57 protein-coding genes (1 of these 57 running past the window's edge) are annotated in these 57,671 nt (G+C 36.8%); 44 read left to right on the forward strand and 13 right to left on the reverse strand.

Going from position 1 to position 57,671, the window contains the following annotated elements; translation table 11 throughout:
* Nucleotides 1-186: 186 nt before the first annotated feature.
* The 11 genes from purE to ACQV18_RS04545 all read left to right on the forward strand — a co-directional run bounded on the left by purE (nucleotide 187) and on the right by ACQV18_RS04545 (nucleotide 11,887).
* Nucleotides 187-672, forward strand: coding sequence for a 5-(carboxyamino)imidazole ribonucleotide mutase (purE, locus tag ACQV18_RS04495; RefSeq protein WP_428873449.1), 486 nt, complete (start codon nucleotides 187-189; stop codon nucleotides 670-672).
* Entirely contained in the window at nucleotides 665-1,795 is a 1,131-nt protein-coding gene (gene purK, locus ACQV18_RS04500) for a 5-(carboxyamino)imidazole ribonucleotide synthase (RefSeq protein ID WP_428892625.1), read from the forward strand. The genes purE and purK overlap by 8 nt, the downstream gene beginning before the upstream one ends.
* 27 nt (nucleotides 1,796-1,822) lie before the next feature.
* A complete protein-coding gene (gene purS / locus ACQV18_RS04505; protein ID WP_428873447.1) occupies nucleotides 1,823-2,071 on the forward strand; it encodes a phosphoribosylformylglycinamidine synthase subunit PurS in 249 nt (82 codons plus the stop codon).
* 1 nt (nucleotide 2,072) lies between these two features.
* Nucleotides 2,073-2,759: a phosphoribosylformylglycinamidine synthase subunit PurQ gene (purQ, locus tag ACQV18_RS04510; RefSeq protein ID WP_428892626.1), complete on the forward strand. Its 687-nt coding sequence runs from the start codon at nucleotides 2,073-2,075 to the stop codon at nucleotides 2,757-2,759.
* Nucleotides 2,752-4,977: a phosphoribosylformylglycinamidine synthase subunit PurL gene (purL, locus tag ACQV18_RS04515; RefSeq protein WP_428892627.1), complete on the forward strand. Its 2,226-nt coding sequence runs from the start codon at nucleotides 2,752-2,754 to the stop codon at nucleotides 4,975-4,977. The genes purQ and purL overlap by 8 nt, the downstream gene beginning before the upstream one ends.
* Entirely contained in the window at nucleotides 4,956-6,446 is a 1,491-nt protein-coding gene (gene purF / locus ACQV18_RS04520; RefSeq protein WP_428873442.1) for an amidophosphoribosyltransferase, read from the forward strand. The genes purL and purF overlap by 22 nt, the downstream gene beginning before the upstream one ends.
* 18 nt (nucleotides 6,447-6,464) lie before the next feature.
* Nucleotides 6,465-7,505, forward strand: coding sequence for a phosphoribosylformylglycinamidine cyclo-ligase (gene purM, locus ACQV18_RS04525; RefSeq protein WP_428873441.1), 1,041 nt, complete (start codon nucleotides 6,465-6,467; stop codon nucleotides 7,503-7,505).
* 14 nt (nucleotides 7,506-7,519) lie between these two features.
* Nucleotides 7,520-8,086 carry a phosphoribosylglycinamide formyltransferase gene (purN, locus tag ACQV18_RS04530; RefSeq protein ID WP_428892628.1) on the forward strand — a complete coding sequence of 189 codons (567 nt, stop codon included), beginning with the start codon at nucleotides 7,520-7,522 and terminating at the stop codon, nucleotides 8,084-8,086.
* Nucleotide 8,087: 1 nt separating this feature from the next.
* A complete protein-coding gene (gene purH, locus ACQV18_RS04535; RefSeq protein WP_428881765.1) occupies nucleotides 8,088-9,653 on the forward strand; it encodes a bifunctional phosphoribosylaminoimidazolecarboxamide formyltransferase/IMP cyclohydrolase in 1,566 nt (521 codons plus the stop codon).
* A gap of 15 nt (nucleotides 9,654-9,668) precedes the next feature.
* Nucleotides 9,669-10,922 carry a phosphoribosylamine--glycine ligase gene (gene purD / locus ACQV18_RS04540; protein ID WP_428873437.1) on the forward strand — a complete coding sequence of 418 codons (1,254 nt, stop codon included), beginning with the start codon at nucleotides 9,669-9,671 and terminating at the stop codon, nucleotides 10,920-10,922.
* Between the two features lie 71 nt (nucleotides 10,923-10,993).
* Nucleotides 10,994-11,887: a mechanosensitive ion channel family protein gene (locus tag ACQV18_RS04545; protein ID WP_428873436.1), complete on the forward strand. Its 894-nt coding sequence runs from the start codon at nucleotides 10,994-10,996 to the stop codon at nucleotides 11,885-11,887.
* A 62-nt stretch (nucleotides 11,888-11,949) separates the two neighbouring features.
* Here ACQV18_RS04545 and ACQV18_RS04550 read toward each other — a convergent pair whose 3' ends face one another.
* Together ACQV18_RS04550 and ACQV18_RS04555 are read right to left on the reverse strand one after the other, a co-directional pair.
* Nucleotides 11,950-12,843 carry a fructose bisphosphate aldolase gene (locus ACQV18_RS04550; RefSeq protein WP_428873435.1) on the reverse strand — a complete coding sequence of 298 codons (894 nt, stop codon included), beginning with the start codon at nucleotides 12,841-12,843 and terminating at the stop codon, nucleotides 11,950-11,952.
* Between the two features lie 69 nt (nucleotides 12,844-12,912).
* Nucleotides 12,913-13,476 (reverse strand): 5-formyltetrahydrofolate cyclo-ligase, encoded by a 564-nt coding sequence (locus ACQV18_RS04555; RefSeq protein WP_428881767.1) that lies wholly within the window; start codon nucleotides 13,474-13,476, stop codon nucleotides 12,913-12,915.
* A 120-nt stretch (nucleotides 13,477-13,596) separates the two neighbouring features.
* Here ACQV18_RS04555 and ACQV18_RS04560 point away from each other — a divergent pair, with 120 nt between their 5' ends.
* A complete protein-coding gene (locus tag ACQV18_RS04560; protein ID WP_428892629.1) occupies nucleotides 13,597-14,274 on the forward strand; it encodes a uracil-DNA glycosylase in 678 nt (225 codons plus the stop codon).
* A gap of 12 nt (nucleotides 14,275-14,286) precedes the next feature.
* On the opposite strand, the gene ACQV18_RS04565 is transcribed toward ACQV18_RS04560, so the two are convergent.
* Nucleotides 14,287-14,946 (reverse strand): lysostaphin resistance A-like protein, encoded by a 660-nt coding sequence (locus ACQV18_RS04565; RefSeq protein ID WP_428873432.1) that lies wholly within the window; start codon nucleotides 14,944-14,946, stop codon nucleotides 14,287-14,289.
* A 145-nt stretch (nucleotides 14,947-15,091) separates the two neighbouring features.
* Here ACQV18_RS04565 and ACQV18_RS04570 point away from each other — a divergent pair, with 145 nt between their 5' ends.
* Genes ACQV18_RS04570 through proC form a run of 4 tightly spaced genes read left to right on the forward strand, consistent with a single transcriptional unit; the run spans nucleotide 15,092 to nucleotide 19,254 of the window.
* The gene (locus ACQV18_RS04570) at nucleotides 15,092-16,984 is read left to right on the forward strand and encodes an ABC-F family ATP-binding cassette domain-containing protein (protein ID WP_428875213.1); all 1,893 of its coding nucleotides are present in this window, start codon (nucleotides 15,092-15,094) and stop codon (nucleotides 16,982-16,984) included.
* A gap of 11 nt (nucleotides 16,985-16,995) precedes the next feature.
* Nucleotides 16,996-17,934, forward strand: a complete 939-nt coding sequence (locus tag ACQV18_RS04575; RefSeq protein ID WP_428892630.1) for a thymidylate synthase — start codon at nucleotides 16,996-16,998, stop codon at nucleotides 17,932-17,934.
* Nucleotides 17,935-17,952: 18 nt separating this feature from the next.
* Complete coding sequence (locus ACQV18_RS04580; protein WP_428875211.1) at nucleotides 17,953-18,441, forward strand: dihydrofolate reductase; 489 nt, start codon at nucleotides 17,953-17,955, stop codon at nucleotides 18,439-18,441.
* Complete coding sequence (gene proC, locus ACQV18_RS04585) at nucleotides 18,442-19,254, forward strand: pyrroline-5-carboxylate reductase (RefSeq protein WP_428873425.1); 813 nt, start codon at nucleotides 18,442-18,444, stop codon at nucleotides 19,252-19,254.
* Between the two features lie 57 nt (nucleotides 19,255-19,311).
* Here proC and trhA read toward each other — a convergent pair whose 3' ends face one another.
* Complete coding sequence (trhA, locus tag ACQV18_RS04590) at nucleotides 19,312-19,983, reverse strand: PAQR family membrane homeostasis protein TrhA (RefSeq protein WP_428892631.1); 672 nt, start codon at nucleotides 19,981-19,983, stop codon at nucleotides 19,312-19,314.
* A gap of 187 nt (nucleotides 19,984-20,170) precedes the next feature.
* Between trhA and ACQV18_RS04595 the strand changes: the two genes are divergently transcribed.
* From ACQV18_RS04595 to ACQV18_RS04650, 12 genes are all read left to right on the forward strand, one after another.
* Entirely contained in the window at nucleotides 20,171-20,389 is a 219-nt protein-coding gene (locus ACQV18_RS04595) for a YozE family protein (RefSeq protein ID WP_428873423.1), read from the forward strand.
* Nucleotides 20,390-20,401: 12 nt separating this feature from the next.
* Nucleotides 20,402-21,115: a purine-nucleoside phosphorylase gene (gene deoD / locus ACQV18_RS04600; protein WP_428873422.1), complete on the forward strand. Its 714-nt coding sequence runs from the start codon at nucleotides 20,402-20,404 to the stop codon at nucleotides 21,113-21,115.
* A gap of 23 nt (nucleotides 21,116-21,138) precedes the next feature.
* Nucleotides 21,139-22,620, forward strand: coding sequence for a S41 family peptidase (locus tag ACQV18_RS04605; protein ID WP_428892632.1), 1,482 nt, complete (start codon nucleotides 21,139-21,141; stop codon nucleotides 22,618-22,620).
* A gap of 1 nt (nucleotide 22,621) precedes the next feature.
* Nucleotides 22,622-23,194 carry a signal peptidase I gene (gene lepB, locus ACQV18_RS04610; protein ID WP_428892633.1) on the forward strand — a complete coding sequence of 191 codons (573 nt, stop codon included), beginning with the start codon at nucleotides 22,622-22,624 and terminating at the stop codon, nucleotides 23,192-23,194.
* Nucleotides 23,195-23,220: 26 nt separating this feature from the next.
* Nucleotides 23,221-24,087, forward strand: coding sequence for a ribosome biogenesis GTPase YlqF (ylqF, locus tag ACQV18_RS04615; protein ID WP_428873418.1), 867 nt, complete (start codon nucleotides 23,221-23,223; stop codon nucleotides 24,085-24,087).
* Nucleotides 24,071-24,856 (forward strand): ribonuclease HII, encoded by a 786-nt coding sequence (locus ACQV18_RS04620; RefSeq protein ID WP_428875205.1) that lies wholly within the window; start codon nucleotides 24,071-24,073, stop codon nucleotides 24,854-24,856. The genes ylqF and ACQV18_RS04620 overlap by 17 nt, the downstream gene beginning before the upstream one ends.
* Before the next feature lie 138 nt (nucleotides 24,857-24,994).
* Nucleotides 24,995-25,861 (forward strand): DNA-processing protein DprA, encoded by an 867-nt coding sequence (gene dprA, locus ACQV18_RS04625; RefSeq protein ID WP_428876254.1) that lies wholly within the window; start codon nucleotides 24,995-24,997, stop codon nucleotides 25,859-25,861.
* Between the two features lie 90 nt (nucleotides 25,862-25,951).
* Complete coding sequence (gene topA, locus ACQV18_RS04630; protein ID WP_428892634.1) at nucleotides 25,952-28,012, forward strand: type I DNA topoisomerase; 2,061 nt, start codon at nucleotides 25,952-25,954, stop codon at nucleotides 28,010-28,012.
* 207 nt (nucleotides 28,013-28,219) lie between these two features.
* Nucleotides 28,220-29,152 (forward strand): tyrosine recombinase XerC, encoded by a 933-nt coding sequence (xerC, locus tag ACQV18_RS04635; RefSeq protein WP_428873414.1) that lies wholly within the window; start codon nucleotides 28,220-28,222, stop codon nucleotides 29,150-29,152.
* A complete protein-coding gene (gene hslV / locus ACQV18_RS04640; RefSeq protein ID WP_428873413.1) occupies nucleotides 29,153-29,683 on the forward strand; it encodes an ATP-dependent protease subunit HslV in 531 nt (176 codons plus the stop codon).
* A 20-nt stretch (nucleotides 29,684-29,703) separates the two neighbouring features.
* Nucleotides 29,704-31,110, forward strand: coding sequence for an ATP-dependent protease ATPase subunit HslU (hslU, locus tag ACQV18_RS04645; protein WP_428892635.1), 1,407 nt, complete (start codon nucleotides 29,704-29,706; stop codon nucleotides 31,108-31,110).
* A 17-nt stretch (nucleotides 31,111-31,127) separates the two neighbouring features.
* Nucleotides 31,128-32,021 carry an aldose 1-epimerase family protein gene (locus ACQV18_RS04650; protein ID WP_428873411.1) on the forward strand — a complete coding sequence of 298 codons (894 nt, stop codon included), beginning with the start codon at nucleotides 31,128-31,130 and terminating at the stop codon, nucleotides 32,019-32,021.
* A 48-nt stretch (nucleotides 32,022-32,069) separates the two neighbouring features.
* Here ACQV18_RS04650 and plsY read toward each other — a convergent pair whose 3' ends face one another.
* On the reverse strand, nucleotides 32,070-32,678 hold the full coding sequence (plsY, locus tag ACQV18_RS04655) for a glycerol-3-phosphate 1-O-acyltransferase PlsY (protein ID WP_428873410.1): 609 nt from the start codon (nucleotides 32,676-32,678) through the stop codon (nucleotides 32,070-32,072).
* Nucleotides 32,679-32,945: 267 nt separating this feature from the next.
* Between plsY and parE the strand changes: the two genes are divergently transcribed.
* The 4 genes from parE (at nucleotide 32,946) to pflA (ending at nucleotide 40,971) form a co-directional block, all read left to right on the forward strand.
* Nucleotides 32,946-35,099, forward strand: a complete 2,154-nt coding sequence (gene parE / locus ACQV18_RS04660) for a DNA topoisomerase IV subunit B (RefSeq protein WP_428892636.1) — start codon at nucleotides 32,946-32,948, stop codon at nucleotides 35,097-35,099.
* Nucleotides 35,099-37,573 carry a DNA topoisomerase IV subunit A gene (parC, locus tag ACQV18_RS04665; RefSeq protein WP_428876251.1) on the forward strand — a complete coding sequence of 825 codons (2,475 nt, stop codon included), beginning with the start codon at nucleotides 35,099-35,101 and terminating at the stop codon, nucleotides 37,571-37,573. The genes parE and parC overlap by 1 nt, the downstream gene beginning before the upstream one ends.
* Nucleotides 37,574-37,857: 284 nt before the next feature.
* Nucleotides 37,858-40,113: a formate C-acetyltransferase gene (pflB, locus tag ACQV18_RS04670; protein WP_428892637.1), complete on the forward strand. Its 2,256-nt coding sequence runs from the start codon at nucleotides 37,858-37,860 to the stop codon at nucleotides 40,111-40,113.
* Nucleotides 40,114-40,200: 87 nt separating this feature from the next.
* A complete protein-coding gene (gene pflA, locus ACQV18_RS04675) occupies nucleotides 40,201-40,971 on the forward strand; it encodes a pyruvate formate-lyase-activating protein (RefSeq protein ID WP_428873406.1) in 771 nt (256 codons plus the stop codon).
* 82 nt (nucleotides 40,972-41,053) lie between these two features.
* Here the strand turns inward: pflA and ACQV18_RS04680 are convergent, their stop codons facing one another.
* Together ACQV18_RS04680 and ACQV18_RS04685 are read right to left on the reverse strand one after the other, a co-directional pair.
* Nucleotides 41,054-41,299, reverse strand: coding sequence for a DUF819 family protein (locus ACQV18_RS04680; RefSeq protein WP_428881773.1), 246 nt, complete (start codon nucleotides 41,297-41,299; stop codon nucleotides 41,054-41,056).
* A 253-nt stretch (nucleotides 41,300-41,552) separates the two neighbouring features.
* Nucleotides 41,553-41,828, reverse strand: coding sequence for a hypothetical protein (locus ACQV18_RS04685; protein WP_428873404.1), 276 nt, complete (start codon nucleotides 41,826-41,828; stop codon nucleotides 41,553-41,555).
* Between the two features lie 626 nt (nucleotides 41,829-42,454).
* On the opposite strand from ACQV18_RS04685, the gene ACQV18_RS04690 reads away from it, so the two are divergent.
* Nucleotides 42,455-43,384 carry a manganese-dependent inorganic pyrophosphatase gene (locus ACQV18_RS04690; protein ID WP_428873403.1) on the forward strand — a complete coding sequence of 310 codons (930 nt, stop codon included), beginning with the start codon at nucleotides 42,455-42,457 and terminating at the stop codon, nucleotides 43,382-43,384.
* Between the two features lie 49 nt (nucleotides 43,385-43,433).
* On the opposite strand, the gene ACQV18_RS04695 is transcribed toward ACQV18_RS04690, so the two are convergent.
* A complete protein-coding gene (locus ACQV18_RS04695; protein WP_428892638.1) occupies nucleotides 43,434-45,146 on the reverse strand; it encodes an Rqc2 family fibronectin-binding protein in 1,713 nt (570 codons plus the stop codon).
* A gap of 99 nt (nucleotides 45,147-45,245) precedes the next feature.
* Entirely contained in the window at nucleotides 45,246-46,415 is a 1,170-nt protein-coding gene (locus ACQV18_RS04700; RefSeq protein WP_428873400.1) for a helix-turn-helix domain-containing protein, read from the reverse strand.
* A gap of 200 nt (nucleotides 46,416-46,615) precedes the next feature.
* Between ACQV18_RS04700 and ACQV18_RS04705 the strand changes: the two genes are divergently transcribed.
* From ACQV18_RS04705 to ACQV18_RS04720, 4 genes are all read left to right on the forward strand, one after another.
* Entirely contained in the window at nucleotides 46,616-47,761 is a 1,146-nt protein-coding gene (locus tag ACQV18_RS04705) for a CapA family protein (protein WP_428892639.1), read from the forward strand.
* Nucleotides 47,762-47,841: 80 nt separating this feature from the next.
* Nucleotides 47,842-49,506, forward strand: a complete 1,665-nt coding sequence (locus tag ACQV18_RS04710; RefSeq protein WP_428892640.1) for an LPXTG cell wall anchor domain-containing protein — start codon at nucleotides 47,842-47,844, stop codon at nucleotides 49,504-49,506.
* Nucleotides 49,507-49,561: 55 nt separating this feature from the next.
* The gene (locus tag ACQV18_RS04715) at nucleotides 49,562-49,918 is read left to right on the forward strand and encodes a thiol reductase thioredoxin (protein ID WP_428875195.1); all 357 of its coding nucleotides are present in this window, start codon (nucleotides 49,562-49,564) and stop codon (nucleotides 49,916-49,918) included.
* A gap of 24 nt (nucleotides 49,919-49,942) precedes the next feature.
* Nucleotides 49,943-50,569: a hypothetical protein gene (locus ACQV18_RS04720; protein WP_428875194.1), complete on the forward strand. Its 627-nt coding sequence runs from the start codon at nucleotides 49,943-49,945 to the stop codon at nucleotides 50,567-50,569.
* Nucleotides 50,570-50,712: 143 nt separating this feature from the next.
* On the opposite strand, the gene ACQV18_RS04725 is transcribed toward ACQV18_RS04720, so the two are convergent.
* A complete protein-coding gene (locus ACQV18_RS04725; RefSeq protein WP_428892641.1) occupies nucleotides 50,713-51,018 on the reverse strand; it encodes an N-acetyltransferase family protein in 306 nt (101 codons plus the stop codon).
* A 210-nt stretch (nucleotides 51,019-51,228) separates the two neighbouring features.
* Between ACQV18_RS04725 and ACQV18_RS04730 the strand changes: the two genes are divergently transcribed.
* Nucleotides 51,229-51,678: a hypothetical protein gene (locus ACQV18_RS04730; protein ID WP_428873394.1), complete on the forward strand. Its 450-nt coding sequence runs from the start codon at nucleotides 51,229-51,231 to the stop codon at nucleotides 51,676-51,678.
* 43 nt (nucleotides 51,679-51,721) lie between these two features.
* Here the strand turns inward: ACQV18_RS04730 and ACQV18_RS04735 are convergent, their stop codons facing one another.
* Nucleotides 51,722-53,077, reverse strand: a complete 1,356-nt coding sequence (locus ACQV18_RS04735; protein ID WP_428892642.1) for a putative glycoside hydrolase — start codon at nucleotides 53,075-53,077, stop codon at nucleotides 51,722-51,724.
* A gap of 19 nt (nucleotides 53,078-53,096) precedes the next feature.
* Nucleotides 53,097-53,729, reverse strand: coding sequence for a YkyA family protein (locus ACQV18_RS04740; RefSeq protein WP_428873392.1), 633 nt, complete (start codon nucleotides 53,727-53,729; stop codon nucleotides 53,097-53,099).
* A 128-nt stretch (nucleotides 53,730-53,857) separates the two neighbouring features.
* Here ACQV18_RS04740 and lspA point away from each other — a divergent pair, with 128 nt between their 5' ends.
* From lspA to ACQV18_RS04765, 5 genes are all read left to right on the forward strand, one after another.
* Nucleotides 53,858-54,316 (forward strand): signal peptidase II, encoded by a 459-nt coding sequence (gene lspA, locus ACQV18_RS04745; RefSeq protein WP_428875190.1) that lies wholly within the window; start codon nucleotides 53,858-53,860, stop codon nucleotides 54,314-54,316.
* A complete protein-coding gene (locus ACQV18_RS04750; protein ID WP_428875189.1) occupies nucleotides 54,313-55,251 on the forward strand; it encodes an RluA family pseudouridine synthase in 939 nt (312 codons plus the stop codon). The genes lspA and ACQV18_RS04750 overlap by 4 nt, the downstream gene beginning before the upstream one ends.
* A gap of 22 nt (nucleotides 55,252-55,273) precedes the next feature.
* Nucleotides 55,274-56,002 (forward strand): DUF2786 domain-containing protein, encoded by a 729-nt coding sequence (locus ACQV18_RS04755; RefSeq protein WP_428873387.1) that lies wholly within the window; start codon nucleotides 55,274-55,276, stop codon nucleotides 56,000-56,002.
* 316 nt (nucleotides 56,003-56,318) lie between these two features.
* Nucleotides 56,319-56,528 (forward strand): aldolase/citrate lyase family protein, encoded by a 210-nt coding sequence (locus tag ACQV18_RS04760; RefSeq protein WP_428892651.1) that lies wholly within the window; start codon nucleotides 56,319-56,321, stop codon nucleotides 56,526-56,528.
* Nucleotides 56,528-56,878 carry a pyruvate kinase gene (locus tag ACQV18_RS04765; protein WP_428875187.1) on the forward strand — a complete coding sequence of 117 codons (351 nt, stop codon included), beginning with the start codon at nucleotides 56,528-56,530 and terminating at the stop codon, nucleotides 56,876-56,878. The genes ACQV18_RS04760 and ACQV18_RS04765 overlap by 1 nt, the downstream gene beginning before the upstream one ends.
* Here ACQV18_RS04765 and nth read toward each other — a convergent pair.
* Complete coding sequence (gene nth / locus ACQV18_RS04770; protein ID WP_428892652.1) at nucleotides 56,856-57,488, reverse strand: endonuclease III; 633 nt, start codon at nucleotides 57,486-57,488, stop codon at nucleotides 56,856-56,858. The genes ACQV18_RS04765 and nth overlap by 23 nt on opposite strands.
* A gap of 175 nt (nucleotides 57,489-57,663) precedes the next feature.
* Here nth and ACQV18_RS04775 point away from each other — a divergent pair, with 175 nt between their 5' ends.
* On the forward strand, nucleotides 57,664-57,671 hold the 5' end (the start) of the coding sequence (locus ACQV18_RS04775) for a deoxynucleoside kinase (protein WP_428873385.1). Its footprint extends 670 nt past the window's final position; the window shows 8 of its 678 coding nt (coding positions 1-8); it begins with the start codon at nucleotides 57,664-57,666; its stop codon lies beyond the right edge, outside the window.

Here is a 57,671-nt window from a genome sequence, read left to right on the forward strand (position 1 = left end):
TATACCATTCAATTAACCGTTTAAATACAAACTCCAACTTTTGAGGTTCACATCATTAAAATACTTAAGCATGGTTTTTAATTCTGCTTCAAACACGAACATTAAGATAATTAAGCCTTTGTTTGTTTGAATCGAGGTTTATTAAGCACTTTTAATGTGCTACTATGCTTTTGAGGAGGCGATGAAATGGTATCGGTTGGAGTCATTATGGGGTCAAAATCAGACTGGCCTACAATGAAAATAGCCACAGAAGTGCTAACTGAATTTGGAATCGAATTTGAAAAGAAAGTTGTGTCAGCGCATCGTATGCCTGATGAAATGTTTGCTTATGCTAAAGATGCTCACAAGCGAGGTCTACAAGTTATTATAGCAGGTGCAGGGGGAGCTGCTCATCTACCGGGAATGGTTGCAAGTCAAACTACCTTGCCGGTTATCGGTGTGCCTATTAAGAGCTCTACTTTAAATGGATTGGACTCATTACTATCCATTGTTCAAATGCCAGGTGGTGTTCCGGTAGCAACAACAGCTATTGGTAAGGCAGGGGCAAAAAATGCGGGCCTATTAGCTATCCGAATTTTAAGTCTACAAGATGCTTCTTTAGTGCAGAAATTAGAGCAATATCACCGACAGATGCGTCAAATGTCCATAGAAAGTGGGCAAGAACTTGAATAATTACATTAAACCTGGTTCTACTATCGGCATTATCGGCGGCGGCCAACTGGGCAAAATGTTGTCCCAATCTGCAAAGCGGATGGGATATCGCGTAGGAATTTTTGATCCAGGACAAAATTGTTCAGCCTCTCAAGTTGCAGACTTTCATTGTCAAGCAGCTTTCGATGATCAAAAAAGTCTAGCTGAATTCGCCCATCAAGTCGATGTATTAACTTTTGAATTTGAGAATATTTCTTTGGAGTCGCTTAATAGAATTGTAGAAGAGGGAGCATATCTTCCTCAAGGTTCTTCAATTTTAAGACTTACTCAAGATCGTTTAACAGAAAAAGAGTTTTTAAGAACTAGTGGTGTACCCGTTGCAGATTATTATCCAGTTAGTAGTTATGAAGAACTTAAGCAAGGTCTTGAGCAATTAGATTACCCAGCCGTCTTGAAGACAAGACGCTTTGGTTATGATGGTAAAGGACAAATCATGTTAAAGAGCGAAGACGATATAGAAGAAGCCAAACAGCTTATTGACTCAGCTCCTTGTATATTAGAAGCTTTTGTTCCTTTCGATATGGAGTTATCCCATATGGTCGTAAGGAATAAACAAGGTCAAACGCGTATTTTTCCTTTGTCTGAAAATATTCACTATAATCATATTCTTCATCAGTCGATTGTACCCGCTCGTGTTTGTGAAGCAGTGGCCAATCAAGCCTTTAAGCTGGCAAAAATGATTGCCCATAAACTGAACTTAATTGGAATTGTTTGTATTGAAATGTTTCTAGCCGACGATAAAATTCTAGTGAATGAATTGGCACCTCGACCACATAATTCAGGTCACTATACCATTGAAGCATGTCAGTATTCACAATTTGATTTACATATTCGCTCAATTTGCGGTATGACACTTCCACAAAATAAACTATTATCTCCTGTTGTAATGACAAATATTTTAGGACAAGATCAAGAGATGGTGATTGACCAATGGCCAAATCATCCCGATTGGCACCTCCATCTATATAGTAAGGGGGAAGCGCGTCAAGATCGTAAGATGGGACACATCACTCAGCTTGCTCAAAATCCTGAGAGTATTTTAAAAACATTAAAAAAGATTGACAATTGGTCTTATAAATCATAAAAATCTAAAATTTAAGGAGTTGTTCTTATGTATAAAGTAGAGGTATTCGTAACTTATAAGGAATCAATTTTAGACCCTCAAGGTGAAGCAATTAAAGGTTCTGTTCATCGTATGGGAGTTAACCAGGTTAAAGAAATTCGTCAAGGAAAATACTTTGAATTAAAAATTGAAAAAGGACAAGAAAAAATTGAGACTTTAGTTGAGGAAATCTGTGATAAAATTTTAGCTAATCCGGTAATGGAATCTTATCGTTACACAATTACGGAGGTGGAATAGGATGAAGTTTGCAGTCATTCAATTCCCAGGCTCTAACTGTGATTTAGATGCCTTTCATGCTATCAAAGATGTCATGGGGCAAGAAGTAGAATATGTTAGTCATAAGGCTGATTCCTTAGAAGGTTTTGATGCAGTCCTAGTACCTGGCGGGTTCTCATTTGGTGATTATCTACGCTGTGGTGCGATTGCTTCTCATTCTAACGTGATGCAAGCTGTTAAAGCGTTTGCTAATGAAGGCAAATTAGTCATTGGTATCTGTAATGGGTTTCAAATATTAACAGAAGCAGGACTTCTGCCAGGTGCTTTGATTCGTAACACTTCTTTAAAATTTGTGTCAAAAAAACAGCCTCTAGAGGTTGTAAATGCAGGTTCTGCCTTTACAAATGTCTATGAAGAAGGACAGATTATTACCGTTCCAATCGCTCATGGTGAGGGGAATTATGTCGTTTCAGAAGATGAACTTAAATTATTAGAAGAAAACAACCAAATTCTTTTCCGTTATGCAGGAGAAAACCCGAATGGCTCGATTGCAAATATTGCTGGGATTTCTAATAAAGAAGGCAATGTGATGGCCATGATGCCACACCCAGAACGGGCAGTTGAAGAAATAATTAATGGTACAGATGGTATTGGAGTCTTTCAATCAATGATTAATCACTATCAAACAAAGGCGGTGCAACATGGCTAAATTAAAGGAACTTTCTCCTCAAGAAGTAGAAACAAGTAAAATTTATCGTGATTGGGGATTAAAGGATGAAGAATACTTACATATCAAAGAAGATATTTTAGGACGTCAACCAAATTTTACTGAAACAGGCCTTTATGCTGTGATGTGGTCTGAACACTGTTCTTATAAAAACTCTAAGCAAGTACTTAAGAAGTTTCCAATAGATGGTCCACAAGTTCTTCAAGGACCCGGTGAAGGAGCAGGTATTGTCGATATTGGTGACCAACAAGCTGTTGTTTTTAAGGCTGAGAGTCATAATCACCCGTCTGCTATTGAACCTTATGAAGGAGCAGCAACTGGTGTCGGCGGTATCTTAAGAGATATCTTCTCTATGGGAGCTCGTCCCATCGCATCATTGAACTCCTTACGATTTGGGGAGTTAGATAATGACCGTATGCGCTATTTATTCGAAGAAGTAGTCGCCGGAATTGCTGGATATGGAAATTCAATCGGGATTCCAACAGTAGGCGGTGAAATTGCTTTTGATGATTGTTATAAGGGAAACCCTTTAGTAAATGCGATGTCTGTAGGTCTAATTGACCATGCAGATATGCAAGTAGGTCAAGCCCAAGGAATTGGAAACTCTATTGTTTACGTAGGAGCAAAGACAGGGCGTGATGGTATTCATGGAGCAACTTTTGCTTCAGTAGAATTTGACGATGAAGTGGAATCTGAACGCTCAGCTATTCAAGTAGGAGACCCATTTATGGAAAAACTCCTGATGGAAGCCTGTTTAGAAGTTATCTACAACCATAAAGAAGCTTTAGTGGGTATTCAAGATATGGGTGCGGCTGGTTTAGTTTCTTCGTCTTCAGAAATGGCTGAAAAAGCTGGCACAGGTGTAACTTTAAACCTTGACCTAGTTCCTCAAAGAGAAACGGGCATGATTCCTTATGAAATGATGCTTTCTGAATCGCAAGAACGGATGCTTTTATGTGTCAAGCGTGGTATGGAAGAAGAAATTATCAATGTCTTTAAAGAATATGATCTAGACGCTGTAGTGATTGGTGAAGTTACTGGGGATGGTCAATACCGCTTGATGCATCAAGGTAAAGAAGTAGCTAACTTACCAGTTAATTCGCTAGGAGATGGACCGGTGTATAACAATCAAGGTCAAGTACCAGAGCGTATTCGTGAATGGGCAGATAAGGGACAATTCCAACCACAAATTGATAATGCGACCCAAACATTAAAAGATATCTTACAACAGCCAACAGTCGCTTCTAAAAAAGTAGCTTACGATACTTTCGACTCGCAAGTTCGAACCTCTACTTTAGTCTGGCCAGGCTCAGACGCAGCAGTGGTTAGAATTCGTGGCACTAAAAAAGCGATTGCTATGACTGCTGATTATAATTCACGTTACATCTATCTCAATCCGGAAATTGGTAGCCAAATGGCTGTAGCAGAAGCAGCTAGAAATATCGTAGCTTCAGGTGGAAAACCTTTAGCAATTACTGACTGTTTAAACTTTGGAAGCCCAGAAAAGCCAGAAGTCTTTTATGAATTAGATAAATCAGCTGATGGTATTGCAGCAGCCTGCCGTCAATTAGATACACCAGTTATTTCTGGTAACGTATCACTTTATAATGAGACAAATGGTCAAGCAATCTATCCTTCTCCAATGATTGGTATGGTTGGATTAATAAAAGATATCGAAAAAGTAACTACTCAATTCTTTAAAGCAGCTGGAGATGCTATTTACATGATTGGTCATACGACAGATGCCTTTAATGGATCTGAATTACAAAAAATGATGCTAGGTAAGATCGAAGGTCCTTTATTTGACTATGATTTAGCAGCTGAAAAGGCCAACCAGGAGACTGTTGCCGCGGCTATCCAAAAAGGATATCTTGCTTCTGCGCATGACCTTTCTGAAGGTGGATTAGCTGTTGCTTTAGCGGAGTCAGCATTTAATACGGACTTAGGTCTAGAAGTAAAAGTGGACCTACCAGCTAGTCATTTATTCGCAGAGAACGGTTCACGCTTTATTGTTTCTGTAAGAGCTGATCAAAAAGCAGCGTTTGAAGCTGAATTTAAAGACCATTTCACTTTAATCGGTCAAGTAACCGATAAAGATCGAATTCGAATTCAAGCCAAAGATCAATTTATTGATGCCAAACGCTCAGACTTGCAACAACTATGGGAGGAAGCTATACCATGTCTTTTAAGAGGGAAGTAATCCGAGGGCAAGAAGTCGTCTCTACTGAAATCACCGATGATATATTCGATTTACCCTATGAAGAATGTGGTCTAATAGGTTTATGGAATCAAAAAGATGCCGCATTTGATGCTTACTATGGTCTACATGCCCTTCAACATCGTGGTCAAGAAGGGGCGGGAATTGCTGTCCTTAATGGCGATGAAATGCTAGCTCATCGTGACTTTGGTTTAGTGAATCAAGTTTTTAATCGCCGTCAAAAATTAGAAGAATTACCTGGAGATGCTGCCTTAGGTCATGTACGTTATGCAACTGCCGGTCTTAATGATATTAATAATATCCAACCCCTTGTCTTTCATTTCAATGATGGACCGGTTGCCATGGCTCATAACGGAAACTTAGTCAATGCTCACACTTTAAAAGTGGAACTTGAGAAAAAAGGCTCTATTTTTAATACCACTTCTGATAGTGAAGTAATTATGCATTTGATTCGTCGCTCTCAAAAAGAAAGCTTCATTGAAAAGTTAAAAGAATCTTTAAAGCAAGTGGTAGGAGGTTTTACTTATCTGTTCCTTACTGAAGAAGAATTAATTGGAGTGTGTGATCCCAATGGGTTTAGACCGTTGATTGTAGGAAGAATGCCTAATGGTGGGTATGTAATGGCTTCTGAGTCGTGCGCTTTAGACCAAATTGGTGCTTCTTATCTATTTGATGTGGAACCAGGTCAAGTGGTTTCCATTAATAATGAAGGTATCCAAAAAGAATATTATACAGAAAGCCGTCAACAAGCTATTTGCTCGATGGAGTTTATCTATTTTGCTCGACCGGATTCGAACATACATGGTATCAACGTACATACAGCTCGCAAGAATTCAGGAAAAAAACTAGCCCAAGAACAGCCGGTCGAAGCTGATATTGTAATTGGTGTTCCCAATTCATCACTTTCGGCTGCCTCAGGTTATGCAGAGGAAGCTGGTATTCCTTATGAAATGGGTCTTATTAAGAACCAGTATATTGCACGAACTTTTATCCAACCAACCCAAGAACTAAGAGAGCGGGGTGTAAGGATGAAGCTTTCAGCAGTCCGCAAAGTTGTCGAAGGAAAACGTATTGTGATGGTAGATGATTCCATCGTTCGAGGGACAACGTCTAAAAGAATTGTTGGCTTATTAAAAGCCGCAGGTGCTAAGGAAGTTCATGTACGCATTGCGTCACCCGCACTTAAACATCCTTGTTTTTACGGTATTGATATTTCGAATACGCGCGATTTAATTGCGGCCAACCATACACTAAAAGAAATTGAAAAGATTATCGATGCTGATTCATTAGCCTATCTCAGTGAAGAGGGTTTAGTTTCGGCTATTGACCTTCAATCAGATGCTCCTTATAAAGGATTATGTATGGCATACTTTAATGGAGATTATCCGACAGCTCTACATGATTTTGAAAAAGAATATCTTGCAGAATTAGAACGCATTGTTGAAGATTAATGATTAGGAGGAAATAAGTTGACGAAGGAAAATGCTTATAGTCGTGCAGGAGTAGACGTGCACGCTGGATATGAAGCGGTTAAAAGAATGAAAAAGCATGTCGAAAGAACCATACGTCCTGAAGTGTTAACTCATTTAGGTGGCTTTGGTGGAGCGTTTGATCTTTCAAAATTTTCATATCAAGAACCGGTTTTAGTAAGTGGAACAGACGGGGTCGGTACCAAATTAATGGTCGCTATTCAAGCAGGAAAATACGATACAATTGGTATCGATTGTGTAGCCATGTGCGTCAACGATGTGGTGGCTCAGGGTGCAGAACCTTTATTTTTCCTTGACTACATTGCGGTGGGTAAAAATGATCCGCAAGTAGTCGAGCAAATAGTAGCAGGGGTTGCTGAAGGTTGTGTTCAAGCAGGAGCCGCTTTAGTGGGTGGAGAAACAGCTGAAATGCCTGGTATGTATGATGAGAAAGATTTTGATGTGGCAGGATTTACTGTCGGAATAGCCGAGAAAAAAGAATTGCTTACGGGTAATCAGGTCAAGGCAGGAGATGTTCTAATTGGTTTAGCTTCATCAGGCATTCATTCCAATGGTTTCTCTTTAGTCCGTGACATCTTCTTCAATCAACATGATTATCAATTATCGGAGCCAGTTTTAGAAGGCGCTGACCAAAGCTTAGCTGAAGCTTTATTAGTTCCAACAAAAATCTATGTCAAAACGGTCATGCCATTGGTTAAAGCCGGTTTAATTAACGGAATAGCCCATATTACAGGTGGAGGGTTTGTCGAAAACTTACCACGGATGATGCAAGAGGATTTAGCTTGTGAGATTAATTTAGGCTCTTGGCCAGTGTTACCAATCTTTAATCAAATGCAAGCTTTAGGAAAAATTGAATCCTTAGAAATGTATGAAATTTTTAACATGGGGATTGGTATGGTCCTAGCAGTAGATGTTGAAAAAGTAGTGGAAGTAAAACAAAGATTAGACCAACTTGGAGAAAACGCCTATGAAATTGGTCAAGTGGTTGAGAAAAGAGATAAAGAAGTTATTTTCAACTAGTAAGGAGGGGAAGGATGAAAGTTGCAGTATTTGCATCAGGGTCAGGTTCTAATTTTCAGGCTTTAGTGGAATCATGCCAGGATCGACCTGACATTGAATTTGTCTTATTATTTTCAGACTATCATCAAGCTTATGCATTGGAAAGAGCAAACAAATTGGGCATAACTACTTTAGTGGCCAGTCCAAAAGACTTTAATACTCGAGAAGACTATGAAAATTTTCTATTAATGCAGATGCAGGATTATCAGATTGATTACATTCTATTAGCAGGTTACATGCGTGTCATTGGTCCACCTTTATTAGAAGCTTATCCTGATCGAATACTCAATATTCATCCTTCACTACTTCCTGCTTTTCCTGGTCGGCACGGCATCGCTGATGCCTACCGAGCTGGGGTTAAAGAAACAGGAGTGACTGTTCATTTAGTGGACCAAGGAATCGATACAGGCAGAATTTTAGGTCAGAAGAAAGTTTTGATTGAAGAAGGCGAAAAATTAGTGGATCTTGAGGAAAAAATCCATCAAGTAGAACATCAATTATATCCTCAAGTTGTAAAAGAATTTCTTAAAGGAGTGGAGTAAATTGTCACGTGCATTAATAAGTGTTTCGGATAAAACAGGTCTGCTACCAATGGCGAAAGCCTTAATTGCTCAAGGAGTTGAGATTATCTCAACAGGAGGGACCAAACGTTTTCTTGATGAAGCTGGACTTAAGACAACGGCTGTTGAGGAAGTGACTAATTTTCCTGAAATGATGGATGGCAGAGTGAAGACCTTGCATCCAAAAATTCACGGAGCTTTACTGGCTTTAAGAGATAATAAAGACCATCAACTAGCGGTTAAAAATCACGAAATTGAGTACATCGATTTTGTTATTGTTAATCTTTATCCATTTAAGCAAACAATTAAAAAAGCAGAAGTGACTTTAGCAGAAGCAATTGAACAGATTGATATTGGAGGACCGAGTATGATCCGTTCTGCAGCTAAAAATTATCAATCTGTCACCGTTGTTGTAGATCCAAGAGACTATGCTGTTGTCATTGAAGAATTAGAAAGTCAAGGTCAGACTAAGGCTGTTACTCGTCAACAATTGGCTCAAAAAGTGTTTGCTCACACGGCAGCTTATGATGCTTTGATTGCCAGTTATTTGGCTAATCAAATTGCTGAAGTGGAAGAAGAAGGTCAAATTGCACCAGTTGAATCACTTACCTTAACTTATGATCGGATGTATGATTTAAGATATGGTGAGAATGCTCATCAAAAAGCAGCTGTCTACCAAAAACCAATCACATCTTCTTATGCTATTACTCATGCCAAAGTTTTAAATGGTAAGCCTTTATCTTATAATAATCTACGCGATGCAGATGCCGCTATCAAAATGATCCGCGAATTTCCAGATCAAGCATGTGCAGTGGCAGTTAAACACATGAATCCTTGTGGTATAGCGGTTGCTGAAACAATAGAGATAGCTTTTAATCGATGCCGTCAAGCAGATCCAATTTCTATTTTTGGAGGCATTGTGGTTGTGAATCGGACCTTAACAATTAAATTAGCTGAAACGCTTCATTCCATGTTTCTTGATGTTATTATTGCGCCTTCTTTTGAAGAGGGAGCTTTAGAAATCCTCAAGCAAAAAGTGAATGTGCGTGTACTTCAATTAGACATGGATGACCTTTCAATGGATGCTGAAGAAATAACTTCGATAAGTGGAGGACTTTTAGTTCAAGAAGCTGATAGTTTAGTAGAAGATTCTGAACAATGGCAGCAAATGGGGACAGTTTCAACTTCTAATGAAAAAAGAGCGGCTTTATCTTTTGCCTGGAGAGTGGTTAAGCATGTTAAATCAAATGCCATTGTTGTGGCTGATGGTCAGCAGACTTATGGTGTAGGTGCAGGTCAGACTAACCGTGTAGGAGCTGCTAAAATTGCTTTGGATCATGCTAAAGAATTAGGTGCCGACTTTTCTAAGATGGTATTAGCTTCAGATGCCTTTATACCAATGACAGATACAATTGAGTTAGCCCATCAATATGGTGTTCAGGCAATTGTGCAACCCGGTGGTTCCATTGGTGATAAGGAAGTAATTGCCAAAGCCGATGAATACGGCATTGCTATGTTAGCGACCAAAGTCCGTCATTTCCGTCATTAAGAGAAAGAGGTAATCATGAAATTATTAGTTATTGGTAGTGGAGGACGCGAACATGCGATTGCCTATCATTTGTTAAAAAGTCCCCTAGTCGAATCGGTTTTTTGTGCTCCTGGCAATCCAGGTATGAAAGTAGATGGCATAAATTGTGTAGACATCGCTGAGAATGCTTTTGAAGACTTAATCAATTTTGCCAAACAAGAACAAATTGATTGGACTTTTGTAGGTCCGGAAGGTCCTTTATTTGAAGGAATTGTTGACCATTTTACCCAAGCAGGTCAAATTGCTTTTGGGCCAAGTAAAGCTGCTGCTCAAATCGAAGGTTCTAAATTGTTTGCCAAAAAATTAATGCAAAAATATAAGATTCCAACTGCCCAGTATGCTAGTTTTACTGAGCAAGAGGCTGCACTCGCTTATTTGAATAACCAGTCGACTCCGATTGTAGTTAAAGTCGATGGGCCAGCTGCAGGTAAAGGAGTTACCGTTGCTTTAAGTAAAGAAGAGGCAGAGAATGCGATTAAATTAGCTTTTGAAAAAGATCCAGCAAAGCAAAGAATCGTAATTGAAGAATGTTTGCTTGGACCAGAGTTTTCAATCTTTTCAATGGTTTATAAAGGTAAAGTTTGCCACTCTTTGCCAGCTAGAGATCATAAACGTTTATTAGATGGTAATCTGGGGCCTAATACAGGCGGTATGGGAGCATTTGCCCCCGTTGAAGATATCTCAGAAGAACTATATCAAGAAACCCTTCGAACGATTGTAGAGCCTACTTTAGTGGCTATGGATAAAGAGGGGACTCCTTTTAATGGTGTTTTATACACAGGGCTAATGAACACAGCTGAAGGACCAAAAGTGATTGAGTTTAACGCACGTTTCGGTGATCCAGAAACCCAGGTCGTCTTGCCTTTATTGAAAACAGATTTTGCAGAATTGATCAATGACTTGCTGCATGGTCGTGAGACCCAAGTGGAGTGGAGGGAAGAAAAAGCATGCATGGGAGTTATCTTAGCTGCTGAAGGTTACCCACAAAATCCTACACGTGGGATTGAGTTTTCATTAAATTCTTCTATGGATGAGACTATGAAAATCTACTATGCAGGGATTTCTTCTTACCGGCCACTTGTTTCTAGCGGGGGAAGAATTGCCATGGTTACTTGTTTAGCTGACACAAAGCAATTAGCACAAGACAAAATTTATGAGTATCTATCAAAACAAGCACTCGATCAAATTTATTACCGTAAAGACATAGGGGTCAACTTGCTTAAGCCATAGCATTCCTTTAGAATGAAAATATCGGTTTTCAATCGACTTTCATTTTAAGGATATAAATTAGGAGGTTGGCTATGGACTTTATTTCAGATATCGTCACACAATTCCGAACGGAAATTGATATTATTCAGCTATCACAAGATATTTTGATTAGCTTATTTAAAATCATTTTCTCAGTCATTCTACTTTACACTTTAAAAAAAGTTTTAATTAAAATGATTGAGAGTTACTTTCTGGGTAAAAGGTCTTCACGTATTCGCTTTGCTAAAAAAGCACGCAATCATACAATTAGTCGTTTATTGACTAACTTGGTTCAATATCTTTTTTATTTCTTTTTAGCCTACACGGTCTTAAGTATCATGGGTGTTCCAGTTGGTACTTTAGTAGCTGGGGCTGGAATTGTCAGTTTAGCCATTGGTTTGGGTGCTAAAGATTTAGTCTCAGATGTTGTTAATGGTTTCTTCATTCTCTTGGAACACCAATTTGATGTTGGGGATGCGGTAGATATTAATGGCTACAGTGGAACCGTTTATTCCATTGGTTTAAGAAATACGGTCGTCCGTGATTACAATGGAATTCATCATTTCATTCCCAACGGCAGTATTACTCAAATGTCCAATCTCTCACTCAATAGTATCCGTGTGGATATTGATTTGTTCATTTATCCTGAACAAAATATAGATCAGCTTGAAGCTCGGCTTCAAGAAATTTATTTAAAAGTGCCACAAGATGATCAGTTGATTTTACGTGCTCCAGAATTTTTAGGAGTCTTTCGTGACTCACAAGGACGTTTGATTTATAAAATAAGGATATGGTCCAAGAGTGTTGATGACATGTTAGTCGTTCAAGCTAGATACTATAAAGCTTTTATCCAAGGCTTATCTGAAGCTAAGGTGAAATTAGCCATGGGTAATCAAGAGCGAGTTCAAGTAGCATTAAATGAAGAACAGTTCATGGAAGCAGAATAAATAATAGCCAAATAAAAAGCTGACCTCATTTGAGGTTAGCTTTTTATGTATAAACCTAATATTTAAGCTTTGTTAACTGAAGCATCGTAAATACCATCGATGGCTTCTTTAATAGTTTGATTGAACTCTTCATCACTTTGACTGGCTCTTAAATCTTGTGAAAGAGCACGGGAGAATGAAGCGATGCAGTTAGGTGTTTTCTTCAAGCGGGCATTAGCTTCCTCGGTAGGATATCCACCTGATAAAGCAACGACTCTTACCATATTTGGATGGTTGGCAATTTCTTCATAGGTAGAAGGCTTAGTAGGGATAGTAATTTTAAGCATCACTAATTCATTTTCTTCCAATTTGTTTAAGTGAGCCAGAATCTCTTCAGCTAATTTTGCTTCGATCTTTTCTTTATCTTCTGCATGAATATTTACTTCAGGTTCGATAATTGGAACGAGTCCTGCAGCAATAATTTGTTTAGCAATTTCAAATTGTTGATCAACAACTGCTTTAATTCCGACTTCAGAATATGAATTAATAGTAGAACGCATTTTTGTTCCAAAAATATGACGCTCATTAGCTCTTTCTAACAATTCATCAAGAAGGGTGATAGGTTTCATTAGTTGAACACCATCTGCTTCTTCCATGAGTCCTAAGTCCACTTTAAGGAAAGGAACTACTTTTTTCTCTTCCCAAAGATAGTCAGCTGTTTTTTTGCCTTCAACTTCACGATCGATTGTTTGTTCAAATAAAATAGCGCCTAAGATTTTTTCGTTGCTAAAAGAAGGGGCAGTCATGATACGTCTACGCATTTCATGAACTTTATCAAACATTTCATCTTCATTTGAATATTGGTCCTCGTTTACTCCGTATGCCTTTAAAGCTTTTGGTGTGGATCCACCAGATTGATCAAGCGCAGCGATAAAACCTTTGCCGTTTTTAATTTGTTCAAATTGTTGTGAATTCATTCCATTACTCCTTTACGTTTACTATGCTTATGATAGCTTTAAATCTTAAAATATGCAATCTATTTCATTTTAATCGATAAGGTAAGTGCCTTCTTCAGTCATCACCATATCAACTTGTTTGTCATGGTCTTCTGTAGGAATGTCATCGTATTGTAATTGGGCATAATAAGGTAGAACTAAATAGGCATTTTTAGCTCTAAGTAAGTAACGATCATAGTAGCCTCCGCCATAACCAAGGCGTTCGCCACGGTTATTGCAAGTTACGCATGGCATAATGATAAGGTCGATGTCTTCTGGTTCAAGTCTTTGACTGATTTTTTCTGGCTCTAAGATTCCAAAAGCGGATCTTTCTAGAGGAGAATTTTCTTTATATACTAAGGCTTCCATGACACGACCAGGGAAAACTCGAGGAATACCCACTGTTTTTCCGTCTTTCCATGCTCTTTGAATGATGGGATGAGTGTTCATTTCTTCATCAGTAGAATAATAAACCATCATCTTTTTTGCTTTTTTATATTCATCCAGTTGGAAAAGCTGTTGATAAATTTTTTCTTCGGCAAAGCGACGATATTCACTTGAAAGCTGGGCTCTTTTTGCAAAAATTTCTTTTCTTAATTCTGTCTTACTCTTCATTTTGAACCTCCTAATAAAATACTTATTATAATTATACCATTAGTTTATAAAAGATAAATCAACTGCTTTTTACTTGTATACTTTTAAATTACAATGATAATAAAAGAAAGAGGTGTTTTTATGTATCAATTAGCTGATTTAAAAGAAATCGCAGCCGATTGGACAGCTTGTTTAGACAAGCAAGAACAATGGCTTGTCCTGAATCAATTAAACAATTATTTAAACCAGGAAGAGGCTGTCATATATCCACCAGCAGTAGAAGTTTTTAAAGCTTTAGAGCTGTGTCCATATTTTGATACTAAGGTAGTTATTATTGGACAAGATCCTTACCATGGTCCTAATCAAGCCAACGGCTTGGCTTTTTCAGTGAATGAGGGCCAGTCAGTGCCTCCTTCTTTGAAAAATATTTTTAAAGAATTATCAGATGATCTCAAAGTCCCTATCCGAAAAGAAACAGACCTGTCAGACTGGGCGAGACAAGGAGTGCTGTTATTAAATCGCGTGTTAACCGTCAGAGCAGGTGAAGCGAACTCTCACCAAGGAATCGGATGGGAATTCGTCACCAACCAAATCATTCAATGCCTTAATCATCATCCAAACTCTCTTATATTTATTCTCTGGGGTAAAAAAGCACAATCACTTGAAAAGTTGATAGATCGTTCCAAGCATCGAGTGATCAAGTCCAGTCACCCGAGCCCCCTAGCAGCCTATCGTGGCTTTTTTGGATCCAAGCCTTTTTCGAAAACCAATTCCTTTTTAATTGAAAAAGGCTATCAGCCTATCAAGTGGGCACCTTAGCTAAAACTATAACTAGGTGAAAAAAGTAAGCGTAATCCAAGCAATCAAATTATTGATAAAATGAAAACTCATGGATGCCGCTACATTGGCTTGATACTTCCAATAAAAATAAGTGAGACCTAAAGTCAACGGAAGATAGATGACAGCATCTGCTAAAGTAGCCATGTGCGCTCCTGTAAATAGTAAAATCGATAAGATTGTCATTGACCATTTGAACGATTTGCCTTTGTGGACTGAGGGACCGATGATGGCTTGACGAAAGATTAGTTCTTCCACAAAAGGAGCAAAAATAACTAACATAAAGAAAGTAAAATAACTAGGAACGTTCCCAATTAAATCTTGGATGGCTTGTTGATTAGCCCCCATACCCTCCAAGTCTATATAAGGCTCAATTAGACTAAGTAGGATAATACGAACAATGCCAATAATTAAGAAGCAAAGGATAGTTTTACCTAAAAGACTCTTCCAACTAGTTTGCTGGAGTAATCGCTGCCATTGATCCATTGTATATTTTCCATACAAGTACCAAGCAACAAAGCAAATAATTAGCATACTGACTAGTAAAACCCATGGTATCGACTCTTCTGCCACACCTAAGGCAAGAGCAATAGCGGGGGTGATAAGATAGAAAAGGATATAAGTAAAAAGTAATTTCCAAGCTCTATTTTTCATAATAACCTCCTAAAATTTTGATAATATTATTATATCTTATCCTACTAAAAAGACTAGTCTATCTAATGCTGAATGATTTTGATATTTTTCAAGATAAGTTGCTTGTATGCTATAATAAGTTGATTGTAAAAAAGGGGTAGAGACTATGAAAGAACTAAGTATACAAAATCTATCAAAATCATATGGTGTGAAGCAATTGATCGACCAAGTCGATTTTTCAATCCGAACAGGTGATCGAGTGGGGCTTATTGGACCGAATGGAACTGGAAAATCTTCTTTTTTAAGAGTAATTGCAGGAATCGATAGTTATGATAATGGTCAAATTAAAGCCCCTAATCAATACGAAATTGCCTATCTGGAGCAAAACCCTCGTTTAGATCCAGATAAAACCATCCTAGAAACGGTTTATGATTCAAAAGCAGCGGATATTCAATTGTTATTAACTTATGAAAAATGTCGCATGGAGTTAGAGGCTGACCCAACCAATCATTTCTTACAAGATCAATTCACCAAATTATCAGATGAAATGACCTTGAAATCTGCTTGGGAAGTTGAGATATCGGCTAAGTCTATTCTGACCCAATTAAAAATCTATAATCTAAATAAAAGGGTTGGAGAATGTTCAGGGGGCCAGCAAAAACGGATTGGGATCGCTCAAGTCTTAATTGCTGAACCGGATCTTTTAATTTTAGATGAGCCGACCAATCATTTAGACGTAGAGTCAATCCAATGGTTGGAAAAATATTTAGCTTCTTACAAAGGTGCTTTATTACTAGTCACTCATGATCGCTACTTCTTAGAACGCTCGGTCAATAAAATTATTGAATTACAATATGGACGCATTACTGAGTTTGAAGGCAATTATCAGACTTATTTAACTAAAAAGGCTGAATTGATCGAAATGCAAGCTAAACAAGCCCAAAAACAAGATCGGCTCTACTTACAAGAACTCGCCTGGATGCGTCAAGGCGCTCAGGCCAGATCAACCAAACAACAAGCTAGAATTGATCGCTTTAACCAATTGAAGGATTCGATCGGCCTAAGAGACCAATCTCAAGATGCTATTGATTTTAATTTTTCACAACAGCGGATGGGTAATCAAATTATTGAATTAGAAGACCTTACAGTCGAAATTGCTGATAAGATTATCATTAACGGTCTAACTAAGACATTTGTTAAGGGCGATCGTTTGGGAGTTGTGGGTCCTAACGGAGTGGGGAAATCAACTTTCTTAAATTGCTTGGCAGGCTTGCATCCACTTAAAAAGGGTATATGTCGGTTAGGACAAACAGTCAATATCGCTTATTATCGTCAATTAGATGAAGATTTGCCACAAGCTATGCGTATCTTAAGCTATTTAACCCAAGTAGCGGATCAGTTCAAACGTCCAGACGGTTCAAGAGTTTCGGCTGCGCAAATGTTAGAGCGTTTCAATTTTCCCAAAGAGAGTCATGGTTCACTGATACAGTCACTTTCTGGTGGAGAAAAAAGAAGACTTTACTTATTAACCCTCTTAATCCAAGAACCCAATGTTCTTTTATTGGATGAGCCAACCAATGACTTAGATATTGAGACTTTAAATACTTTAGAAGACTATATAGAATCTTTTGAAGGCGTAGTGATTATTGTTTCTCATGATCGTTATTTTTTAGATAAGACAGTCGATCAATTACTGGTCTTAAAAGGAGAAGGGAAGTTTGACTTATACTGGGGAAGCTTTTCAGAATACTTAGAAACTAAGGATAATCATATTGAGAATGAAGCAAAACCAAGTAAGCAAGCCAACAAAGAAAACGCTCAAAAGTCTCAATTAAATAAAAAAAAGCGAATGACCTATCATGAAAAACAAGAATGGCAAGGTCTTGAAGAACGGATAGTCGAGTTAGAAAGCCAAATAGAGCAAAAGCAAAAACTGATGGAAGAACATTCAGAAGATGCTGGTAAGCTAATGGATCTTCATACTGAAATTGAGTTTCTAGAAGCTAACTTACTAGAACTTTATGAACGCTATGACTATTTAAGTGATTTGGACCAATAGGAGGTAGACGGATGAAACAATATCAAGAACTGATCAGTCATATTCTAGACCATGGTGACAAAAAGTCCGATCGCACAGGAACTGGTACGCTATCAACTTTCGGTTATCAAATGCGATTTGATCTCAGTAAAGACTTTCCTCTTTTGACTACTAAACGGGTGCCTTTTGGTCTAGTTAAATCGGAATTAATGTGGTTTTTAAAGGGGGATACCAATATTAAATATTTATTAATCCATAACAATCATATTTGGGATGAATGGGCCTTTGAAAACTATACGCAATCAGCTGACTACAAAGGAGTGGACATGACTGATTTTGGTCGACGTATCCTAGAAGATAAAGAATTTGCAGAAAACTACCAGATGGAGATGTCTAGTTTTCAAGCTAATATTATAGCTAGCAATCAGTTTGCGGCTAAGCATGGTGACTTAGGTCCTATCTATGGCAAACAATGGCGATCTTGGGAGGCGAATGGTGAAACCATCGATCAAATTCAGCAGGTCATTGAATCTCTTAAAGATAATCCAGATTCTAGAAGGCATATCGTAACGGCATGGAACCCTGCAGCTATTGATAAAGCGGTCTTACCACCCTGTCATTGCTTCTTTCAATTCTATGTTAGTAAAGGCCGTTTATCCTGTCAGCTTTATCAACGCTCAGCAGATGTGTTCTTAGGCGTTCCTTTTAATATTGCTTCTTATGCTTTATTAACCCATTTAATCGCCAAAGAAATTCATTTACAGCCGGGTGAATTTGTTCATGTTTTAGGGGATGCCCATTTGTATTTAACCCATTTAAAGGCAGCACGGACTCTTTTAGAGCGTTCTCCACGTTCGCTTCCCCAGCTTAACATTTCAGATTTTCAATCCATCGATCAATTGAATTTGAATCAGATTCAGATTGAAAACTACCATCCACATCCAACAATTAAAGCAGCTATCTCAGTTTAGTAAATAGGAGGAGAAATGATGATTACATATGTTTATGCCCAAGATTTAAAAGGCGCAATTGGTTATCAAAAGGACTTACCATGGCATTTACCTAACGACCTCAATTTTTTTAAAGAAGTTACCATGGGACATACTATGTTGATGGGGAGAACGACTTTTGAATCAATGGACCGTAGAGTTTTACCAGGTCGCAAGACGGTTGTATTAACCAGTCAAGAAGATTATGGTCAAGATATTGCACAGCTGAACTTGGTACATAGTGTAGAAGATGTCTTAGAGCTAGCAAAAGATCAAGAATTAATGGTTATTGGAGGAGCAGGTGTTTTCAAAACTTTGATGGACCACGTCGATAAGATTGTGCGTACCGTCATCGAAGGAGAGTTTCCTGCAGATACCTATATGGCGGATATTGATCAAGAAAAGTTCCGTTTGGATAAGCTGGTTGAAGTTCCTGCAGATGCAGATAATGAATACCCTCATCGTTTTGAGTGGTGGGTGAGAAAATAAATGACTGATTTTACCACTTTTAAAGCAATTGGCTGCATTGGTTGTGGCAATATGGGATCAGCGATTATAAAGTCTCTTTCGACTAACTTTTCCAATTTAGCCTTTTACTTATATGATAAAGACAATTATAAAAGTCAAAGCTTGGCTAAGGACTGTGGTGAGAGTGTTGAAGCAGTAAATAGTCTTGAAAAACTTTTAGCTTCTGCTCAAATCTTTTTTATCGGAGTCAAACCGAAAGACTTAAATATCTTGTTGGACTCCCTTAATTCTATTGAATTACTTGATTCTAAATTATGGATATCGATGGTAGTGGGTAGGTCATTAAGTAGTATTCAAAAGCTACTTCCTCAAGGGCATCATCTTATCCGCATAATGCCTAATACCCCTGTTGCCATCGGACAGGGTTATGTTTCTTATTGTTACCAGAAAGAAAATTTCAATGACCAAGTAATTAATGAATTTAAGAACTTATTACAACCCTTGGGACATCTTCAGTTGATCGAAGAAAGCTTATTTGATGTTGCTTCTGCTATTGCAGGATCAGGTCCTGCCTTTATCTACCAGTTGATTGAAGCTATCAGTGATGCCGGCGTTTATTATGGCTTGAACCGTCAGCAAGCCATCGATATGGCGGCTAAAACAGTGGCTGGTGCCGGTCAGATGGTCCTGGAAAGTCATCAACATCCTGCTCAATTAAAAGACGCTGTGACCAGTCCTAAGGGTACGACCATTGCCGGTGTTAGAAGTTTAGAAGCGAATGGATTTCGATCGGCTATATTTGAAGCTGTTTCAGCAACCGTAGAGAGAACATAAGAATAAATCCATCTCCTATTCTTTTTAGAATGAGAGATGGATTTTATTGATTGAAGTTTATAGGTATTGAAAAATTGAGTAAAACATTAAACCTGCTCCTAAAATAACAAAGAGGTGCCAAATAACGTGCATCCAGCGATTAGATTTCATAGAATAAAATATCGTACCGAGAGAATAGGCGATCCCACCTAGAGCCAGATAAATTATTCCCCAAAGGTCTATTGATTTAAAGAGGGGATAAATAATTAATAGGCACAGCCATCCTAATGCTAAATAAAGATAGGTCGATAACTTTGGAAAACAGTCGATAGCAAAGACTTCAAATACAATCCCTGCTATTGCCAACATCCAGATGAGAGCAAGAAAGAGATAAGCCAAGTGATTATTAAGAGCTATCATGAGATAGGGAGTATAAGTTCCGGCAATTAATAAATAGATCGCTGAATGGTCCAGTTTTTGTAAAACACGTCGATATTTACTGTGGGAAAAAGAATGGTAGAGGGTTGAATTAGTAAAAAGGGCCACCAAAGAAAAGCCATAAACGATATAGGCAATCATATCGATGCTGGATCTTTGAGCTAATCCTTTTTTAATGAGTATATAAGTCCCAAACAAAGATAAAGCAGCAGCGATTCCATGAGTGATAGCATTCCAAGTTTCGACTTGTTTGAATGAATGACTACTTCTAGATGGTGTCATTGTCGGATTGGACGAAGATGAATTAAACATTTAATCGGCTCCTTCTTTTATACTAATTCAATTATACTTAAGTTAGGGTTTAGATGAAAGAAAAGTCGGTTTATGGAATAATTGATTTATTTATTAGGATTACAAATGCTATAATAAAAATAATTCCACGAAACCCAGAGTATTTAACTTTATCAAAGAATGATCTTTAAAGAATAGGAGGTCTAGGATGGGACCTAGTTTTTATGAATTTATAATGCGATATGCTGATGAAGCTGCCAATGATCCCATGAGTCGCTTAGCCAATGCAGTCAGTAACGACATTGCTTTTCCCAAGCAAAGTCATGATTTTCAAGAAATATCTGATTATTTAGAAAAAAATAGTCACTATTCAAGACTATTAAGTATTTTTGATGATGCCTGGCACCAATATCAATATGCAATTTAAAGGAGAGATTTGATGAGTACACATATTCAAGCCCACTATGGGCAAATAGCCCCGATAGTTCTGTTTCCCGGTGATCCCTTAAGAGCAAAATATATTGCTGACCAATTTTTAGAAAATGTTATTCAATATAACGAAGTGCGCAATATGTTTGGCTACACAGGAGATTACCACGGTATAAAAGTATCGGTTCAAGGATCTGGAATGGGGATGCCATCAGCTATGATCTATGCAGAGGAACTTTACCGTGACTATGATGTGCAAACAATTATTCGGGTAGGATCTGCCGGTGGTATGCAAGAAAATGTTAAAGTTAGAGACATAGTCTTAGCCCAAGGAGCTACAACCGATTCTTCAGCTTTGAGTAATATTTTTAAAGGACAAGTTTCCTATGCTGCACTTGCTGATTTTCAAAGTCTTGATCACGCTTATCATTTGGCACAAACAAAAGTAGGAGACCGGGTTCATGTAGGGAATGTACTTTCTAGCGATCGTTTTTATAATGATGAGTTAGATAAAGAAAAATTAGCTCAATATGGTGTTCTAGCAGTTGAAATGGAAGCAGCCGGACTTTATGCCGTGGCAGCAAAATATCAGCGCAGAGCTTTAGCTATTTGTACGATTTCTGACCATCTATTAACTGGTGAAGAGACAACCGCTCAAGAGCGTGAACAAACCTTTACAGACATGATGGAAATAGCTTTAGAAACAGCTTTAAAATTGGATTAAACAATAGAAAGAAGGGAGATGAAATGATTTTTAAATGCAAATTTATCAAGAAGCAAAAAAACAACCTTCTTCAGTGGACTCAAGATAAATGGCTTTGCCTTTTTTTAATCTTTTCGCTTTTTGCTTTGGTTATGAATTATAAAGCGCTTCCGATTTCAGCTATGGGAAAGCTATTTGGCAGTCCTTCAGTTGAAAAAGAAGATCAATTAACCAAAGAAGATTTAGCGATTATCCAAGAAGTTTATAATTCTTTACAAATCAATTATATTGAGGAATTAGATAAAGAAAAGCTTTTAGAAGGAGCTCTAAAAGGCATGGTGGATGCGGTGGATGATCCCTATTCTGAATTTTTAAACCCTACTGAAATAACGCCTTTTGATGATTCTCTGGAAGGATCCTTCACCGGTATAGGGGTTCAATTTATGTTAAAAGATAGTTTGCCTACGGTTATAGCTCCGATTGACGGAACTCCCGCTGCAAAAGCAGGTATCAAAGCCAATGATATTATTCTAAAAGCCGATGATGTGGATCTTCAGGGATTAGACACCAGTGAAATCGTGCAAAAGATTCGTGGACCCTTGGGGTCTGAGATCACTTTAACGATCAAGAGAGGTCAATCAACCTTTGAAGTAACTATGATTCGAGAAGAAATTCCTCTTACTACGGTCGACTATGAACAAGATGATGAATATGACCAAGTGGGAGTCGTTAAAGTGAGCCAATTTGCTTCATCAACTTATGAAGAAATGGTATCGGCCGTTAAAGACTTACGGTCAAAAGGTGTCGATCGCTTTATTTTTGATTTCCGCTATAATCCTGGAGGAATGTTGGAAACAGCTTTACAAGTTAGTAATATGTTCTTAGATGATGATCAAGTCATTATGCAAACAGATGATCGTCTGAGTGAGCCGTTTGAGTATGTGGCTTCTGACGAGCGCTATGGTGATTTTCAAATTACAGAGCCTTATGTATTATTAATCGATGAAGGCTCGGCTTCAGCTAGTGAAATATTAGCTGCTGCCATTAAAGAAAATACGGATGCCCCTGTGATCGGGGTGACTTCTTTCGGAAAAGGGACGGTTCAAAGAATGATTTCAGAATCCTCATATGGGGAATTAAAATTAACCGTAGCAAAATGGCTTACACCTAGTGGGGGGTGGATTCATGAGAAAGGAATCGAACCTGATCAAGTGGTAAAAGCACCAGAAGTCGCTAATACGATTGTGTTAAATCAAGAAGAAGATTTAAAAATAGGCGATGCTTCCGAATACGTTCAATCAGCTAGTTTAATGTTACAAGCATTGGGTTATCAAGAGGAAAAAACGGCTTATTTTAGTCCTGAAATGGAAGAAGCTGTAAGGAACTTTCAAAAGGACTTTAAGCTAGAAGTAAACGGTGTTATTGACTCAGCAACCAGTGACAAATTGGTTGAAGAAACGCGAGCTTATTTAGAAGCAGAAGACCCACAATATCAAGCAGCTATCGAGGCCTTATTAGGAGAATAAGATGGGGAAATTTTTTAAAACAATTCTAATAGAGTTCGTAAATATCATTTTTGTGATTCTTGCTGCTTTGTTTCTCTTTTTAGCTGTACGTAACTATCTTGCACAGCCCTTTCAAGTTGAAGGTAAATCAATGAATCCCACTCTTTATCAAGCAGACCATTTGATAATGTGGAAACAATTTGATTTAGACCGTTTTGACATTGTTGTCTTTCCTGATCCTATGGGTTCTGGCAGAACCTATGTGAAGCGTTTAATTGGCCTTCCAGGAGATTCGATTGTAGTAAGAGAAGATCAGTTATTCATCAATGATCAGTTGATTGAAGAACCTTATTTGGAGCCGGCCAAATCTAATATGGAGACAAATTATACTGAAGACTTCACTCTGTGGGAAATAACAGGTGATCCGCTTATTCCAGAAGGTAAAGTTTTTGTGATGGGTGATAACCGACCTGGTTCGGGAGACAGTCGCCAATTTGGTTATGTCGATATTGATGAAATTGAAGGAGAAGCTAACTTTATTTATTATCCTCTTGATCGAATAGGAAAAGTAGGGAAACTGCAAGCTATAGAATAAAGAGTCTATTAAAAAGGAGGGATAAATTGAATCAGATTCAGTGGTTTCCAGGCCATATGGCAAAGGCTAAAAGGGAAGCAAAGGAAAAACTTAATTTAGTGGATTTAGTAATTGAATTGGCAGATGCTCGCATACCTGAATCCAGCCGTAATCCTGTGATTACAGAAATTATTAATCAGAAACCTTCAATTCTGGCTTTAAATAAAGCAGATTTAGCTGACCCCAATTTAACTAAACATTGGATTCAACACTATCAAGAACAAGGTCAAATTGCTTTAGCAATTGATGCTCAGCATCAATTGGGTTTGAATGAACTTAAGAAGGCCTGCAAAGATTTAATGGTAGATTTTTTTGCCAAACAAAAAGCTAAAGGGGTAAAACCTAGAGCGATTCGTCTGATGATTTTAGGCATCCCCAATGTCGGCAAGTCAACGCTCATTAACCGCTTTGTCGGAAAAAATCAAGCACAAACTGGCAATAAACCAGGGGTTACTAAAGCGCAGCGGTGGCTAAAAATTGGGAAAGAGTTTGAATTACTAGATACGCCTGGTATCTTATGGCCTAAGTTTGAAGATCCCTTGACGGGTTATCACTTAGCCTTAACCGGAGCCATTAAAGACCAATTAGTCGAAATGCAGGAGCTATCTTTAGTGTTGATCGGTCATTTAGAACAATTTTACCCTGGTTTATTAAAAGAATTTTATCATTTAGAAGACTATCATCAAGAGATGGCTGCGGCTGAAATTTTAACTAGTTTGACACAGACATTAAAACTGGATCAAGACTATACCCAAGCAGCTGAGCGATTAATATTTGATTTTCGTCAACATAAACTGGGTTCGATTACACTCGATCGTCCGATTGAGAGGGTTAACATTGAAACAAACCATTAAAGAAATCAAAGCGCAGCTAAAAACAATTGAAGACCTTGAAGATGTTTACCTCAATCAATTAAAAGAAGATCCTAGAAAAGGAGTTCAAGAGCTAGTAAGACGTCATAAAAGAGTGTTAATTGCTTATAACCAACGTTATCAAGCTTATCAAAAACGCCTAGACTTTGATCGCCAATTATTGGATGCTAACCAGTCTTTTGTGCTTGCAGGAGTTGATGAAGTGGGGAGAGGTCCGATAGCTGGTCCAGTAGTAGCAGCGGCAGTTATTTTACCTCAAGATACCAGTGATTGGGTGGACGTCAATGATTCGAAAACCTTAACGCATCAAAAGCGTTCAGACTTAGCTGAAATGATAAAACAACAAGCTAAAGCTTATGCCATCACAAGCATATCTCCTCAAGCGATTGATCGCATTAATATTTATGAGGCCAGTCGTATGGCCATGAAAGAAGCTGTTCTAAAGCTCAACAAAGCAGTGGATTTTGTTGTCGTAGACGCCATGAAATTAGATTTACAGATTCAACAAAAAGCAGTGGTGAAAGGTGATCAACGCTCACTTTCCATAGCTGCTGCTTCTATTATTGCCAAGGTCCATCGTGACCAGCTGATGGTGGATTATGCAAGATGGTATCCAGAATATGGTTTTGACCAGCACATGGGCTATCCAACTAAGAAACATCTGGTTGCGTTAGAACAATACGGCTACACGGCTATTCATAGACAATCCTTTAGTCCTGTTCAAAAAATTAATAAATTCTATGGTTCGTAAGTTGGCCAAAATTTTAAAGAGCAAGTATTGAAAAATATTTGCTCTTTTGTATGTCTTAAAGCTTTTAATGAGGATCGCAGAGCACTTATGGCCTAATTACTTTGTATCTTAAGGGTAAAAGCTTAAGGAGTGTAGGCCATGATAAAAAGAGAGTTAATCTATTTACAGATGAAAGGCGTTAAATACCGTCATTTGTGGCATTATTTTAAAGTTAGACAAAATCTCTCTCGTCAAGCAAGTGTTCATTATTTACTTATTAATAACATGTGGTCATTTAAGGAAGAGGCACTCTTCAAGGATTGGGAAAGTTGTCAAGAGATTCTAACTAATTTAGAAAAGCAAGCGATTCTCTTTGGTGAAAAATCCTATCCCTATCGCTGGCTTCAGCTTCCCCAACCACCTATTTTGTTTTTTTATAGAGGAGATCTTAACCTTTTAAATCGACCTTTAGTTGCGATTGTTGGATCTAGAAAACTATCGGCTTATGGAAAAAAAAGCGCACAAAAAATTAGCAAGGCACTAACTAAAGCGAGCTTTGTGATTGTTTCAGGTTTGGCTAAAGGAGCGGATTTTATTTCGCATAAGGCTTGTATGAGTGAAAAAGAAGGGAGAACCATCGCTATTGTTGCTAATGGCTTTGAGCATTATTATCCCAAAGAACATCATCAGCTCCAAGAACAAATAGCAAGCAGTCATTTGTTATTAAGTGAGTACCTACCCCATCAAGCTATTCGAAAGTATCAATTTATTGCAAGAAATCGTTTGGTGGCTGGACTATGCCCCGTAGTGATTGTCATTCAAGCAGCCAAGAAATCGGGCTCATTAATTACTGCTAATTATGCCTTGGAATATAATAGTCAAATTTATGCTTTACCTGGACCCATCGATGACCCGCAATCTTATGGATGCAATCACTTAATACAAGCAGGGGCAAGACCGATTGTCGATTTGGACCAATTAATAGAAGAGATAGCTCTAGATTATCAACGGCAAAAGATAAAATAAAGAGTATTCATTGACATAATTGAAAGTTTAGCATAAGATTGTTACGATTTTGCATGTGAGCAAAGGAATAAGAAAGGGAGTGATTGTTACTTGGCCTATAAATATCTCGTCATAGTCGAATCACCAACCAAAGCCAAAACCATTGATAAATATTTAGGCAAAAATTATAAAGTCGTTGCTTCAAAAGGTCATCTCAGAGATCTACCGAAATCACGAATGGGCATTGACTTAGAAAATAATTTTGAACCGCATTATATTTCAATTAGGGGCAGAGGCGATACCATTAAGGAGCTTAGAAAATTAGCCAATAAGGCTGAAAAAGTCTATTTAGCAAGTGACCCGGACCGTGAAGGAGAAGCAATTGCTTGGCATCTTTCCTATCTATTAAAATTAGATCCGCAAGCGGCTAACCGTGTAGTATTTAATGAGATTACTAAAGAATCGGTTAAAGAAGCATTTAAGCAACCACGACAAATCGATCAAGACTTAGTGGATTCTCAACAAGCAAGAAGAATTTTAGACCGAATAGTGGGTTATTCTATCTCACCTTTATTATGGAAGAAGATTAAAGGTGGTTTATCAGCAGGGCGTGTTCAATCGACCACTTTAAAACTAATTATTGACCGTGAAAAGAAAATCCGCCAATTTAAACCAGAAGAATATTGGAAAATTCCAGCGAACTTTAAAAAAGGACGGTCGAAATTTGAAGCAGAATTCTATGGACTAGACGGTAAAAAAACTGAGCTCAAGAATAAAGAGCAAGTTGATCAAGTTATGAAACGTCTTGACCTTAAAGGTGAATTTAATCTTCAATCAATTACTGAAAAAGAACGTTTTCGTAAGCCCAATGCACCGTTTACTACCTCTACCTTGCAGCAAGATGCTGCCAATCGTTTGAATTTCCGTACCGGCAAAACCATGATGATTGCTCAGCAGCTTTATGAAGGCATATCTATTCGTCGTAACACCATCGGCTTGATTACTTATATGCGTACCGATTCGACTCGAATTTCACCAACAGCCAAAAAGATGGCAGGAGATTTTATTAAAGATACCTATGGTGAGCAGTATTTGGGAGCAGGACATAAGGTCAATAATAAAGCAGGGGCTCAGGATGCTCATGAAGCTATACGTCCCTCAAATGTCAGTTTAACACCCGAATCGATTAAAGATTCATTAACTAAGGACCAATTCCGTCTCTATGCTTTAATATGGGCACGGTTTGTGGCTTCACAAATGTCAAATGCCGTCTATGATACAATTAAAGCGGATATCATTCAAAATGATGTTCTCTTTCGTGCGAATGGTTCACGCATTAAATTTGAAGGCTTCTTGAAAGTTTATCCAAGTAAATCAGATAAAGATAACTATCTGCCAGCTTTGAAAGAAGGAGATGCAGTTACAGCTGAAAAGATTGATCCAAGTCAGCATTTTACTCAACCACCAGCACGCTATAATGAAGCCAGCCTAGTTAAAATGCTTGAAGAGTTGGGGATTGGGCGACCTTCCACTTACGCACCAACCTTAGAAACCTTGCGTAAACGCTACTATGTTAAAATGGAAGCTAAACGTTTTACGCCGACAGAACTAGGAGAAATTGTCAATGACATGATGGAAATTTACTTTCCAGATATTGTTGATTCTGAATTTACAGCTGGGATGGAAAATAAACTTGACCAAATCGAGGAAAATAAAGTAGAATGGCAGAAAGTTCTGAATGACTTTTATCAGATTTTCGCTAAAGATTTAGACAAGGCAGAAGAAGAGATGGAAAAAATTGAGATAAAAAATGAACCAGCTGGTTTTGACTGCCCAGAGTGTGGCAATCCAATGGTCATCAAAATTGGTCGCTATGGTAAGTTTTATGCCTGCTCCAATTTTCCAGAATGCCGTCATACTGAAGCCATCGTCAAAGAAATTGGTGTAAAATGTCCTACATGCAAAGAGGGCGAAATTATCGAAAGAAAATCGAAGAAGAACCGAATATTTTATGGGTGTTCAAGATATCCAGAATGTGAATTCGTTTCTTGGGACAAACCAATCGGTCGTAATTGTCCAAAATGTAATGAGTATCTTATCGAAAAGAAATCTCGTAAAGGCAAGCAAGTTCAATGTTCTTCTTGTGATTATACTGAAGCCATAGAAAGCTAAGCGAATTTTAAAAAACTTCTTTAAATCAATCAATTTAGCTAAAACCGAATGCTTCACAGTTTTGTGAGTGTTCGGTTTTTTATCTATTTAGCAATATTAACTGAACTATAAAATTTACTTTTAGCCTGCATTTTGAATATAGCGCTTAATTGGCTATGAATTCAAAGAAAAGGTATAATAAAAAAGAGGAAATTGAGGTGATAAATGATGCAGGATAAGATTATTAATTTTTTGAATTATTTATTGAACGAACGTCGTTATTCTCAACATACAGTCATCGCCTACCAAAGAGATCTGAACCAATTCTGGCTTTTTATTAAAAGTTCAGGAGAAGTTAGCTTAGAGCAAATTTCCTATCAAGATTTAAGGCTTTATTTAGCCTATCTAAACGAACGCTCGCTTAATCCCAAAACGATTGCCAGAAAATTATCCTCTTTACGTTCTTTTTTTAATTATTGTTTGCGTCGGCATTGGATTGACCAAGATCCAATGGAGTTAATTACTTATAAAGCAAAAGAGACTCATTTACCCTCTTTTTTCTATGAAAATGAAATTGAAAGTCTCATTAAAGTAGCTAAAACTAGTCTTTTAGATTATCCCAAGCGAAACCTCGCCATCCTTGAATTGATGTATGCAACGGGTATCCGCGTTTCAGAATGCTGTCAGATAAGACTAGACCAACTTGATTTTTCCTTGCAAATTCTACGTGTGTTCGGCAAGGGGAATAAGGAACGAATTGTCCCTTTTGGAGATCCAGCTATGCGAGCTTTAAAAGATTATATTGAAACGGAGCGTAAAGAGTTATTAAGTAAATGGTCCATGCAGAATCAAAGAAATAATGATATATTATTCTTATCGGAAAAAGGGAAAGCAATTAACCCTGATCAAGTGCGCCATATTTTGCAAAAAATAGTAGAAGAAAGTCAGCTTAATTTAAAGATTAATCCCCATAAATTGAGACATTCTTATGCGACCCATCTATTAAATCGTGGGGCAGATTTACGTTCCGTCCAAGAACTCCTAGGCCATGAGAATTTATCTTCTACACAAATATATACCCATATAACCGGCGATAAAATGCGATCAGAATACTTAAAAGCTCATCCGAGAGCTCGTAGAAAGAAGCAGGAGGAAGAATAAATGACAACAATATGTGCAGTTAAAAAAGATAATAAATTAGCAATGGCGGGAGATGGTCAAGTTACAATGGGAGAAACGGTCATTATGAAAGGTGGTGCCCGCAAGCTTCGTAGAATTTTTAACGATCAAGTGGTTATTGGATTTGCCGGAGGAGTTGCTGATGCTATTACCTTGTCAGAAATGTTTGAAACGAAGTTACAAGCCCATCAAGGCCAATTAACTCGAGCAGCTGTAGAAGTAGCCAAACAATGGCGGACAGATCGCTCTTTACAAAAGTTAGAAGCCCTTTTAATCGTTATGAATAAAGAAAGTCTCTTATTAGTATCCGGCACGGGAGAAGTTATCGAACCGGATGACGGTATTTTAACCATCGGTTCGGGGGGCAATTATGCCTTGGCAGCAGCTAGAGCCATGCTTAGAACAAGTGAGCAATTAAGTGCAAAAGAGATCGTTTCTCAAGCCCTAGAAATTGCTGCTGAAATTGATGTTTATACTAATAAACAAATCATGGTCGAAAGTTTTGAATCCTAGATTTAAAGGAGAATGTAAGAATGGAATTAAGTCCCAGACAATTAGTTGCAGAATTAGATAAATATATCATTGGTCAAGCAGAAGCCAAACGTTCAATAGCCGTTGCTATTCGAAATAGACAAAGACGGTTACGCCTTGAAGCTGAAATGCAAGATGAAGTAAAACCTAAAAATTTATTAATGATTGGTCCAACCGGAGTTGGAAAAACAGAAATTGCTAGACGTCTAGCCAAGATTATTAAGGCCCCTTTTTTAAAGGTGGAGGCCACTAAGTATACCGAAGTTGGTTATGTTGGTCGTGATGTAGAATCAATGGTCAGAGACTTGGTAGAGCAAGCAATTCGTATCGTTCGTGATGAAATGCGCCAAGAGGTTGAAGATGAAGCACGTGAAAAAGCAATTGATCGAATTGCTAAAGCACTAGTCCCTGGTAAGAAGAAAAAGAAGGAAGTAAAAAAAGATCCTAACAATGCCGGTGGCTTCGTCTTGCCAGATATGGAAGCTTTTATGCGCCAAATGCGTGGTGAAGTAGACGCAGAAAAAGAAGAAGTGACGGAAGAAGTGGCTTCCAACCGTCGTCATATTCGCCAGCAAATTCGTGAGGGTGTGTTGGATAAACAAGAAGTGACTATTGAAATGGAAGAAAAGAAACTACAGTTAAACTCACTTAATCCTGCTATGGAGCAAATGATGGATATGCAAGAATCCCTCAACGCTTTAAGACCTAAGAAAATGATTCAGCGTACAGTGACTGTCAAAGAAGCGCTTAAGTTATTAACAGTAGACGAAGCAGACAAATTGGTAAACGAAGAGGATATTCATCAAAAAGGCTTAAAACTAGCTGAGAAAAACGGTATTATTTTTATTGATGAGTTAGATAAAATTGCCTCTTCAAGTAATCAATCGGGAGAAGTTTCAAGACAGGGTGTTCAGCGTGATATTTTACCAATCGTTGAAGGTAGTCAAATTCAAACCAAATACGGTATTATAAAGTCTGATCATATTCTCTTTGTGGGATCAGGTGCTTTCCATGTTGCTAAACCTTCTGATTTAATACCAGAGTTACAAGGACGCTTTCCCATTCGAGTCAATCTTCAGGACTTAACCGCTGACGATTTTGTTAAAATTCTAACCGAACCTAAAAATGCCTTACTTATCCAATATCAGGCCCTTTTAGCTACTGAAGAGGTGACTGTTAACTTTAGCGATGAAGCAGTTCAGAAAATGGCCTACTATGCGGAAACCTTAAACCGCAATACAGATAATATTGGAGCAAGACGCCTACATACGATTATTGAGACAGTTTTAGAAGAATTATTATTTGAAGCAGCAGACACACCAATGGTAATTGAAATTACTGAAAAATACGTCGATGATAAATTAGCAGATAAGGTTGAGAATCAAGATCTTAGCCACTATATCTTATAAAGAAATGGGTGAAGCCTATGGTAACCATTCAAAATAGTTTTTTAAAAGTGGAGATAACTGAGAATGGGGCAGAAGTCCAGTCAATTACTGATCTAAAGACAGACTATGAATTTCTCTGGCAAGCAGACCCTTTCTATTGGTCTCGCAGTGCCCCCATCCTTTTTCCCATCGTTGGGCGCCTACAGGATGATCAGTATCTTTATGGTGGAAAATTCTACCAAATGAGTCGCCATGGGTTTGCTAGAGATTATACCTTTACTGTTCAAAGTCAAACCGAATCTTCTGCAAGTTTTTACTTAAAAAACAATAAAAACACGCTAGAATCCTATCCCTTTGAATTTTCGCTTCAGGTTAATTATGTTTTATATGATCATAAGTTAACAATTACTTTTGAAGTTTATAATCCTTCACTTGAAAAACCTTTATATTATTCAGTGGGTTATCATCCGGCCTTTAATCTCCCACATACAGTAGGAAGAAATTATCCGGAATTCAATCAAGTAAGTTACCAATTAAATCCAGAAGGGTATTATTATCTCTTACAAACTAATAATGATGGCCTAGTCAACTTAGAAAGAGCTAAGTATACAGAAGTGATTAATCAAAAGTTGCGTCACAAACAATTTAGAAATGATGCCTTAATCTATCAAGTGAGTGAAAAAGCTGAACTTATCTTAATGGATGCTATTAATGATGTTGAAATTAAATTTCGTTCTATTGGCTTTGACTATGTTGCTTTATGGTCTCCTTATCCTAAGCGAGCTCCTTTCTTAGCCGTAGAAGCATGGTCTGGCTTACCGGATATTGCCAATGAGCCTGAGCTATTTAAGCATAAACGGGGAATTCATAGTTTAGCCCCCCAATCCATCAGTACTCATGATTTGACGATGGAATTTTTCAAGGGTGAATAAAATTAAAAAGATAAAAATAGCTAAGGAAAATGCCTTAGCTATTTTAATTTATTTTTTTCTAGGATTTAAACCGAAGGTCACTCGACTTTCTTCTCCTTTAAGCAGTCTTTGAATATTCTCTCGATGACGATAGACCATCAAAACAGCCATAAAGGCAAAGCCCCAAGAATATACTAAAGGTTCTCGTAGAATAATCCAAATAGCGACCAGCAAAAAAGAGGTCATGGCAGCAATACTCACAATTGATGTCAATAAGAGAATGGTTATAAAGAGAGCGACCATGGCTAAAGCAATATAAAAGTTAAATGCCAATAGTACACCTACCGATGTCGCAACGATTTTTCCGCCACGGAATTGACTGAAAATTGGATAGGCATGTCCCAGAACAGCAGCAATAGCCGTTAGCATAATAGCTAAATCACTATCCGAGCCTAAGAGCTGTTGGGCCATTAAAACTGGAAGATAGCCCTTTAAAATATCCACAATAATAACCACAATGGCTGCAATCGGTCCAAAATTTCTGCCGATATTCGTACCACCAGAATTGCCTGAACCGAGGGTCCGAACATCGATATTGTGGATATATTTTGAATACCAGACACCTGAGGGAATCGATCCCGCCAAGTATCCGACAATAATCATTAAGATAGCTAACATTTATTAACCTCCTAGTTTACTATCTTCATTCTAACATGATTGAATAATTTTCACCAAGCGAATTTCTTAATTATAAAAATGCAATATTTTTGACTTTTAAGCATCAAAACAACTTTAAGTAAATCAAAAGTGTCAAAGCGGGATTTATTCTGCTATGATAATAGAGTTGGGAAATAGAGCCTTTATACTGAATAGATACTATCGTTAAAAGATTATTCAAAAAATGCATGACTATTTCTTATTAAATAACATTAAAAGGGTGAGAAAATGGCAAACAAAAATTCTAAAGTGAATTTAAGCAATTATAATGATGATGCCATTCAGATATTAGAAGGTCTAGAAGCCGTAAGAAAAAGACCGGGTATGTATATCGGATCGACTGATCAAAAGGGCCTTCACCATCTTATTTATGAAATTGTTGATAATTCTGTAGATGAAGCTCTATCAGGCTTTGCAAATCGAATTGTTGTGTCTTTAGAAGCAGATGGCTCGATTCGCATTACTGATAATGGCCGGGGCATGCCGATTGGTAGGCATGCTTCAGGGGTTCCTACGGTTCAAGTTATTTTCACTGTATTACATGCTGGTGGTAAGTTTGGCCAAGGTGGATATAAATCCGCTGGAGGGCTTCATGGAGTAGGAGCCTCGGTCGTAAATGCTTTATCTTCATGGTTGGAAGTGACGGTTATTCGAGAGGGATACCAATACCATATGCGGTTTGAAGAGGGCGGACGTCCTGCCAGCTCTTTAAAAAAGACTAAGCACAATAATCAATCAGACACTGGTACAAGTGTTCATTTTATGCCGGATGAAAAAATATTTGGATCTTCTACCATTAACTATGAAACCATTTCCGAAAGACTGAGAGAGTCAGCCTTCCTTTTAAAAGGAATTACCATTGAAATTCATGATCAAAGAAAAGACATTTCAGAGACTTTTCATTATGAAGATGGTTTACAAGATTTTATTCAATATCTTAATGAAGATAAAGAAGTCATGGGAAATGTGGTGGCTTTTTCAAGCCAATCAGAAGATTTTGAGATTGATTTTGCCATGCAGTATAATGATGGTTATTCAGAAACCATTCTTTCTTTTGCTAATAATGTTCGTACTAATGGTGGAGGCACGCATGAAACGGCCATGAAGACAGCTATTACCAAGGTATTTAATGACTACGGTCGTAAAATGAGTTTGATTAAAGAAAAGGATAAAAATTTAGAAGGGTCCGATATCCGGGAAGGACTGGCAGCCATTGTATCGGTTCGTATTCCTGAGCAATATCTACAATTTGAAGGACAGACGAAGGACAAATTAGGAAGTCCAAAGGCACGTACCATTGTTGAATCTTTTGTAACAGAGCACTTAGGTTATTATTTAGCAGAAAACGGTAATTGGGCGCAAACTATTTTAAGAAAAGCTTTAAAGGCTAGACAAACACGAGAAGCTGCTCGCAAAGCGCGTGAGGCTTCACGTTCATCTAACTCTAATAAACAACAAGAACGCTTAATTTCAGGTAAGCTTACTAAGGCCCAGTCAAAAGATGCTTCAAAGAATGAACTTTATATCGTGGAGGGAGATTCGGCCGGTGGCTCAGCTAAATTAGGGCGTGATCGTAAATTTCAAGCCATATTGCCTTTAAGAGGTAAGGTCATCAACACTGAAAAAGCATCTTTAAGCGATATTATGAAAAATGAAGAAATTAATACCCTCATCTACACAATTGGTGCAGGGGTAGGGGCTGATTTTGATATTAAAGCTGCTAACTATGATAAAGTGGTCATTATGACGGATGCGGATACGGATGGTGCTCACATTCAAGTACTGCTTTTAACTTTCTTCTACCGCTATATGAAGCCATTGATTGAAGCAGGCAAGGTCTATTTGGCCATGCCGCCTCTATATAAGGTATCAAAGGGAAAAGGTAAGAATGAAAGAATCGAATACGCTTGGACAGATGAAGAACTACAAGCAAAAATTAAAGCAGTGGGACCAGGCTACATCTTACAACGTTATAAGGGGCTCGGAGAGATGAATGCGGATCAATTATGGCATACGACTATGAATCCTTCCTCACGCTTATTGATAAGAGTAACTCTTGACGATGATTCGTTATCCGAAAAGCGCTTATCGACTTTAATGGGTAGTAAAGTAGATCCTCGCCGTAAATGGATTGAAAAAAATGTTCAATTTACCATGGATGAAGAAGATTCTCTATTAAAAGAAAACACCCAAACCAACCACTCTCTAGCACAAGAAGACAAGGAAGCCTTGTTAGTGGCTAAAAACCCAGCTTCAAAAGCATCTGCGAAAACACAAAATACGCTATCAAAAAAAGAGCCGTCTACTGACCTTAATGAAAATCCAAGTAAGGATTTAGTGGATGAAAATGGACAAATTGATTTATTTGGAGGTGATTTATAATGACTGAACTAGAAAATAAAGGAGTCCAAGAATTAAATTTTTCATCGGTTATCGGTGATCGATTTGGTCGCTATTCCAAGTATATCATTCAAGATAGAGCGTTACCCGATATTCGCGATGGTTTAAAACCCGTTCAAAGACGTATTTTATATGCTATGTTTGCCGAAGGAAATACTGCTGAAAAAGCTTATCGCAAATCAGCCAAAACAGTGGGGAATGTGATCGGTAATTATCATCCACATGGAGATTCATCGGTTTATGAGGCCATGGTTCGTATGTCTCAAAGTTGGAAAAACCGCCAACCTTTGATCGACATGCACGGTAATAATGGTTCCATGGATGGCGACCCAGCTGCGGCAATGCGTTATACAGAAGCTAGGCTTTCAAGTATCGCCATGGAACTCTTAAGAGATATCCATTCTCAAACAGTCGATTGGATTCTGAACTTTGATGATACCATTGAAGAACCTCGTGTTTTACCCGCTCGCTTTCCTAATCTACTAGTGAATGGCGCAACCGGTATTTCAGCAGGTTATGCAACCGATATTCCTCCACACAACTTAGGGGAAGTCATTGACGCTTTAATTTATATGATTAAGCATCCCGATAAAATCAGTGTCGACCAGTTAATGAAGTATTTACCAGGACCAGATTTTCCAACGGGTGGTATTATCCAAGGTAAAGCGGGCATTAAAGAAGCCTATCAAACGGGTCAAGGTAAAGTTGTTATTCGATCTAAATTAGAAGTTGAAAAATTAAAGGGTGGTAAGTCTCAAATTGTTGTGAGTGAAGTACCCTATGACGTTAATAAAGGCAAACTTATTCAAAAATTAGATGAAATACGTCTTTCTAAAAAGCTAGAAGGGATTGCTGATGTTCGCGATGATTCAGATATTAATGGTGTTTCATTAGTCATTGAACTAAAAAGAGATGTAGAGGTCGAACCAATTCTTGCTTACCTCTATAAAAACACCGATTTACAAGTAAATTATCACTTCAATATGATAGCCATTCACGATCGTCGACCAGTCCTTTGTTCCTTAGAAAAAATGTTACAAGCTTACCTTGACCATCAAAAAGACATTATTCGTCGAAGAACTCAATTTCTTCTTAAGAAAGATCAAGACCGTCTTCATATTGTTGATGGCTTAATCCGAGTTATTTCTATTTTAGATGAAGTAATTACTACTATTCGCCAATCTGAAAACAAGGCCAATGCTAAAGATAATTTACACCAACAATATAATTTTTCAATGGCACAGGCTGAAGCAATTGTTTCCTTACAGTTATACCGTTTAACTAATACGGATATTGTTGGCCTACAACAAGAAAAATTTGAACTTAACGAAAGAATCCATATGTACGAGAATATCCTTTCTAATGCCAGTACTTTAGACAAGGTTTTGGTTAAGGAATTAAAGGAAATTAAGAAAAAGTTTAATAGTTTGAGAATGAGTCAATTAGAAGAGGAAGTGGAAGAAATTACCTTGGAAAAGACTCTTTTAATCCCACAAGAGCAAGTCTATGTGTCTGTGACTAAGGAAGGATACTTGAAACGTACTTCGGTTAGGTCATTTACGGCTTCCGATTCCACTGATTTAGGATCTAGAGATTTAGACTATCCATTATTTGTTCAAGAACTCTCGACTCATGATGCGATTGTGATTATCACATCTAAAGGTAATTATATTCATTTACCTGTTCACGAATTACCAGACATTCGTTGGAAAGATCTGGGTTTACATTGGTCTCAGCAATATCAATTAGATAAAGAGGAGTCCATCATTGCGGTGTTTGCGCAAAAAGCTTCGGATAATCCGAGTGAAGACCGAATTGTCATGATGACACAAGCAGGTCGCATTAAACAAACCCTCTTATCAGAATTCTCAACTTATCGATCCTATAAAACTCGGACAATGACTGCAATTAAATTGCAAGATGACCACGATCAATTAGTAGCAGCTCGATTAGCTAAAGCAGACAAGAACTATCAAATCGCCAGTATGACCCACCGCTCCTACGGTTTGCGGTTTGATTTAGAACAAGTTTCAATTCAAGGACTAAAAGCACAAGGGGTCGTAGGTATGAAACTGAAAAAGGATGATTATCTTGTATCGATGCTCTTAATCGATCAAGCAGCTTCAAGACCACAAGTCTTCTTATTAACCAATCGAGGAAATCTTAAACGAATGGATAGTGAAGAACTGGCTAGTGCTAATCGCGCCAGTGTTGGAACGCTCATTCTAAAAGAAATAAAATCAAATCCCCATCGGATTTTAAAAGCTTTAGCCTTACAAAAAGGGAATATACCGATTATTATTCAAGGGGATACCGGTAAATCATTAGAGATGATGGCTTTTGATATCAATATTAGTAAACGCCAGAATAATGGCAGTCAGATTGTTGAGCTTGATCAACTAGGTAAGGTGATAGACATCCATCCTGCACGCTTGAAAATGTTAGATGAAGAATAAGATAAAAAACAAGTATCTGAACCAGATGCTTGTTTTTTATTTACAAAATCAACAACTAAAACTCTGTGTACTAAAATAAAAAAACAGAAAGCAAACAACTGTTATAATCTTATTGCTACAATGAGTACAGAATACACTCTATTATTTTGTTTTTTCTAACAAACACTGATATTTAAAGCTTAACACTAATTATATAATTCACAATAACTGTTTACATTGAACTTTTCTTGTGTTATATTATGGGTGTAGAAATTGTCGGATCATTTTAAAAAAGGAGAATTAAAATGGAAATTGCAAATAAAACCGAATTAAATAAAGCATGGGATGGCTTTCAAGGAAGCAAATGGCAAAAAGAAATCGATGTTCGTGATTTTATTCAAGAAAACTATGCTTTATATGAAGGGGATGAAAGTTTCCTAGCAGATGCTACACAAAATACAAAAGATCTTTGGGACCAAGTGATGGATCTTAATAAAAAAGAACGGGAAGCAGGTGGCGTTCTTGATATGGATACTAAAGTGGTTTCTTCTATCACTTCTCATCAAGCAGGTTATTTAGATAAAGACAAAGAAGCAGTCGTTGGTTTCCAAACAGATGCTCCTTTTAAACGTAGCTTACAACCTTACGGTGGAATTCGTATGTCTAAGAATTCCTTAGAAGCTTATGGCTATGAGTTAGATCCAGAAACAGAACATATCTTTACACAATACCGTAAAACTCATAACCAAGGTGTTTTTGATGTCTATACCCCAGAAATGCGCGCTGCTCGCCGCTCTGGTGTTATTACCGGTCTTCCTGATGCATATGGCCGTGGTCGTATTATTGGTGACTACCGTCGTGTAGCCTTATACGGGGTAGAGCGTTTGATGGAAGAAAAGCAAAAAGATTTTGCTAACATCGGAAATGGTACAATGGATAACGATGTGATTCAATTACGTGAAGAAGTTACTGAACAATACCGTGCTTTACAAGAATTAAAAGAATTAGGCGAAATTTATGGCTTTGATATTTCACGTCCAGCTGAGAATGCAAAAGAAGCTTTCCAATGGTTATACTTAGGCTATTTAGCTGCCGTTAAGCAACAAAATGGAGCGGCTATGTCATTAGGACGTACTTCTACTTTCTTAGATATTTATATCGAACGTGACCTAGCTAAGGGCACATTGACTGAAGTCGAAGCACAAGAGTTAGTTGATCATTTCGTGATGAAATTACGTTTGGTTAAATTTGCACGTACACCAGAATACAATGAATTATTCTCTGGTGACCCAACTTGGGTAACAGAATCAATCGCTGGTATAGGTTTAGATGGACGCCCACTTGTTACTAAGAACTCTTTCCGTTTCTTACATACCTTAACAAACTTAGGTCCGGCTCCGGAACCAAACCTAACAATTCTTTGGTCACCATCATTACCTCAAGCCTTTAAAGAATATGCAGCTAAAATGTCGATTATATCTTCTGCTATTCAGTATGAAAACGATGAGATCATGCGTCCAGAATATGGTGATGATTATGCGATCGCGTGTTGTGTGTCTGCTATGCGTGTAGGTAAACAAATGCAATTCTTTGGAGCGCGTGCTAACCTTGCTAAGACATTACTTTATGCCATTAATGGTGGGGTAGATGAAAAATCTAAAGCGCAAGTTGGCCCTCAATATGCGCCAATTACATCTGAATATTTAGATTACGATGAAGTTTTGGCTAAATATGATGATATGATGGAATGGATTGTTGAGTTATATGTAAATACTTTAAATATCATCCACTATATGCATGATAAGTATTCTTACGAATCATTAGAAATGGCTTTACACGATACAAAAGTTCTTCGTACAATGGCAACTGGTATTGCAGGCTTCTCAGTTGCAGTAGATTCTCTATCTGCAATTAAGTATGCTAAAGTTAAAACTATTCGTGATGAAAATGGTTTAGTGATTGACTACGAAATTGAGGGAGATTTTCCTAAATATGGAAATAATGATGATCGTGCGGATCAAATTGCTGTAGAATTATTGAAGAACTTTATGACAAAAGTTCGTAAACATAAAACTTACCGTGATTCATTACAAACAACTTCAATTTTAACTATTACTTCAAACGTTGTTTATGGAAAGAAAACTGGTAATACACCGGACGGACGTCGTGCAGGAGAACCATTTGCACCAGGGGCTAACCCAATGCATGGTCGCGATACCCATGGTGCTTTAGCTTCTTTACTTTCTGTGGCTAAAGTACCTTATGAGTACGCTTTAGATGGTATTTCCAATACCTTCTCAATTATTCCTAAAGCGCTTGGTAAAGAAGAAGCCACTCAAAAAGCTAATCTAGCTAATATGTTAGATGGTTACTCGACAAGTGGTGGACATCACTTAAATGTCAACGTCTTTAACCGTGACACCTTATTAGATGCGATGGAACATCCTGAAGAGTATCCACAATTAACAATCCGTGTATCAGGTTATGCTGTAAACTTTATCAAGCTAACACGCGAACAACAATTAGACGTTATTAACCGTACAATGCACGCTTCAATGTAAACTTTAAACAATTAATTAAAAACTTCAGAAAAAGGGACTGAATTTTATTTCAGTTCCTTTTTCTAAAAGTTAGATGGAGGAATTGAAATGTCAGAAGTAGCACAAGCAATTAAAGGCTATGTTCACTCCACAGAAAGTTTTGGTTCAGTTGATGGACCGGGTATTCGCTTTATATCTTTTATGCAAGGTTGTCGAATGCGATGTGAATTTTGCCATAACCCAGATACTTGGAAGATGACGGGTGGCAAGGAATACAGCCCACAAGACTTATTTAATGAAGCCATTCAGTATCGTGCTTTCTGGGGAAATGAAGGGGGAGTCACTGTATCAGGTGGGGAACCCTTATTACAGATGGATTTTTTAATCGAATATTTCAAAATATGTAAGGCCAATGGAGTACATACAACCATAGATACTTGTGGCCAGCCTTTCACTTATGAAGAGCCTTTTTTTAGTAAATTTCAAGAACTGATGATGTATACGGATCTGCTTTTGTTTGATATAAAACATATCGATCGTCAAGGCCATATTAAACTAACCGGCCATCCAAATGATAATATTCTTGAAATGTCACGCTATTTATCAGATATTAATAAAGCCGTCTGGATCCGTCATGTATTGGTTCCAACAAGAACGGATTTTGATGAATATTTATACCGTTTATCCGATTATGTAGCCAGTTTAAATAACGTCTTAAAGTTTGAAGTTTTACCTTACCATATGATGGGTGTTTATAAATACACTGCATTAGGCTATCGATACAAATTAGAAGGTGTAGAACCTCCAACTAAAGAAAGAGTCGAAAATGCCAACCGTATACTGCGCTGTGCAGAATATACCGGCTACCTAAAATCATAATAAAAAAATCTGTAACCATTCAAATTTAATGGGTGGCTACAGAATTTTTTTAGCAATTTTTTCTAATTAGTAATTAGATCAATTAACCGCCAACTAAGAATTTTGTAAAATAAGCGACAGCAATACCTACATAGTTACCTACAGCTCCTGCTAAAACTCCTAAAATTAAACCACTATCAATAAGAGACTTCCAATTAGCTGCTGCTGCTGTTAGAGAAGCTGTTGGACCACCGACGATACAACCAACAATTGAAAGAATCATGTATCCATATTCTATCTTAAATAGACGACAGATCAACAAGTGTAAAGTCAAACCTCCAACTAACATTCGAAAAACTAAAATGTCATGGTTAAGGTAGAACCTACAAATTGCTGCCAGTCAACTGCAAAACTAATAGTTGAAAAAACATTAAGGATAAGAAGAGTCCTAAATCTAAATTAGCACATAGTTTATTATTGAGCTAGACCGATAAAACGGTCGTTAACAAGATTAAACGAACAGCCTTCCAAATAGTCTCCGGCATGTAAGCTTTTGAAAATGCTGTAGTCAAAATATTTATACCAAAACCAATGGTTAATAGCTAAGCAGTTTCTCTAATGGACCACTCTTTATCTGACATCAATGCTTTCGTGTCACTAGTTGAAGGTTCTTCTTCACTTAAATGATAAGGCCAAAACTTTTCCCAAGCTTTTGAAGCTTTAAGCATAGCTGGCGCGGCGAGCATAAAGTTTGTTAAAGGGGTAGCAATAACGTAATCTGACGCGTTAGCAGCCGCAATGGTTTGATGACTAGCATCTAAAACTGTTGCAATAGTCGTTAAGTTAGGAGTACCACCAGTGTAGGTCGCAACAAACATCCCAGCGATCTTTTATCCTTCATCCATATAAGGGGAAAAATGAAGGCTAAGATAGTTGCAATCACCATAAGAGATAAAATACCTGAACTTAAAGCAATCACCGGATTTTTACTTTTTCAACTCAACTAAATCCATACTTAGCATGCAAATAATAATACTGACGGGAACTAGAAGTGAACTTATAGCATTATACACTTTATGACTGATAGGCACGACTCCTGTATTAGAAAAAATAATTCCAATTATAACAACAGTCAGGACCGGTCCTAACGATTTAAAAACTTTGTATCTTTGCAAGAATAACGCAACTGCGATCATGGATAAAACAATGAAAATAAGACCATTAGTTCTAGTTAAAACGCATCCACACAATCATGCCTTTATTATTTCTTTTATAATTCTACCATAAGTAGAAAAACATAATATTAAATTGTATTATCAATATAGCTAATCTATATTAAAGCAAAAGCCTATAATCTAACTAAATAATCATGTAAAAATTTTTGAAAATATTTATTATTTTTATCTTTTTAAAAACTTACTTTAATTATCCTATGTCAATAAGGATTCAAAAATTTATTAAAAAGTGATAAACTTAGACTGTAATTTAATTTAGGAGGATAAATATGACAAAATACTTAGTTTTTGGGCATAAAAAGCCAGATACAGATACTATTGCTTCAGCCATCGCTTTTGCCTATTTCTTAAAGCAAGAAGGACACCAAGCAGAAGCAGTCGCACTGGGTGAAATATCAAGTGAGCCAGCTTTTGCTTTAGAAAAATTTGGTATCCAACCACCAAGAATTATTAATACAGCTGCTAATGAAGTGAGCCAAGTTGCTCTAGTGGACCACAATGAGCCACAACAATCAATAGACGATATTGATCAAGTTCAAATTGATTATGTCATTGACCACCACCGCATTTCAGGCTTTAATACAGCTCAGCCTCTTTATTACCGTGCGGAGCCCTTAGGGTCAACCGCCAGTATTCTTTATAAGATGTTTCAAGAATATGGCTATGAAATTCCAGCAGATATTGCCGGCATGATGTTATCTGCTATTATTTCAGATACCTTGTTATTCAAATCTCCAACAACAACCGAAAAAGACAAGGAAATCGCTGAAAAATTGGCTGAAATAGCCCAAGTTGATATTCAATCATATGGTTTAGAATTTTTAAAGGCTGGAGCTGATCTTAGTAAGCAATCGGATGAGGAAATTGTTGATGGGGATGCTAAAAACTTTGTCATGAACGATCAAAATATTCGTATTGGTCAGACAAACATTATCGGCTTTGACGAGATTTTAAGTCGTAAAGAAAATCTTTTAAAAGTAATGGAAGATAAGCGAAAAGAAATGAATCTTAAACTCTATGTGCTAGTGATTACGGATGTCTTAGAATCCGATTCTATTGGTTTGGTGGTAGGGGCGGATATTAGTGTTGTAGAGGCAGCTTTCAATACTAAAGTTGAAGATCATCAATTTGATTTACCAGGAGTAGTTTCACGTAAGAAACAAGTGGTTCCTCCATTAACAGCAGCATTTAACAAATAAAATGAATTCCAGCCCTCAACTTTATATTAAAGTTGGGGGCTGGAATTCATTATTCTTTTAATGAAAGACGTTTAATAACAGATGCCTGAGGTGTCACATAAAGTGTTTTTTGGCCTTCATAAATAACGAAGCCAGGTTTAGAACCGTTAGGTTTCTTTAAATGTTTAACTTGGACGTAATCAACAGGCACATTAGCAGATTGTGAAAATTTAGAATAATAGGCCGCTAATTGAGCAGCTTCTACAAAGGTTTCTTCACTAGGTTTATCACTTTCGATAATAACGTGGGCACCAGGGATATCCTTTGCATGAAGCCACCAATGGTTTTTAGATGCTTTTTTGAGGGATAAGTCGTCATTTTGTTGATTGTTTCTACCGACATAAATCATGACACCATCACTAGATTTAAAGCGACGGGGTTTAGATTGGTTTTTTGCTCGCTTTTTACTTGAAGAAGGCTTCTGTCCCACATAGCCTTCATTAATTAATTCTTGCTTAATCGATTCAACATCTTCAAGATCAGCTTGCTTAAGTTGGACTAAAATACCTTCTAAATAATCAATCTCAGCGCGGGTTAAGCTTTCTTCACGATTAATATATTTGAGAGCATCCCGATATTTTTGATACTTTTTAAAGTAAACTTGAGCATTTTCAACAGCATTTAATCGAGGATTTAATTGGATATCCATTGGCTCGTCATTATTATAAAAATTAGCCAAGGTCACCTGGTATTCCTTATCATTAATTTGATAGGCAAAGGCATTTAAAAGTTCACCTTTAATGCGATAGTCATCAGCACTTGCTGCAACATGTCGGTCAATTGAAAGTTTTTTCAATTTTTTTTGATTTTTATCAATCACTTGCTTTAATTTATGAATAATATTACCCGATAATTGCTTGACCCTATCTAAATGAACCTTTTGGTGAGAATATGCATAAATTAATTCGGAAAGAGAATCGAAGGCCACTTCTGTTCCTGGTAAATTTGCCAATTTAAAAGCATAGAAATAAACATTTTTTTCCGTTTGATAAAGAGTAGGAGAGGGGAATTCAATGGCTGATTTTACTCTTTCTAAACTGGCCAAACTAGATAGATTCCCACCTTCATCAGACATCCAAAAAGCAATCTCTTGTGCAAGAAGTTTTCCCATTCCTTGTACGCATTGGAAGGCTCTCCCTTCTCTTAGAATCGCTTCATTCTGATGACTAAATTCAAACAATTGAGAATCATTCAATTCAAATAAGTTTACTTGTTGTCTGTTGCGGGGAGGTCGCTTGAATTTTGCTCCTGGAGTGAGTGAACGATAAGCGTTTTGACTATCTGGAACATGCTTAATACAATCAATAATGGTTTGTTTATTCTGGTCGACTAGAAGGATATTTGAGTGTCGCCCCATCAATTCAAAGGTTAGCAGGTATTCTTGGTCAACACCTATTTCATCACGACCGGTAAAATAGAAATCAATAATCCGATCGTTCTCATATTGCTTGATATCAATAATGAAGGCAGATTCCAAGTATTTTCTTAATAACATGCAAAACATAGGGGCCTGTTGTGGATTGGCTGATTTCTCTTGAGTTAAGTATAAAGAAAAATAATTCGGGTGAACCGAGGCGGCTAGGCGATGATTGGTTCGGTTAGCACGTATAACTATTTGTAATTCTTGTTCAAAGGGTTGGTAAATTTTATGTACACGTCCTGCTTTTAATTGTGATCGTAACTCTTCTACTAAAGCTCGTGTAAAAAATCCATCAAATGTCATCGTCTCACTCCTCAAAAATGTCTGTTATTTATTATAAAACAAATAGGCCCTTTAAGCTAGTAAGGGCCTATTGAAGTGATTTCTTTACATAGAAATGAATTATTTCACTATTGATTTGGCATAGTTAGAAGGACTAATACCAAATTCTTTCGAAAAAGCTCTTGAAAAATATTGGATGGAACCATATCCTAATTCATTAGCGATTTCAGAAAGAGTCATTTTAGATTCATGAATTAATAGCTTACTTTGTTTTAAACGTAAGCTGTTAATGTATTGTTTAGGGGTTTGTCCTGTATATTTATTAAATAAGCTTTGGAGGCTGGAGCGAGAAATATTGAAGACTTCTACCAGATCATTTACTTGATGAAGCTGACCGACATTCTCTTGGAGAAAATCAATGATTGATTGGAACAAGTCATTTTCATAATTTTCTCGCATGGAGGTAGACCTTTCAGTTTCTGTTTTATTCTCACCGTTGTGAATTTGCGTAAGTATTAATTGGAGACTTGTGACCATTTCATCATAATAGAAAGGACATTTATCCTCAGAAATAGCCGCTAAATTGACCAAGCGACTTACAAGTTGAATTTGACGATGACCAAGATGAATTGGCCTTTGAGCGATCGATTCGGCTAAGCCTTGACCAGAAAATAAAATGGAAATCAGTGTAGTCATCCCTTCTTCTTTAAAGGCAATTTGATTTTTTTGTCCTGGAAAAATTAACCAGGCGGAATTTTTTGATAAAAGAATCTGCTTATTATAGCTTACTTCTATCGAAGCTTGTCCTTGATCGACGATAATTAACTCATAGTAATTTTGTGGATGGTTGAGTATCCGTTCACCGCTTGAGTAGACTTGGTAATCAAGACCGAAGACATTTTCAATTTTAAGGCGTTTTATTTCTTTTTCTACCTTTATAGCTTCTTTTAAAGTAATAATTTGTGGTTCTTCATTTTGGCTGGGTTCCAAATAAAGTTTACATTCTGCAGTTAGAGAGAGTGTATTAAAGTATACACCCGCATTAAGCTGAACCGCATTTTGTAAGATAAAAAATTGAAAGGATTCTTTTTTATCTGGAGTATCCGTCATCACTAATAGAGCTAATCCTTTATGTTCAGTTAGGATAACTGGCTTATTAAAACGTAGTAGAGCTTGTGATCGATCCCTTTTAATGGTTACTAAACGATTAAAGGGTTTAATTTGTTGGTGGTTAGTCTTGACGGAGGTAAAATATTTCGAAGTGGCGTTCTTGGTCGATTGCTTATACATGGTAAACTCCTTTCTGCTTCTTATGTCTATTATATCTTAATTAGGATAAAAGCACTATTAATCTTTAGAAGTTAAAATTGTTCTAAAAATTATCTAAATTAACTTATATTTAAATAAGTTCTTTTAATTCAATGAAGCTAGAGTAAGAAGGTTTTGTTTGTTATAATATATTTAAAATTTCAGATAAAGTAGGTAATGTGATGAAAAGAATAAATCGAATTTTGAAGTATGTGTTCGCTATTAACTTCTTTGGGATGATTCTCTTTATTTCTAAGCCATTTTTTACGAGAGTTTATGCAGAAGAAGAGGTTAGGGCTGAAGAAACTCAAGCAGTCAAAGAAGATACTAAAGTAAAATATGTAACCATTCGATCAATTGGCGATATTTTATTACATGATAGTGTTTATTGGAGTGCCCAAACTGGTTCAACGAGTTATCAATTTGATCCAATGTTTAAAGAAGTGGCAAAATATGTCGCTAATGCTGATATCACGACAGCCAATATGGAGACCTTGGTGGCCGGAAATCAAATGGGAGTATCATCTTATCCTTTCTTCAATGTTCCAGATCAAATTGTCGATAGTCTATTAGCGATGGATGTAAATATTGTTTCAACCGCCACTAACCATACCATGGATTTCGGAGCTAAGGGGGCGCATCTTTCATTAGAAATTCTTAAAAATAAGAAAATGGAATATGTCGGATCCTATTCATCTTGGGACGATTACAACCGTCTACGGATCATTGAAAAAAATGGCATTCGAGTAGGATTTTTAAATTATACTTATGGTACGAATGGTAACCCAATTCCTCAAGATGAAAGATACTTAGTGACTCTGATTGATGAAGAACTTATCCCATTAGAAATTCAACATTTAAAAAGACAATGTGATGTAGCTATCGTTATTTATCAATTTGGCGAAGATGCTTTTTTACCAGTTGATTCTCAAATTAGATTAACTCAATTGGCTATTGATGCAGGAGCAAACTTTGTTCTAGGAGGACATTCTCACATTATGCAACCCATGAAACGTTTTAACGATCATCAAGGTGCTTGGTATTCTCATGGTAATTTTTTGTCTGGCCAAGTAAGAGCATATGAAAAAGTCGGTGGAATTGGAGAGTATACCTTTAAGATGGATGTTGATGGAAAAGTTACTTTAGATTCTATGCGATTGATGCCAACTTATAATGTTGGCTATCCAGAATGGTCTTTTTATCAAGTAATTCCATTAGCAAAGGCTCAAGACTTTGGTCTGTGGAACGGTGATCGTTTATATGAAGAAGTAGAGCAACGATTCACTAACTATGAAAAAGACCTTGATTTTGTACCTTATTTAGATTAACTCTATAAAGGATAGCATCTTTTTGCTCTCTATTCTGTATTTACAACTAGTTACTTACAAAATAGAGGATTGGGTGAATTATGAAAAGGATAATAGTTGTTTTAATGCTCTTTACTCAAAGTTTCAGTTTACCGAATGTTCATGCTCAAAAAGGTGAAATGACTTATCTCAAAAGCCAAACCGATAAAAATATGGTATCTTTAGAAGCTTGTCAAATACTTTTAAGAGAGACCCCACTGACTTCTTCAAATAGTCAAGAAATAATCTCAGATAAAGAGTTACAAAATCAATTTGAAGCCAATCAAGTGCGCATGACAGCCATTAATGAACGCTATCAAATTTTGAACCAAGAAATTATTTCTATTCAAGAAGGGCCTAGCAATTCCTTGAACGAGGCAAATCTTGCATTGGAAGAGGTCATTGAAACTCTTTACCAAAATTTATCAATTGAGCAGCAAGATTTTGTTTCCCTATCTGCTCAAGAGCAATTAGCCTTAATCAGTCAAGATGAAACAGTTATAGAATGGCAAGCTTACATTGAAGAGTTGAATCAAATTTTGGATCAATATATTAGTGAACAAGCCGAATTAGAAGCAGAATATCAACAATTACTCTATGATAACGAAACTTTAGGGGATCAAATGCAAAGTAGTAAGGAAACAATGGCCCAACTTAGTCAATGCCAGCTTTATCCTTATTCAACAAATGCTTACCTTATCAATCAAGAAAATATGCAATTAGACGCTTCTGATCTAGCGACTTTAATCGTCTCAATCGATAATTATTTACAAAAGATTGTCCCCAAAGCCTATGCTAAAGTTACTTTTCAACAAATTTATGATCTTTTTAATAAAAAGATGACTGTTGAAGAACTAAATAATAAGCTTACTGACAAGGAAGTGATTGTATTAGATGATTTTACTTTTACCTCTTACCAATATGCAAAAGAATTGAGCTTATTTGATATCGAAGTGATGGCTTACCAAGCCTTGAATAATTATTATATAAATAATAAGGCTGAAGTTTATCACGCTGTTTATAGTAATTTATTAAATCTAAAAGAAAGCCAATTACATTACTTTTATCTAATTAATAGTGAATTATTTGAAAATCTTAAGCATTATCTTGCAAATTATCTTAACCAGCATCAATTAATTAGTGATGAAAACATCCAACAAATTAAAACACTTCATGACCGTTATCAAATGAAATTAGTTTTATATAATGAGAATAATCAGACTTGGTCAGCTAATTTAGGGGCTGATTCGGGCTATTTATTAGAATATCAGGCAAAAGACTTACTTCAAACTCAAACGCCTAATAATGAATCAACAGATATGGCTAAAGAAGATGTAAAGCATGATCAGCCAGTAGATCAGGTCAAAAAGAACCTAAATGATAGAGGGTTACTTAAACTAGAAGATAAGCAAATAGCAAATGAAACGGATAAACAGGATAATTTAGCCTTCTTAAAAGACAAACTAGCCAATAAGACTAAAGGCAAAAAAGCCAGTAATTTAGCTAAACCCTCTGATAAAGATAAAAATATCAAAGACAAGACGCAATCAAATGATAAAAAATCACAACTTTTACCAACTACTGGTGAGCAAAAGTTCTATCTCAATATCGCATGGTCTCTATTGATAATTGGCTTAATCGCCTTATTAATTAACCGCTACTTTAAACAGCTTCAGCATAAAAAGCGAATACAAGATCATCTTTTCAATGAGGAGGATCTATTTTAGTTTCACTATTTAAAAACTTTCGATATAATAAACCTAATCGAAAGGGGCGTTTTATATGGATATAAATGATTTTAATGAAGCAGTTAAGCACTTTAAGCAAATAGATAGTCATGAAGCTTTTGAATTAATAGAAGCAAAAGAAGGGAATCTTATTTTTCTAGGTCGTGAGACTTGCCCATATTGCCGTTTGTTTGTTAGTAAGTTAGCGGAAGCTGCGATTACAAGTGATTTAAATGTTTATTTCTTACATTCACAAACTCAAAATGACCTAGAAGGAACACAAATGTTCCGTGAAAAATATAACGTTGTCACAGTTCCTGGATTAGTTTATGCTGATTCGAATCGTACAGAAACAGTTTGCGATTCTTCTATGAAAGTAGAAGAGATTATTGATTTTGCTAGAGCATACTAGCTCAGTTAACAGAGGAGAGTAACATTGCAAGACAAACAAAAACAAGTAAAAACTCCTAAAAGCCCAATTGTCTGGTTTTTCATTATGATTATTCTATTCTCAGCTACCATGTTGTTACGGCTAAAAAGTGACTCTATTCAAGAAGCAGGTCAAAGTTTTGGAATACAATCTCAAGTTGCTAAGGAATCATCTGAATCCTTAGCACTTTCAACAACAGAAATAACTGAGTCAAGCACTAAGACCAAGCCTGACCAAACTAGTCAAACAACGGTTGAAGAAAGTTCTATTTCATCTCAAGAATCTGATCAAATCAGAATCTCAACAACTATCGAAACGATAGAAAAAATTGAATCCAGTGAAAGTTTTGAACAAGCCTATACTCAATTACCACCAGCTAAAACTTATTCTATTTTTCAATTTAAAAACAATGAAATTCAAGATCGATTTGTAAAACGTGCTTTTGAAGTGATGATTCAACGTCTCATTGATGAAGATAAATTTTTCTCTGCTGTAGATTATCAATTAACTATCGATCCAACATTGGACGATAATATCTATATTTTGCATCTAGAGGAAAAATACGCTGATCAATTAATAGAACGAGGGTATTACCGCTTTGATTATCGTGGAAAGAAAGTTACTACATATTAAGTCAAAAAGCTCGGTACGGATTTAAGTGTCCTTATCGAGCTTTTTAAATCATAATTCTTTACTTAGCCAAACCCATTCCCAAATTTGATCGAATTTACGTTCAAATTTAGGAAAATTTCCTCTGATTATGAAACTTTAGGTTTTTAAAAATCGATCTGATTTTGTTGATGAATCGGTAGACATGTAAGCAAGTTGATGATTTCTTTGGCTTTTAATCGACTTTCTAGTTCTGGATAGAGTAAATTTTTAAGTGTCCATTCATCATGCTCTGCTAATAAATACATAGCAATATTTGCTGAATGTTGATATGCTCTGCGAGGCGAAAAAGGGTAGGCATAGGCGAAGCCAATTATCTCTTGATCCATAAGAATTAGAAGAACGGCATGACTTTCTTGATAGCGAGTGACTTTTTCTTCAAATTTTTGGTTAGAAGGAACAGGACTTTCCAAAGTTAGCTGACTGTTTTGAATAAAGTCTTATAAATTGTTTGAATATCGTCAATATCACAAGGTCTAGCATCCTTGATGCTTATAAGTGGCATAAGACACCTCCTTTTGATATTCTATAATAAATATTTGAGCTTAAAATCAAAAATCATTGAAAGCGTTTACCTTTATAGTTATAATGAAAGTGTCAATTAAGTTAGAAAGGATGATCAGATGAGTCATAAAGTTTATACCAATTATTGGATGAATCGTCGTGATAATGTTGTGAAAGAACATGGATCTTACGCTACAGAGTCAGAAGCTCTCAGAGGGATAAAAGCTTGGTGGGAATTACAAAAAGATAATTACAAAGATGTTGTGGAAAGACGAACCAATTCAGGAGCTTTAGAAATCACTTACGGGGATAATAATTATTATTATCGTATTGTTGAAAGGGAGATGGATGAGGAACTTCCTTCATTGAAAGTAAAATTAAGGAGTCAAGGAGAAATTGAATCCTTAAGGAAGAAATATTTATTAGAAGATGAGCAAGTTTTATTTGATGAATTAGCCGAGCCTTATCGCGACCGTTTAGTCGAGGCTATGGGAGACGGTAAAAAAGTTCAAGATTACATATACGACCTGCAAGGTCGCATGATACGTCCTCTAAAAGTTGATAAATAATAAAATAAAAGAAGCTGAATACCCAGCTTCTTTTTTGTATGGTTTAGTAATAGTATTCATTACCTGAAGACTCAGGAGCGTAATCTACGCCTTCGTTAAAGATACCAGATGGATTCCAAAGAAGAAATTCAGTAATTCCATTTTCTTCCAAAGCAACAATTTGTTGTTGAACTTGAAGAGGTCCATATTCTTGATAGGTACCAGGTGCCAGATTCCAGTCAGTAAAGTCTTGTAACCATGGACGACTATTTGCCGCATTGGTAATATTTTTTAGGATGAGGTTTTCAGAATACATATATTGATCAACTAAGTTATAAGGTTCTAAGTCAGGAGCCGGTATACCAAAAAATCCTAAACCCCAGTGAGAAGGGTAGATCATAGAAGAAATCGTATCGACTCTTTCAGCAATTTGTTCAAAATTTTGACCGATTCCACGTACATCAGGAGCATCCCCAGCAATTGCAGTATATCCAAAGATATCAGCTGAAACATCTGCGCCATATGGGGCTAATTTATCATTGGCTTCTTCTAAGAAATCATTAATGGCATAAACCCTTTCTTGTCCAAATTTTTCAGGGTCATCGGTTACATAGGTTTGATAGTTACCAATATTATAATCTAGTTGATCTGAGAAAGTTTGGAAACCTTCAGGGAAACGAACATAGTCAAATTGAATATCTTTAAAACCTAATTTAGCAGCTTCGATAGCAATAGTAATGTTGTAGTCCCAAATTTCTGGAAGGAATGGATTAATAAATTTAGCACCATTACCATCCTGCCAAATTTCTCCTGTTTCACTATCTTTAAAGGAATATTCAGGTTTGGCTTCAGCCACTAGTCGATCTTTGAAAGTTACAATGCGAGCGATTGGATAAATTTGACGTTTTTCTAATTCTTTCAAAAGTTCTTTAATATCTACATTGTTATAAGAATTTTGATTAACTAAAGGATTGTCTGTTTCTAATTTTGTTTGAATAACCCCCTCGTCATCCTTAAAATCAATAACCACTGCATTTAAGGCGGTGGTTTCAACATAATCTAATAGGTAGTTTAGTCGTTCAGGATCAGAAAAAACAGAAGGAGCAAGATAAATGCCTTTAACACCTTCTTCAGGATAGGTAATATCGATGCCTGAATCATAAAAGAGGACAGAAGGTAGTTTCTCAGGTGCGGTAAGAATAGGATTATTGTGAGGCGATAAGCCCTCATAAGTATTATTTTCTCCTTGATTAATGCGGTTGTTGAATGCCACTACTTCTTCATCTGAATAGGCTAAGACTACTTCTGGAAGTTGGACTTTTTTGGCTTCTTTTTTATCTTCTACTTTTGGTTTACATGCTACGAGCAAAAGCATTAAAAAGGAAAGTAAAGTCAATTGTAAAATGCATTTTTTATTCATTTAAATCACCGCTTTCTAATTATTTGCCTGTAAGATTAACAAGGTAGACTTTTAAATTAACTAAGAGTGTATTTAAAGGTTCAAAGTATTCGAGAATTTGATCTAAGTTCATATTATTTTCCGTATATAAAAGATTAACATTATCAAAAACAGCGAAGAAACTCTCATGATCAATTTCTTCACTAGTGATAGATTGATAAGACTGATCTTCTATTTCAATGTTTTCAAGATAATTAGAAATATAGATATCTGTTTTATCACATAGATTGGTCGTATATTCAATAACTTTTGTTATTTGATCTTTGGGAAGTTGATCGTTTTCTGGTATGTCTTTAAGCTCTTGGCATAATTCAAGTAATTGCTGACGGCTTTCTTCCATTTCAGCTAATAAATCTTTGCGCTTTGCGATGTTTTTGTTAAGAGGATTATCACTCTGTCCAAAGCCGGATAAATCTTCACTTAAATTAATGGTCGCTTCAAAATCTTGTTGAAGATCCAATTCACGGTTTTGAATTTCACTAATATTTCCAATAATTAGAGTAACATTGTCTTGGATGAGACCAACAGTTCGTTTAGCTCTTTCTAATGAGTTTCCACAAGCAATAATGAGAATAGATAGGCTTAGGAGGATTAATATTTTTTTTGTTTTCATCGTTTCTCCTTGTCATTCATTTATAGTTTATCTAAATTGAACTTTTTAATACATCTAGTATATAATAATAGGTATTGTAAACACAAATATTATAACAAATTAGAATTAATTTGGACAAGGAGGATTAAATGACGACCACTTTTATCATAACGGCTATAATCGTAATACTGGATCAAGCTTTAAAAATATGGACCCAAAATCATTTAACGCTAAATCAAACGCTAGAAATTATTCCTGATTTTTTTCAGTTAAACTATATTCATAATACAGGAGCGGGTTGGGGCTTATTTGCCGGCCAACGTTTTTTCTTAATAGGGGTAACTTTTTTAGTGATTTTCTATTTAGTTTATTTAATTTGGAAAAATCGCTACCATAGCCCTTGGACTAAACTTGCTTATGCACTTTTATTAGGAGGGGCAGTTGGCAACTTAATTGATCGTTTAGTGAGAGGCTATGTAGTAGATATGTTACAGATTCGTCTGTTTGATTTTCCAATTTTTAATTTGGCAGATGTGGCGCTTACTCTAGGCGTTATTTTATTGATTATAATGGTTATATGGACCGAAGAAGGAAGTGATTTAATTTGACAGAAGCATTAAAGCTCTCTAATAATGAAGCAGATCAAGACCGTTTAGATAAAGTTTTGACTAATTATTATCCAAATTTTAGTAGATCGCAATTACAAAAATTAATTAAAGAAAAAAGAGTAAAAGTTAACAATCAATTTTTAAAAGCTAACGCCATTTTAAAAGGGGATGAGATGATTACGATTGATTTTCCTGAAAAAGAAGCCAGCCCTGAAGAATTCGAGTTGATTGCTGAAGTGATGGAGTTAGAGATTATCTTTGAAGATGACAGTTTTTTGCTTGTTAATAAACCAGCTGGGATGGTTGTCCATCCTGCTAAAGGACACACTAACGGAACTCTAGTGAATGGCCTCTATCATTATTTAGGAAAAGCGCTATCCCAAGGCTTTCAATCTTACCGACCAGGAATTGTTCATCGAATTGATAAAGATACCTCTGGTTTATTAGTAGTAGCAAAAAATGATCAAGCCCATCGTCACTTAAGTCAACAATTGGTGGATCACACCATGGGGAGGACTTATGTCGCTTTAGTTAATGGGCAAGTTGAAAGCGACTCCGGACATATTGAAATGCCTGTTAAACGTGACCCATCCAATCGCTTAAGATGGCATGTGGATCCCTCGGGTAAAGAAGCTATTACTGATTTTCAAGTGCTGGAACGTTTTCAATACGCCACATTAATGCAATTAAAGTTACAGACTGGTCGGACTCACCAAATTCGCATCCATATGGAAGCTATAGGTCATCCAATTATAGCCGATCCACTTTATCGCAGAAATCTTCAAAATTTACCGGGGGAATTAGCTAATCAAAAAGACGGGCAACTATTACATGCAAAGGCCATTGATTTATTACATCCTGTTACAGATGAGCCCTTACATTTTGAATGTCCATTGCCCTTAAAGATGCAAAAAATTATAAATAGTCTAAAATAGTTAGAAAAGGAGGGAAGTAGAGATGTCTGAGACTAATCAAAAGATTTTAGCTAAGATCCGAAATTTATTGACTTTAGCTGAAGATGGCGGAAATGATGAAGAGAGCCAAACTGCTTTGCTGATGGCTCAAAAACTGATGTTAAAACATAAAATCTCTCAGCAAGAAGTTTCTGATAAAAAAAGTCCAGAAATCATTTTACGCTCCTTATCAGTCTATAAACGCTTGTATTGGTGGGAAAAAGTTTTAGTTAGGATTATCGCCGATAATTTTCGTTGCATGTTTTATATCCAAAGTAACCGATTACCTCATCAGCATTCGGTTCAACGCAAAATTGTTTTAATGGGTTTTCCAGAAGATGTGGATCTTGCTTTTCAAATGTTTAATTTAGCAGCGGATACAATGAAGTATTATTCTAAAATTCATCTAGCTGAATTAAGTGAAGAAGATTTAAGCAGCAATCCTCTATCTCAGTTGAGAAAATCCTATTATCAAGGATTTATGGACGGACTTAAGGAAAAGTTTGATATCCAACGTCAAGCCATGATGAATGAAAATGAAAAGTATGCCCTGATTATTCAAACGCCAGAAGCTGTCAAAGAAAAATTTAACCGAGAAATAACGGGTTCACTCACATTTAATCAACCTTCCTTTTCGCGATCTAACCATGCCTATCAAGACGGCTTTCAAAAAGGAAAAAATGTCAATCTCACCCAAGCTCAGATAAATCACCAAGCAGAGTCCAATCATTAAAACAATTTTATAATTGGATATTTACTATGATTGAAGCCAATCGGCGTCTCTTAGCCAAATGATTAATTGTAGAATGGATCTTTTTATATGAGCAAGTCAAATTCCGACGATTTATTCTGCTTTAAAAATTGGAGATTCGGTTTTAATTGATGATGGGGTAATTACTACAAAAGTGAGTAAAGCAAATGATAAGTATGCTGTATTAGGGATAAAAAAGTAAAGAGAAGATCCAAGCGCCAAAAAGCTGAAAAAGGGACTTCACTTTCCTCAAACAATTTTTGAAACAGATATTTTAAATTAAAAAGACAAGCAAGGTATCGCTTTTGCTTGTCAATGTGCCGATGTAATTGCTTGCCCATGCATTAGAACTGCTCAGGATATTAAAGAAATTCAAAAACAACTTCAAATTGAATTAGGTAAGGCTGCGAGTTATATGCCAATTATGGTTAAAATAGAAACCGTCCAAGCCATTACGAAGCTAGCTGAAATTATCTTACAACTGCGAGCTAGCAGCCTTTCGCTTTAATGATCGCGCGTGGCGATTTAGCTGTTGAAAGAGTTTATATTCGCTTAGCCGAACTTCCACAGCCAATCATGTGGATGGCTGAAGCAGCTGATGCCCCCGTCGTTTGGGGCACAGAAGTCTTCGATAAATTAATTAAAACCGGTGTGCCGAGTCGCTCTGAAGTAACAGATGTTACTGAGGGAGCTCGCTCAGATTGTGTCATGATAAACAAAGGCGATTATGCAGTGGCAACGATTAAAATGCTTGATCCTATCTTTAAAAGAATGCAAGGTCGCCTCGACCAAAAGACACCACAACTTAGCGTTCTAAATCGTGCAAATCTAGGGTCTACTCCTCCTCTTGACAAGTAAAGAGTTGAGGATAGTTATGGCACTCTGGATTGCGCGGATGACAAATTCTCCTACCGAATAGGATTAAAGATTGATGGGCTTGAGTCCATTGGTCTTTATCCAAGACCTCCATTACACGATTTTCAACTTGACGAACACTCGCACCAGGATCAACAATCTGATGATGGAGGCAGATACGATGGATATGCGTATCCACTGCAAAGGCAGGAATTCCAAAGCCGACACTCAAGACCACGTTGGTTGTTTTACGACCAACTCCGGCCAGGGCTTCAAGATCTTTACGATTACCAGGAATTTCACCTTGATGGCGTTCCATTAATTGATTGGCACATTTGTGGAGATAATTTGCCTTGTTGCGATACAAGCCGATTGTTTTTAAATAAGGCATTATCTCTTGCGGGCTCGCTTTTGCAAGTTCTTTAGGACTAGGGTAGGCGGCAAATAAGGCAGGCGTCACTTTATTAACCGCTACATCGGTTGTTTGAGCACTCAATAATACAGCTACTAATAATTGATAGCGGTTTGAGAAATTTAATTCTGCTTTAGCATCTGGAAATAGAGCAATGATTTCTTCTAATACATGACGTGCACAGTGGTTAGTTAGCATAATAAAACCCTTTCTAAAAATTAATCAATTATCAGTCTTTAATGACTATCATAAGTAATCTCTATCAATTTCTCAAATATTTTTTTACAGATAAAAAGATAGTCATCCACAAGATTTTGTGTTAGTATTAAAAAAACGACACTACATCTTGTGTTATTTTTTAATTTAGGAGGAAACCATGGCTAT

Origin of the sequence: Facklamia sp. P9177, assembly GCF_050409585.1 — a bacterium.
Lineage (GTDB): Bacteria > Bacillota > Bacilli > Lactobacillales > Aerococcaceae > Facklamia.

Excerpts from the sequence above, each read along its gene's own strand:
- ACQV18_RS04555 (WP_428881767.1), bottom strand. The coding sequence starts at position 13,476 with ATGAAGAGTAAGACAGAATTAAGAAAAGAAATTTTTGCAAAAAGAGCC.
- purL (WP_428892627.1), top strand. The coding sequence starts at position 2,752 with ATGGCTAAATTAAAGGAACTTTCTCCTCAAGAAGTAGAAACAAGTAAA.
- ACQV18_RS04740 (WP_428873392.1), bottom strand. The coding sequence starts at position 53,729 with ATGAAAACAAAAAAAATATTAATCCTCCTAAGCCTATCTATTCTCATT.
- ACQV18_RS04755 (WP_428873387.1), top strand. The coding sequence starts at position 55,274 with ATGTCTGAGACTAATCAAAAGATTTTAGCTAAGATCCGAAATTTATTG.
- lspA (WP_428875190.1), top strand. The coding sequence starts at position 53,858 with ATGACGACCACTTTTATCATAACGGCTATAATCGTAATACTGGATCAA.
- xerC (WP_428873414.1), top strand. The coding sequence starts at position 28,220 with ATGCAGGATAAGATTATTAATTTTTTGAATTATTTATTGAACGAACGT.
- ACQV18_RS04685 (WP_428873404.1), bottom strand. The coding sequence starts at position 41,828 with ATGTTTGTTGCGACCTACACTGGTGGTACTCCTAACTTAACGACTATT.
- trhA (WP_428892631.1), bottom strand. The coding sequence starts at position 19,983 with ATGTTTAATTCATCTTCGTCCAATCCGACAATGACACCATCTAGAAGT.
- ACQV18_RS04545 (WP_428873436.1), top strand. The coding sequence starts at position 10,994 with ATGGACTTTATTTCAGATATCGTCACACAATTCCGAACGGAAATTGAT.
- deoD (WP_428873422.1), top strand. The coding sequence starts at position 20,402 with ATGAGTACACATATTCAAGCCCACTATGGGCAAATAGCCCCGATAGTT.
- pflA (WP_428873406.1), top strand. The coding sequence starts at position 40,201 with ATGTCAGAAGTAGCACAAGCAATTAAAGGCTATGTTCACTCCACAGAA.
- lepB (WP_428892633.1), top strand. The coding sequence starts at position 22,622 with ATGGGGAAATTTTTTAAAACAATTCTAATAGAGTTCGTAAATATCATT.
- dprA (WP_428876254.1), top strand. The coding sequence starts at position 24,995 with ATGATAAAAAGAGAGTTAATCTATTTACAGATGAAAGGCGTTAAATAC.
- ACQV18_RS04570 (WP_428875213.1), top strand. The coding sequence starts at position 15,092 with ATGAAAGAACTAAGTATACAAAATCTATCAAAATCATATGGTGTGAAG.
- ACQV18_RS04550 (WP_428873435.1), bottom strand. The coding sequence starts at position 12,843 with ATGAATTCACAACAATTTGAACAAATTAAAAACGGCAAAGGTTTTATC.
- ACQV18_RS04690 (WP_428873403.1), top strand. The coding sequence starts at position 42,455 with ATGACAAAATACTTAGTTTTTGGGCATAAAAAGCCAGATACAGATACT.
- hslV (WP_428873413.1), top strand. The coding sequence starts at position 29,153 with ATGACAACAATATGTGCAGTTAAAAAAGATAATAAATTAGCAATGGCG.
- ACQV18_RS04565 (WP_428873432.1), bottom strand. The coding sequence starts at position 14,946 with ATGAAAAATAGAGCTTGGAAATTACTTTTTACTTATATCCTTTTCTAT.
- purF (WP_428873442.1), top strand. The coding sequence starts at position 4,956 with ATGTCTTTTAAGAGGGAAGTAATCCGAGGGCAAGAAGTCGTCTCTACT.
- hslU (WP_428892635.1), top strand. The coding sequence starts at position 29,704 with ATGGAATTAAGTCCCAGACAATTAGTTGCAGAATTAGATAAATATATC.
- purQ (WP_428892626.1), top strand. The coding sequence starts at position 2,073 with ATGAAGTTTGCAGTCATTCAATTCCCAGGCTCTAACTGTGATTTAGAT.
- parE (WP_428892636.1), top strand. The coding sequence starts at position 32,946 with ATGGCAAACAAAAATTCTAAAGTGAATTTAAGCAATTATAATGATGAT.
- ACQV18_RS04680 (WP_428881773.1), bottom strand. The coding sequence starts at position 41,299 with ATGTTAGTTGGAGGTTTGACTTTACACTTGTTGATCTGTCGTCTATTT.
- ACQV18_RS04560 (WP_428892629.1), top strand. The coding sequence starts at position 13,597 with ATGTATCAATTAGCTGATTTAAAAGAAATCGCAGCCGATTGGACAGCT.
- ACQV18_RS04605 (WP_428892632.1), top strand. The coding sequence starts at position 21,139 with ATGATTTTTAAATGCAAATTTATCAAGAAGCAAAAAAACAACCTTCTT.
- parC (WP_428876251.1), top strand. The coding sequence starts at position 35,099 with ATGACTGAACTAGAAAATAAAGGAGTCCAAGAATTAAATTTTTCATCG.
- ACQV18_RS04715 (WP_428875195.1), top strand. The coding sequence starts at position 49,562 with ATGGATATAAATGATTTTAATGAAGCAGTTAAGCACTTTAAGCAAATA.
- ACQV18_RS04595 (WP_428873423.1), top strand. The coding sequence starts at position 20,171 with ATGGGACCTAGTTTTTATGAATTTATAATGCGATATGCTGATGAAGCT.
- purS (WP_428873447.1), top strand. The coding sequence starts at position 1,823 with ATGTATAAAGTAGAGGTATTCGTAACTTATAAGGAATCAATTTTAGAC.
- pflB (WP_428892637.1), top strand. The coding sequence starts at position 37,858 with ATGGAAATTGCAAATAAAACCGAATTAAATAAAGCATGGGATGGCTTT.
- ACQV18_RS04705 (WP_428892639.1), top strand. The coding sequence starts at position 46,616 with ATGAAAAGAATAAATCGAATTTTGAAGTATGTGTTCGCTATTAACTTC.
- ACQV18_RS04765 (WP_428875187.1), top strand. The coding sequence starts at position 56,528 with ATGATCGCGCGTGGCGATTTAGCTGTTGAAAGAGTTTATATTCGCTTA.
- ACQV18_RS04580 (WP_428875211.1), top strand. The coding sequence starts at position 17,953 with ATGATTACATATGTTTATGCCCAAGATTTAAAAGGCGCAATTGGTTAT.
- purE (WP_428873449.1), top strand. The coding sequence starts at position 187 with ATGGTATCGGTTGGAGTCATTATGGGGTCAAAATCAGACTGGCCTACA.
- ACQV18_RS04575 (WP_428892630.1), top strand. The coding sequence starts at position 16,996 with ATGAAACAATATCAAGAACTGATCAGTCATATTCTAGACCATGGTGAC.
- ACQV18_RS04710 (WP_428892640.1), top strand. The coding sequence starts at position 47,842 with ATGAAAAGGATAATAGTTGTTTTAATGCTCTTTACTCAAAGTTTCAGT.
- purN (WP_428892628.1), top strand. The coding sequence starts at position 7,520 with ATGAAAGTTGCAGTATTTGCATCAGGGTCAGGTTCTAATTTTCAGGCT.
- ACQV18_RS04730 (WP_428873394.1), top strand. The coding sequence starts at position 51,229 with ATGAGTCATAAAGTTTATACCAATTATTGGATGAATCGTCGTGATAAT.
- proC (WP_428873425.1), top strand. The coding sequence starts at position 18,442 with ATGACTGATTTTACCACTTTTAAAGCAATTGGCTGCATTGGTTGTGGC.
- ACQV18_RS04695 (WP_428892638.1), bottom strand. The coding sequence starts at position 45,146 with ATGACATTTGATGGATTTTTTACACGAGCTTTAGTAGAAGAGTTACGA.
- plsY (WP_428873410.1), bottom strand. The coding sequence starts at position 32,678 with ATGTTAGCTATCTTAATGATTATTGTCGGATACTTGGCGGGATCGATT.
- ACQV18_RS04650 (WP_428873411.1), top strand. The coding sequence starts at position 31,128 with ATGGTAACCATTCAAAATAGTTTTTTAAAAGTGGAGATAACTGAGAAT.
- ACQV18_RS04700 (WP_428873400.1), bottom strand. The coding sequence starts at position 46,415 with ATGTATAAGCAATCGACCAAGAACGCCACTTCGAAATATTTTACCTCC.
- purD (WP_428873437.1), top strand. The coding sequence starts at position 9,669 with ATGAAATTATTAGTTATTGGTAGTGGAGGACGCGAACATGCGATTGCC.
- ACQV18_RS04735 (WP_428892642.1), bottom strand. The coding sequence starts at position 53,077 with ATGAATAAAAAATGCATTTTACAATTGACTTTACTTTCCTTTTTAATG.